Annotated in this window: 55 protein-coding genes (2 of these 55 cut by a window edge); 27 read left to right on the forward strand and 28 right to left on the reverse strand. The window is 41.6% G+C overall.

Translation table 11 applies throughout. The features are described from left to right. From VOI46_RS14405 to rplU, 6 genes are all read right to left on the reverse strand, one after another. A protein-coding gene (locus VOI46_RS14405) for a methyl-accepting chemotaxis protein (RefSeq protein ID WP_004587926.1) crosses the window boundary here: on the reverse strand, window positions 1-420 show its 5' end (the start). Its footprint begins 1506 nt before the window's first position; the window shows 420 of its 1926 coding nt (coding positions 1-420); the start codon lies at window positions 418-420; the stop codon falls past the left edge of the window. Between the two features lie 324 nt (window positions 421-744). After that, window positions 745-1122 carry a DUF3718 domain-containing protein gene (locus tag VOI46_RS14410; protein ID WP_004587925.1) on the reverse strand — a complete coding sequence of 126 codons (378 nt, stop codon included), beginning with the start codon at window positions 1120-1122 and terminating at the stop codon, window positions 745-747. A 78-nt stretch (window positions 1123-1200) separates the two neighbouring features. Continuing rightward, entirely contained in the window at window positions 1201-1692 is a 492-nt protein-coding gene (folA, locus tag VOI46_RS14415) for a type 3 dihydrofolate reductase (RefSeq protein ID WP_004587924.1), read from the reverse strand. Between the two features lie 72 nt (window positions 1693-1764). Further along, the gene (gene cgtA / locus VOI46_RS14420) at window positions 1765-2916 is read right to left on the reverse strand and encodes an Obg family GTPase CgtA (protein WP_004587923.1); all 1152 of its coding nucleotides are present in this window, start codon (window positions 2914-2916) and stop codon (window positions 1765-1767) included. A gap of 136 nt (window positions 2917-3052) precedes the next feature. Then, a complete protein-coding gene (rpmA, locus tag VOI46_RS14425) occupies window positions 3053-3310 on the reverse strand; it encodes a 50S ribosomal protein L27 (RefSeq protein ID WP_004587922.1) in 258 nt (85 codons plus the stop codon). Window positions 3311-3326: 16 nt separating this feature from the next. Continuing rightward, the gene (gene rplU, locus VOI46_RS14430; protein ID WP_004587921.1) at window positions 3327-3638 is read right to left on the reverse strand and encodes a 50S ribosomal protein L21; all 312 of its coding nucleotides are present in this window, start codon (window positions 3636-3638) and stop codon (window positions 3327-3329) included. Window positions 3639-4059: 421 nt separating this feature from the next. Between rplU and ispB the strand changes: the two genes are divergently transcribed. Further along, window positions 4060-5031 carry an octaprenyl diphosphate synthase gene (ispB, locus tag VOI46_RS14435; RefSeq protein WP_004587920.1) on the forward strand — a complete coding sequence of 324 codons (972 nt, stop codon included), beginning with the start codon at window positions 4060-4062 and terminating at the stop codon, window positions 5029-5031. Between the two features lie 94 nt (window positions 5032-5125). Here ispB and mdh read toward each other — a convergent pair whose 3' ends face one another. Next, window positions 5126-6058: a malate dehydrogenase gene (mdh, locus tag VOI46_RS14440; protein ID WP_004587919.1), complete on the reverse strand. Its 933-nt coding sequence runs from the start codon at window positions 6056-6058 to the stop codon at window positions 5126-5128. A gap of 225 nt (window positions 6059-6283) precedes the next feature. On the opposite strand from mdh, the gene argR reads away from it, so the two are divergent. After that, on the forward strand, window positions 6284-6751 hold the full coding sequence (gene argR, locus VOI46_RS14445; protein WP_004587918.1) for a transcriptional regulator ArgR: 468 nt from the start codon (window positions 6284-6286) through the stop codon (window positions 6749-6751). Here argR and VOI46_RS14450 read toward each other — a convergent pair. The 9 genes from VOI46_RS14450 to pdhR form a co-directional block, all read right to left on the reverse strand. Further along, on the reverse strand, window positions 6748-7647 hold the full coding sequence (locus tag VOI46_RS14450; RefSeq protein WP_004587917.1) for a Dyp-type peroxidase: 900 nt from the start codon (window positions 7645-7647) through the stop codon (window positions 6748-6750). The two genes, argR and VOI46_RS14450, sit on opposite strands and share 4 nt — an antisense overlap. A 43-nt stretch (window positions 7648-7690) precedes the next feature. Then, a complete protein-coding gene (locus VOI46_RS14455) occupies window positions 7691-8737 on the reverse strand; it encodes an ABC transporter ATP-binding protein (RefSeq protein ID WP_004587916.1) in 1047 nt (348 codons plus the stop codon). Beyond that, on the reverse strand, window positions 8738-10369 hold the full coding sequence (locus VOI46_RS14460; protein ID WP_004587915.1) for an iron ABC transporter permease: 1632 nt from the start codon (window positions 10367-10369) through the stop codon (window positions 8738-8740). It abuts the gene before it with no gap. Then, the gene (locus VOI46_RS14465) at window positions 10369-11373 is read right to left on the reverse strand and encodes a Fe(3+) ABC transporter substrate-binding protein (protein ID WP_004587914.1); all 1005 of its coding nucleotides are present in this window, start codon (window positions 11371-11373) and stop codon (window positions 10369-10371) included. The genes VOI46_RS14460 and VOI46_RS14465 overlap by 1 nt, the downstream gene beginning before the upstream one ends. Before the next feature lie 775 nt (window positions 11374-12148). Beyond that, window positions 12149-12835 (reverse strand): tRNA-uridine aminocarboxypropyltransferase, encoded by a 687-nt coding sequence (locus tag VOI46_RS14470; protein ID WP_029773351.1) that lies wholly within the window; start codon window positions 12833-12835, stop codon window positions 12149-12151. A 294-nt stretch (window positions 12836-13129) separates the two neighbouring features. Then, window positions 13130-14557, reverse strand: a complete 1428-nt coding sequence (lpdA, locus tag VOI46_RS14475) for a dihydrolipoyl dehydrogenase (RefSeq protein ID WP_004588594.1) — start codon at window positions 14555-14557, stop codon at window positions 13130-13132. 175 nt (window positions 14558-14732) lie between these two features. Next, window positions 14733-16640, reverse strand: a complete 1908-nt coding sequence (gene aceF, locus VOI46_RS14480) for a pyruvate dehydrogenase complex dihydrolipoyllysine-residue acetyltransferase (protein WP_004588595.1) — start codon at window positions 16638-16640, stop codon at window positions 14733-14735. Window positions 16641-16650: 10 nt separating this feature from the next. After that, the gene (aceE, locus tag VOI46_RS14485; protein WP_324738074.1) at window positions 16651-19317 is read right to left on the reverse strand and encodes a pyruvate dehydrogenase (acetyl-transferring), homodimeric type; all 2667 of its coding nucleotides are present in this window, start codon (window positions 19315-19317) and stop codon (window positions 16651-16653) included. Window positions 19318-19407: 90 nt separating this feature from the next. Further along, a complete protein-coding gene (gene pdhR, locus VOI46_RS14490; protein ID WP_004588597.1) occupies window positions 19408-20157 on the reverse strand; it encodes a pyruvate dehydrogenase complex transcriptional repressor PdhR in 750 nt (249 codons plus the stop codon). Between the two features lie 669 nt (window positions 20158-20826). Between pdhR and VOI46_RS14495 the strand changes: the two genes are divergently transcribed. Further along, window positions 20827-21279: a transposase gene (locus VOI46_RS14495; protein ID WP_324738075.1), complete on the forward strand. Its 453-nt coding sequence runs from the start codon at window positions 20827-20829 to the stop codon at window positions 21277-21279. 257 nt (window positions 21280-21536) lie between these two features. On the opposite strand, the gene ampE is transcribed toward VOI46_RS14495, so the two are convergent. Together ampE and ampD are read right to left on the reverse strand one after the other, a co-directional pair. Then, window positions 21537-22388: a beta-lactamase regulator AmpE gene (ampE, locus tag VOI46_RS14500; RefSeq protein WP_324738076.1), complete on the reverse strand. Its 852-nt coding sequence runs from the start codon at window positions 22386-22388 to the stop codon at window positions 21537-21539. A gap of 13 nt (window positions 22389-22401) precedes the next feature. Next, on the reverse strand, window positions 22402-22956 hold the full coding sequence (ampD, locus tag VOI46_RS14505) for a 1,6-anhydro-N-acetylmuramyl-L-alanine amidase AmpD (protein WP_324738077.1): 555 nt from the start codon (window positions 22954-22956) through the stop codon (window positions 22402-22404). Window positions 22957-23171: 215 nt separating this feature from the next. Here ampD and nadC point away from each other — a divergent pair, with 215 nt between their 5' ends. The 7 genes from nadC (at window position 23172) to yacG (ending at window position 30101) form a co-directional block, all read left to right on the forward strand. Further along, window positions 23172-24017 (forward strand): carboxylating nicotinate-nucleotide diphosphorylase, encoded by an 846-nt coding sequence (gene nadC, locus VOI46_RS14510; RefSeq protein WP_324738078.1) that lies wholly within the window; start codon window positions 23172-23174, stop codon window positions 24015-24017. A 474-nt stretch (window positions 24018-24491) separates the two neighbouring features. Then, window positions 24492-24929, forward strand: a complete 438-nt coding sequence (locus VOI46_RS14515) for a pilin (RefSeq protein ID WP_036963167.1) — start codon at window positions 24492-24494, stop codon at window positions 24927-24929. A 55-nt stretch (window positions 24930-24984) separates the two neighbouring features. Further along, the gene (locus VOI46_RS14520) at window positions 24985-26211 is read left to right on the forward strand and encodes a type II secretion system F family protein (protein WP_324738079.1); all 1227 of its coding nucleotides are present in this window, start codon (window positions 24985-24987) and stop codon (window positions 26209-26211) included. 264 nt (window positions 26212-26475) lie between these two features. Beyond that, on the forward strand, window positions 26476-27378 hold the full coding sequence (locus VOI46_RS14525; RefSeq protein ID WP_324738080.1) for an A24 family peptidase: 903 nt from the start codon (window positions 26476-26478) through the stop codon (window positions 27376-27378). 1 nt (window position 27379) lies between these two features. Then, window positions 27380-28000: a dephospho-CoA kinase gene (gene coaE, locus VOI46_RS14530; protein ID WP_324738081.1), complete on the forward strand. Its 621-nt coding sequence runs from the start codon at window positions 27380-27382 to the stop codon at window positions 27998-28000. A 146-nt stretch (window positions 28001-28146) separates the two neighbouring features. After that, window positions 28147-29823 carry a type IV-A pilus assembly ATPase PilB gene (pilB, locus tag VOI46_RS14535; RefSeq protein ID WP_029773362.1) on the forward strand — a complete coding sequence of 559 codons (1677 nt, stop codon included), beginning with the start codon at window positions 28147-28149 and terminating at the stop codon, window positions 29821-29823. 47 nt (window positions 29824-29870) lie between these two features. Then, the gene (yacG, locus tag VOI46_RS14540; RefSeq protein WP_024031401.1) at window positions 29871-30101 is read left to right on the forward strand and encodes a DNA gyrase inhibitor YacG; all 231 of its coding nucleotides are present in this window, start codon (window positions 29871-29873) and stop codon (window positions 30099-30101) included. 67 nt (window positions 30102-30168) lie between these two features. Here the strand turns inward: yacG and VOI46_RS14545 are convergent, their stop codons facing one another. Continuing rightward, window positions 30169-30660 (reverse strand): Spy/CpxP family protein refolding chaperone, encoded by a 492-nt coding sequence (locus VOI46_RS14545; RefSeq protein ID WP_004588607.1) that lies wholly within the window; start codon window positions 30658-30660, stop codon window positions 30169-30171. 175 nt (window positions 30661-30835) lie between these two features. Between VOI46_RS14545 and VOI46_RS14550 the strand changes: the two genes are divergently transcribed. From VOI46_RS14550 to VOI46_RS14560, 3 genes are read left to right on the forward strand one after another with little or no spacing between them, the layout of a single operon-like run. Continuing rightward, window positions 30836-31525 (forward strand): response regulator, encoded by a 690-nt coding sequence (locus VOI46_RS14550; RefSeq protein WP_004588608.1) that lies wholly within the window; start codon window positions 30836-30838, stop codon window positions 31523-31525. Beyond that, window positions 31503-32918 carry an ATP-binding protein gene (locus VOI46_RS14555; RefSeq protein ID WP_324738082.1) on the forward strand — a complete coding sequence of 472 codons (1416 nt, stop codon included), beginning with the start codon at window positions 31503-31505 and terminating at the stop codon, window positions 32916-32918. The genes VOI46_RS14550 and VOI46_RS14555 overlap by 23 nt, the downstream gene beginning before the upstream one ends. 2 nt (window positions 32919-32920) lie before the next feature. After that, complete coding sequence (locus VOI46_RS14560) at window positions 32921-33868, forward strand: alpha/beta fold hydrolase (RefSeq protein ID WP_324738083.1); 948 nt, start codon at window positions 32921-32923, stop codon at window positions 33866-33868. Here VOI46_RS14560 and VOI46_RS14565 read toward each other — a convergent pair. After that, window positions 33828-34745, reverse strand: coding sequence for a cation diffusion facilitator family transporter (locus VOI46_RS14565; protein ID WP_029773365.1), 918 nt, complete (start codon window positions 34743-34745; stop codon window positions 33828-33830). The genes VOI46_RS14560 and VOI46_RS14565 overlap by 41 nt on opposite strands. A gap of 108 nt (window positions 34746-34853) precedes the next feature. On the opposite strand from VOI46_RS14565, the gene trmL reads away from it, so the two are divergent. Continuing rightward, complete coding sequence (gene trmL, locus VOI46_RS14570; protein WP_004588612.1) at window positions 34854-35318, forward strand: tRNA (uridine(34)/cytosine(34)/5-carboxymethylaminomethyluridine(34)-2'-O)-methyltransferase TrmL; 465 nt, start codon at window positions 34854-34856, stop codon at window positions 35316-35318. Window positions 35319-35414: 96 nt separating this feature from the next. On the opposite strand, the gene gpsA is transcribed toward trmL, so the two are convergent. From gpsA to VOI46_RS14590, 4 genes are read right to left on the reverse strand one after another with little or no spacing between them, the layout of a single operon-like run. Then, window positions 35415-36422, reverse strand: a complete 1008-nt coding sequence (gpsA, locus tag VOI46_RS14575; protein ID WP_324738084.1) for an NAD(P)H-dependent glycerol-3-phosphate dehydrogenase — start codon at window positions 36420-36422, stop codon at window positions 35415-35417. Between the two features lie 3 nt (window positions 36423-36425). Continuing rightward, window positions 36426-36911 carry a protein-export chaperone SecB gene (gene secB / locus VOI46_RS14580; protein WP_004588614.1) on the reverse strand — a complete coding sequence of 162 codons (486 nt, stop codon included), beginning with the start codon at window positions 36909-36911 and terminating at the stop codon, window positions 36426-36428. 34 nt (window positions 36912-36945) lie between these two features. Continuing rightward, window positions 36946-37203 carry a glutaredoxin 3 gene (grxC, locus tag VOI46_RS14585; protein WP_004588615.1) on the reverse strand — a complete coding sequence of 86 codons (258 nt, stop codon included), beginning with the start codon at window positions 37201-37203 and terminating at the stop codon, window positions 36946-36948. A 31-nt stretch (window positions 37204-37234) separates the two neighbouring features. Next, entirely contained in the window at window positions 37235-37666 is a 432-nt protein-coding gene (locus tag VOI46_RS14590) for a rhodanese-like domain-containing protein (RefSeq protein WP_004588616.1), read from the reverse strand. A gap of 580 nt (window positions 37667-38246) precedes the next feature. On the opposite strand from VOI46_RS14590, the gene gpmM reads away from it, so the two are divergent. The 4 genes from gpmM (at window position 38247) to VOI46_RS14610 (ending at window position 43198) form a co-directional block, all read left to right on the forward strand. Then, window positions 38247-39791: a 2,3-bisphosphoglycerate-independent phosphoglycerate mutase gene (gene gpmM / locus VOI46_RS14595; protein ID WP_004588617.1), complete on the forward strand. Its 1545-nt coding sequence runs from the start codon at window positions 38247-38249 to the stop codon at window positions 39789-39791. Window positions 39792-39794: 3 nt separating this feature from the next. After that, window positions 39795-40934: a peptidoglycan DD-metalloendopeptidase family protein gene (locus VOI46_RS14600; protein WP_004588618.1), complete on the forward strand. Its 1140-nt coding sequence runs from the start codon at window positions 39795-39797 to the stop codon at window positions 40932-40934. 36 nt (window positions 40935-40970) lie between these two features. Further along, complete coding sequence (locus tag VOI46_RS14605) at window positions 40971-42236, forward strand: S41 family peptidase (protein WP_004588619.1); 1266 nt, start codon at window positions 40971-40973, stop codon at window positions 42234-42236. A 200-nt stretch (window positions 42237-42436) separates the two neighbouring features. Next, a complete protein-coding gene (locus tag VOI46_RS14610) occupies window positions 42437-43198 on the forward strand; it encodes a divergent polysaccharide deacetylase family protein (RefSeq protein ID WP_004588620.1) in 762 nt (253 codons plus the stop codon). 153 nt (window positions 43199-43351) lie between these two features. Here the strand turns inward: VOI46_RS14610 and rpoH are convergent, their stop codons facing one another. The 4 genes from rpoH to ftsY form a co-directional block, all read right to left on the reverse strand. Continuing rightward, a complete protein-coding gene (gene rpoH / locus VOI46_RS14615; protein WP_004588621.1) occupies window positions 43352-44215 on the reverse strand; it encodes an RNA polymerase sigma factor RpoH in 864 nt (287 codons plus the stop codon). Between the two features lie 260 nt (window positions 44216-44475). Continuing rightward, window positions 44476-45462: a permease-like cell division protein FtsX gene (gene ftsX / locus VOI46_RS14620; RefSeq protein WP_004588622.1), complete on the reverse strand. Its 987-nt coding sequence runs from the start codon at window positions 45460-45462 to the stop codon at window positions 44476-44478. Further along, on the reverse strand, window positions 45459-46136 hold the full coding sequence (gene ftsE / locus VOI46_RS14625; protein ID WP_004588623.1) for a cell division ATP-binding protein FtsE: 678 nt from the start codon (window positions 46134-46136) through the stop codon (window positions 45459-45461). The genes ftsX and ftsE overlap by 4 nt, the downstream gene beginning before the upstream one ends. Window positions 46137-46367: 231 nt before the next feature. Next, a complete protein-coding gene (gene ftsY, locus VOI46_RS14630; protein WP_004588624.1) occupies window positions 46368-48392 on the reverse strand; it encodes a signal recognition particle-docking protein FtsY in 2025 nt (674 codons plus the stop codon). A 207-nt stretch (window positions 48393-48599) separates the two neighbouring features. Here ftsY and rsmD point away from each other — a divergent pair, with 207 nt between their 5' ends. The 9 genes from rsmD to purH all read left to right on the forward strand — a co-directional run. Further along, window positions 48600-49205, forward strand: coding sequence for a 16S rRNA (guanine(966)-N(2))-methyltransferase RsmD (rsmD, locus tag VOI46_RS14635; RefSeq protein WP_004588625.1), 606 nt, complete (start codon window positions 48600-48602; stop codon window positions 49203-49205). Window positions 49206-49350: 145 nt separating this feature from the next. Then, the gene (gene rpsU / locus VOI46_RS14640; protein WP_002957797.1) at window positions 49351-49566 is read left to right on the forward strand and encodes a 30S ribosomal protein S21; all 216 of its coding nucleotides are present in this window, start codon (window positions 49351-49353) and stop codon (window positions 49564-49566) included. A 20-nt stretch (window positions 49567-49586) separates the two neighbouring features. Beyond that, window positions 49587-50033, forward strand: a complete 447-nt coding sequence (locus VOI46_RS14645; RefSeq protein ID WP_004588626.1) for a GatB/YqeY domain-containing protein — start codon at window positions 49587-49589, stop codon at window positions 50031-50033. Window positions 50034-50405: 372 nt separating this feature from the next. Then, the gene (gene dnaG, locus VOI46_RS14650; RefSeq protein ID WP_004588627.1) at window positions 50406-52157 is read left to right on the forward strand and encodes a DNA primase; all 1752 of its coding nucleotides are present in this window, start codon (window positions 50406-50408) and stop codon (window positions 52155-52157) included. A 124-nt stretch (window positions 52158-52281) separates the two neighbouring features. Further along, the gene (rpoD, locus tag VOI46_RS14655) at window positions 52282-54129 is read left to right on the forward strand and encodes an RNA polymerase sigma factor RpoD (RefSeq protein ID WP_004588628.1); all 1848 of its coding nucleotides are present in this window, start codon (window positions 52282-52284) and stop codon (window positions 54127-54129) included. 66 nt (window positions 54130-54195) lie between these two features. Further along, window positions 54196-55077, forward strand: coding sequence for a 50S ribosomal protein L11 methyltransferase (gene prmA, locus VOI46_RS14660; protein ID WP_004588629.1), 882 nt, complete (start codon window positions 54196-54198; stop codon window positions 55075-55077). Window positions 55078-55359: 282 nt separating this feature from the next. Next, window positions 55360-56331 (forward strand): tRNA dihydrouridine synthase DusB, encoded by a 972-nt coding sequence (gene dusB, locus VOI46_RS14665; protein WP_004588630.1) that lies wholly within the window; start codon window positions 55360-55362, stop codon window positions 56329-56331. A gap of 19 nt (window positions 56332-56350) precedes the next feature. Continuing rightward, window positions 56351-56641, forward strand: a complete 291-nt coding sequence (fis, locus tag VOI46_RS14670; protein WP_002957804.1) for a DNA-binding transcriptional regulator Fis — start codon at window positions 56351-56353, stop codon at window positions 56639-56641. 335 nt (window positions 56642-56976) lie between these two features. After that, on the forward strand, window positions 56977-57671 hold the 5' end (the start) of the coding sequence (gene purH / locus VOI46_RS14675; protein ID WP_004588631.1) for a bifunctional phosphoribosylaminoimidazolecarboxamide formyltransferase/IMP cyclohydrolase. 892 nt of this gene lie beyond the right edge of the window; only the first 695 of its 1587 coding nucleotides appear in the window; its start codon is at window positions 56977-56979; the stop codon falls past the right edge of the window.

Raw genomic sequence — 57671 nt, forward strand, 5'->3', positions numbered from 1 at the left:
ACCAATCAGTGACGAGGCTGAGCCGGCCATTTGGCGAATTGCATTATCAAGTAACGCCGTTTCGTTGCCCGACAATTTACCCAGCGCTCTGTACTTACCTTTAATATCGGTATCTAACGTGCTGAGCTGCTCATTTAATTGCTCGGCAAGTACCGAGGGGAGCACTGCGAGTTGCTGTGTTTTAACTTGTTCAATTAGGGCTGATGATTGATTTAAGTATTGGCTATCACCTTGTTCTAGATAACTGCCTAAGTCACCGGCTAAATCCACTAAAATAGTGTTTTTTAATTTACTGTATGCGCTGTCTTGTTGCTCAAGCTTAAGTAAAGTTTGGCTTGCCCAAAATAGTGTGATGGCTAATAAAATACTTGCCAATGTTAACAGTATGGCTAACAGCCGAGTAAAAGATGATACGCGCATAAATAACAACCCCTATTGTTTAAGCGCGTAGACTATTAACTATTTATGACAATTTTATGTAACTCAGGAAAAACACATATATTTGCGGCAAATATACGAGTAAAGGCTTAGCGAATACAGCGCCTTTATTAAACCAACCGACTTAATTTATATGCTATTAAAGATAAGAAACGCAGGTTAATTACAAGGTGAGAGTTTCATCACTTGGGTGGGTAAATTAAAATAGGCTTAATACAGCTATCACCATTACTAAAGCGCTGCGTATTAGCTAACGCCAGGCACAAAAAAACCGCGACCCGCGCGGTTTTTATTTTATTGTGTTAATTAAAGGCCAGCACGGTCTTTAATTACAGCAATTAACGGTGAGCCACCGTGGCCATTGCCTTCGGCCCATGCTATATCAGCGCCATCAGACAGTGCGCTTTTTGATAAGTTTTTAACTATGTACTCGCCCGAGTCAACAGCGTTACTAACTACAGCATGGCGAAGTAAATTATTACCATTACATTGAATAGCATCGTAAATATTGCGAATTTTTACACGTGAGCTTTTTAGTTTACTACGTAAACGGTTTTTATCATCAGCTGCGATATATTCACAAATAGATACTGCTAATTGATCATTGGCTTTAGCAGGCACGGTATACATTAACGAACCAGCAGCAACGGCTGTAATAACAATTAGCTTTGACAATTTAAACATGAAACACCCTTTATGGTACTTTTTACCTATGTTGATTGTCTAATATTGTACCAACCTGCTGTAAGTTTCGCAATAATGTTAATCTTTTTTATATAAAGTTACGAATTTATAACTATATTGATTCTTTTCGTCGGGTTTATTTGCCTGTTCGTCGACGTTTTCCCACGTTGCTACCGCTTGGTAATCGGGAAACTGCGTATCCCCTTCAACCTCTAAATCTATAAAGGTTAAATATAAACGATCGGCACTTGGTAAAAACTGCTGATAAATATTACCACCGCCAATTATCATCACCTCTTCTTCGGCTTTAACCAGCTCTAGCGCAGCCTCTGGAGTAGTGACCGTCTCAATACCTTGAGCGCTATACTGGCTATTACGGGTAATAATTATGTTGCGACGCCCAGGCAAAGGACGTCCTATCGATTCAAATGTTTTACGCCCCATAACGACAGGTTTGCCTGTTGTTACCTTTTTAAAATGCTGTAGATCGGCGGGTAAATGCCACGGCATTTTATTATCAAGACCAATTACACGGTTGTTTGCCATTGCGGCGATCATTGAAATTATCACATCAAATACCTAGTACTTTACTCTTAAAAAATAAAAAAGGAGCTTATGCTCCTTTTTAAAATATGTTTTTTATTAACGCTCGTAGACCACTTCTACATCGTAGTCGTCTTCATCCCAGTCATCCCAATCATCATCATCGCCTTTGGTTGCTTTTTGATGATAAGTATCCCACTTGAACTCAACTTCTTCGTCTTCAATCTCAACGAACTTTTCTTTAGGCATACTATCAAGTAATGCCATAATATCGTGAATTAATGGCTGAGTATTAAGCTTATTGACTGCTGAAATACGGTAAACGTTTTCTTCTTCACCTAGCTCTTGCGCAATTTGCTCACACAAAGCTTGCGCTTCATCTTCTGGTAATAAGTCTATTTTATTAAACACTAACCAGCGTGGCTTTTCAGCAAGCTTAGGGCTGTATTGGTGTAACTCGTTAATAATGGCAAATGCATTATCAACAGGGTTTGAACCATCAACAGGCATAACGTCAATCACGTGTAACAATACACGACAACGCTCTAAATGCTTCAAAAAGCGAATACCTAGCCCAGCACCGTCTGAGGCACCTTCAATTAAGCCCGGAATATCGGCTATTACAAACGATTTGTTAGCCTCTGGGCGCACAACCCCTAAATTAGGAATTAGCGTGGTAAACGGGTAATCAGCTACTTTTGGCTTTGCTGCCGATACACTGCGAATAAACGTTGATTTACCTGCATTTGGCAACCCTAATAGGCCTACATCGGCAAGTAGCATAAGCTCTAATTTAAGGTTACGAACTTCACCTGGAGTACCTAACGTTTTTTGACGTGGAGCACGGTTAGTACTTGATTTAAAACGTGCATTCCCCAAGCCATGGAAACCACCTTTTGCAACCACAATTTTTTGACCATGCTGCGTTAAATCGCCTAACGCCTCTTGAGTGTCAACGTCGGTAATACGTGTACCCACAGGTACTTTTACTACCAAGTCTTCGCCCTTTTTACCTGTACAGTTACGGCTTTGACCATTAGTACCACGCTCGGCACGGTGAAAACGCTCAAACTGGTAATCAATTAGGGTATTTAAGTTTTCATCAGCTTGTAGATAAACACTACCACCGTCTCCACCGTCACCGCCGTCCGGGCCACCGTCTGGTACATATTTTTCTCGACGGAAAGACACGACACCGCTGCCGCCGTCACCAGCTTCTGCGCGAATTTCTACTTCATCTACAAACTTCATGATTACTCACTTTAGGGATTGGCTTTAATTTAACTATTATATACCCAAGCCAACGTAAATGCAGGCTTGGGTATATATTTGACGTTTCTGAAAACAAAAAACCCCGCAAAGGCGGGGTTTTTTACTACCTTACTGATTACTCAGCTACGATAGTTACGTATTTACGGTTTAAAGGACCTTTTTGTTCAAATTGAACTTTACCATCTGCTTTTGCGAAGATAGTGTGGTCTTTACCGATACCTACGTTTGCGCCAGCGTGGAAACGAGTACCACGTTGACGAACAATGATGCTACCCGCTAGAACTGATTCGCCACCAAAACGCTTAACACCTAGGCGTTTGCTTTCTGAATCGCGACCGTTACGAGTACTACCAGCTGCTTTTTTATGTGCCATTTCTAAGTACCTCTAATTAAGCGCTAATGCCAGTGATTTTAACTTCAGTGAACCATTGACGATGGCCCATTTGCTTACGAGAATGCTTACGGCGTCTAAATTTAACAACCTTAATCTTCTCACCGCGACCATGTGAAACAACCTCAGCTGTTACTTTACCACCGTTTACGAACGGTACACCGATCTCGATTTTCTCACCATCAGCAACTAAAAGTACTGAATCAAATTCAACTGCTGCACCAGTTTCAACGTCTAATTTTTCAAGACGAATCGTTTGACCTTCAGTCACACGATGCTGTTTACCACCACTTTGGAAAACCGCGTACATAATTAACTCCGTCTGTGCGCCCTCAAATCGACGCAACTAAAATATTCTTCGATAGGGCGCGAAGTTTACGCTAATGCATAAAAACTAGCAAGCCTATTTTGTAATTAAAATGAATAAAAAGTAGCTGCATTGAGAGCAATTCAATATTTCCCCCATTTTATATTAAATTGCCCTGTTGCCAAGCGCTTTTTAGTGCAAAGACAAAATAAATTTACGTGTCGCTATGCCTACTCCAGAACCCATTGACTGCGCAATAAATAGTCGCGCTTTGAGTGTGAAATATACAATTAAATCCCCTAATTAAGCGCTAATTAAGGTTTTTAACTCGGTTTTTTTAATGAATCGTCACAAAATATCGAGCTAGTGCTTTTTTTGTTGTACAATCGGCGCCGTTCACACATAAAAATTGGCTCGGAGATCAATGGATATAAAAGCTATCCAGGCGTTAATCGAAAGCGATATGAATGACGTCAATCAACTTATACACGCGCAAATGCGCTCAGATGTGGCGTTAGTCAATCAACTTGGTTTGTACATCGTTAACAGCGGCGGCAAACGCGTACGCCCGATGCTGGCAATATTGGCAGCAAGAGCTTTGGGTTACCAAGGTAAAGATCACATTACTTTGGCAACGATTGTTGAATTTATTCATACTGCAACACTATTACATGATGATGTTGTTGATGAATCTAACCTGCGCCGTGGTACACCAACTGCAAATGCCGAGTTTGGTAATGCCGCCAGCGTGCTGGTTGGGGATTTTATTTACACCCGCTCGTTTCAACTTATGGTGGGGCTGGGCAAAATGCAAATTATGCAAGTGCTTGCTGATGCCACCAACGTGATTGCTGAGGGTGAAGTATTGCAACTTATGAATTGCAACGACCCTAATACCACCGAAGCAAGTTACATGCAGGTTATTTACTCTAAAACAGCTAAATTATTTGAAGCCGCTACAGGGCTTGCGGCTATAATTACCGAGCAAGATAACAGTGTGTTAGATGCGCTTAATTTATATGGTATGCATTTAGGTACTGCTTTTCAGTTAGTTGATGACGTGCTTGATTACAACGCAGACGCTGACCAATTAGGTAAAAATATTGGTGATGATTTAGCAGAAGGTAAGCCAACCTTACCGCTAATATATGCGATGAAGCACGGCAGTGATCATCAAAGAGCCCTTATTCGTGATGCCATTGAGCATTGCAACGGTATGGATAACCTTGAGGCTATTTTAACGGCACTTAAACAAACCAACGCACTTGAATTTACAATGCAAAAGGCGCAGCAAGAAGCAGACAAGGCCATTGCCTGTTTAGACTTTTTAGCAGAGTCGCAGTATAAGCAAGCGTTAATCAGCTTAGCGCGTATAGCTGTAGAGCGAGATCACTAACTTTGCAGCCTCCCTTAATTAGTATTTAAGGGCCATAATTTTCGAGCAATAAAAAAGCCTGCATAAGCAGGCTTTTTTGTGCATAACTTGGCTATTACGCCATGAAATCAACACCTTCTTTGATGTCTTTTTTCAGAGTTTCAAGCATGTCGTTTTTAGCTTTTTCTTCAAATGCGCTTAGCTCGCCGTAAGAAAGGATTTCTTCTACGCCGTTTGTGCCTAAACGTACTGGGTGAGCAAAGTACTCTGCATCGCCATTTTCAACAGCAACGTATGCGTAATCTACTACGTCTTCACCTTGTAGGCCTTTAACTAAAGACATACAAAAACGTGCTGCAGCAGCACCCATAGATAATGTAGCTGAACCACCGCCCGCTTTAGCATTTACTACTTCAGTACCTGCATTTTGGATACGTGGAGTAAGTGTAGCTACTTCTTCTTCAGTGAAGCTTACGCCTTCAACTTGAGAAAGTAGAGGTAGAATGGTTGTGCCAGAGTGGCCACCAATTACTGGTACTTTAACGGTTGCTACGTCTACGCCTTTAAGCTCAGCAACAAATGCTTCTGAACGAATTACGTCAAGCGTAGTTATACCAAATACGCGCTTAGCGTCGTAAGTACCTGCTTTTTTGAATACTTCAGCAACAATTGGTACAGTGCCGTTTACTGGGTTAGTGATAACACCCACTAACGCTTTAGGACAGCTAGCTACAATGCCTTCTGCTAATGTTTTGATGATACCTGCGTTTACGTTAAATAAATCCGCACGATCCATACCTGGTTTACGTGGCATACCCGCTGGGATAAGTACGATATCACACCCTTCAAGCGCTTTATTTAAATCGTCTGCGCCAAAACCTGCTACTTTAACATCTGTAGGGATGTGAGATAGGTCAACCGCAACACCTGGTACAACTGGTGCAACATCGTAAAGTGATAATTCAGAACCAGCTGGTAAGCCTGTTTTTAATAATAAAGACAACGCTTGACCGATACCGCCTGCAGCACCTAATACAGCAACTTTCATTGGAATTCTCCGTAATTTGAGGTAGGAAATATTTGTGGCTCTTAAGATAATGAAATTAGCGACTAAAAACAAATTTATCCTGCTTATTTCAGGTATATTTTCGACCATAGTTGTAAACTTTGTTGGTTTATCGCAGCAAACTGGCAAGTTAACTAAACAACTGCTGCATAATTATTCATTTTTGTGTAGAATTTGCATTATAAATAACAAAAATGAATAAAGACTATGCAACCACAAGACAAACAAGAAGCGCTGGTAAAAGCGTTTAAAGCACTTTTAAAAGAAGAGAACTTTGGCTCGCAAGGCGAAATAGTCGAAGCATTAAAAGAGCAAGGCTTTGACAATATAAGCCAAAGTAAGGTGTCGCGCATGCTTAGCAAGTTTGGCGCTGTGCGTACCCGTAATGCTAAACAAGAAATGGTTTATTGCCTACCCGCAGAAATGGGCGTACCGACTGCTAAAAGCCCACTACGTCAGCTTGTTATTGATATTATGCATAACGAAATGATGATTATTATAACCACCAGCCCAGGCGCTGCGCAGCTAATTGCCCGCTTATTAGACTCACTAGGCAAAGCGGATGGTGTATTGGGCACAATTGCCGGAGATGACACTATTTTTATTGCGCCAGCAAAAATATCTGAAATAGACATTACACTAGAGCGCGTACGTATTTTATTTGATACGGTTTAAAGCTGTTTTAAAAAACTAACTGACGGCGCAAAAAACGCTGAGCCCATATCGGCTTGAGTAAAATCAAGCCAGTGGTCGTAACACTCCCCTTTTCCTATCCGGCTGTTAAGTACCTTTTCAAACGCACTTCCCGATGCAGAGCATGTAATACTTAGCATGCCTTGCTCGTAAACATCGCCATACGGCATGCTTTGGTTAAGCAGTATTGCTTGGCCGCTCTCATCTTTGAGCTCACTTCTAGTCGCGTGGCTAGTATCTACCTTTGGCTCAATTAAGGTGTTATCTAAACGTGTGCGCCCCATAATGTGCTCTTGCTCGCTTAGTGATAAATGCTGCCATACACTCAGGTCATGCTTATAACGCTGTACATGAATATAGCTGCCTTGGTGTTCAAAGCTGTCGGGGTTATTAACCAGCGCCGTGATTCGTTTTTGGCGTCCATGTGGGGTGTCGCCTGCATAAATAAAGCCGTTAAAGTCTCGCCCATCTAAAAACCTAAAATTGCGAATTTGTTCAACCAGCTCTACATCGGGCGAAAACAACTTTAATATTTGCAATGCAAAAAGGTGATTAACATCTTCTCGGTCTGAGCGAATTTGTATGAATAAATCACATGGCTGTACGCGCATAACAAAATCACTGTGATTTATATTAGGAAAGCTTTGCAGCTCGCTTGGGATATATTCAGGTAGTATATGCGGCCAATATTGCGCGCCTATAGCCACCATGCAAGAGAGCATGGCTTCGGAAAACTGATCACTAAACTCTTCTTCAATTGCGCTTACGCGCTTAAGCTTTGCGCGCAATGACTCGTCTTGACCATCAAATACATTAAAAAATAAATGCAAACCGTGTAAGTTTGCTTCAGCACAAATCCCAGATTGCGCTTGCGCCATTGTTATTCCTTAGCTTTATAAAACACAGCGAATAACACATTTGTTATGATTCGAAAAAATTCACCGTGTGAGGTTTTATTTTTATTATAACCTGCTCATTTATTTCAAATGACTGGCCATATTGTGCGGCAACTTCAATCTCTTGCTCTGCAATTACAACAGTGTAAACATAAGCCGAGCCTATAAAACGACGGCTTAAAATGCTCACACCTTGAGGGTTATCGGCCTGCGTATTTTGCGCAAGCTCAATATGGTGTGGACGAATATACACCACCCCTTTTATTGCACTGTGCGTATGATCATGCTGCGATTGCACGACACCAAAAGGCGTTGTGTATTCAGTTGCCGTTAACACTTCTGCGCCTAAGTATATGCCCTGACCCAGAAACTCTGCAACCTCCTTTGTCTTTGGCATGGCAAAAAGCTGCTCTGGTGTACCTTGTTGGGCTATTTTTCCTTGGTGCATAATGGCTAGCGTGTCTGAAAACGCAAAGGCTTCTTCTTTTGAGTGGCTAACAAATACCGCAGAAACCTGCTGCGCTTTAATAATGCGCCTAATATCAGCAATTAACTCAAAACGTACTTGTGTGTCTATGTTCGAAAAAGGCTCATCAAGAAGCAATAAACTAGGCTTATAAGCCAAAGCCCGCGCAATAGCCACGCGTTGCTGCTGGCCACCCGAGAGCTGATGAGGGTAGCGTTTTGCACACCCCGTTAAATGCACTAGCTCTAGCATTTCCTCTACCCGTTGCTGTTTTTGTGCTTTGCTTACTTTACCCAGCCCAAACGCAATATTATCGGCCACACTGAGGTGCGGAAACAGGGCATAATCTTGAAACATCATCCCTATATTACGATGCTCTGGTGATACAAATGTATGCTTGTCGCTTACACATTTGCCATCTATAAATACACTACCTTCATTTATTTCAATAAGGCCAGCAATTGCTTTTAAGGTGGTTGTTTTACCGCAGCCGCTGGCTCCGAGCAAACACACAATTTCGTCTTGACCCACCGTTAAATCTAAATTGTGTAGCACGTGCGTGCCACTGTAGTGATAACCCACACCTTGTAAATTTAAACGGCTCATTTAACTGCGTTGCTCCATAGAACGATTAATAAAATACAAGGGGATCAACCCAACTAAAACAATAAATAAAGCGGAAATAGAGGCAAGCTCAAGCTGCTCATCGCTCACATATTGAAATACATGTGTGGCTAAACTTTCAAAGTCAAAAGGCCTTAATAGTAATGCGGCAGGCAGCTCTTTCATACACTCAATAAATACAAGCAATGCAGCTGTTAAAAGACCTCGACGTAATAAAGGAAGGTGCACTAAGCGCAGTGTTTGCCCTTGGCTTTTACCCATAGACTGGCTAGCCATATCCAGTGATGGACTAATACGTACAAAGCTCGATTCTATAGCACCGTGCGCAATGGCATAAAAGCGCACTAAGTAAGCCAGTATAATAGTGACAATGCTGCCGGTTAGTAATAAACCTATATCTAGGTTGTAGCCCTCAAGGACTGTATTTATTGAGTTTTCTAATGCGCTAAGCGGTAATAACACAGCAATAGCCAGAACCGTACCTGGCAGTGCATAGCCGGTGCTCGCTAAGCGACCAGGTATTAAAGAATAGCCTTGCTTTGCCACACGCTGATAAAAAACGATGAGTGTAGCGAGTATTATGCTGGCTAGGCTAACAATAATAGCTACTTTTAAACTTTGCCACGCGTAACTAAAAAATGCCGTGTTCCACGCTTTATCAAAGTAAGTTATTGCATAATTTAGCAATACCAACATAGGTATAATAAAAGCAATGAGCAAAATAACACTGCAAAATGACGTAGCCAGCCATGCATGTTTACCTTTAAGTTTGTACAACGACTCGCTATTAACACCTGATTGACGCTCAAACACGGCTTGGTTACGCCGACTAAAGCGCTCGGCCATTAAAGCTAAAAACAGCAGTAACAGCATAACGCCCGATATTTTCGCTGCAGCCGTGAGTGAGTAATAACCAAACCATGTATCGTACACCGCGGTGGTTAAGGTGCTCACTGCAAAGTAACTTACCGTTGCATAGTCGGCCATGGTTTCCATGCTTATGAGCGCAAGGGCTGCCACAATTGAGCCACGAGAAAGCACTATACTTACCTTAAAAAAGCTTTGCCAAGGCGATAAACCCATTAATTGACTAGCTTGCACTAGCTTAAATGACTGCTCTCGCAGTGCGGTTTTAAAAATTAAAAATAAATACGGATACAGCACAAGTGCGATCATTACAATAGCGCCGGGCAAAGTGCGAATATCAAAAAACCAATAATCCGTTGGCGAGTGCCAATCAAACCAGTCTCTTAGGGCTATTTGCACAGGGCCAGCGTAATCTAGCAAATCGGTATACACATAAGCTATTAAATAGGTAGGCATTGCAAGGGGCAGCATAAGCGCCCATTCAAATTGCTTTTTTCCGGGGAAGGAGCAATACGCACTGAGCCAACCAAGCGGAAGCGCAATTGCACAGCTAAGCAGGCATACGCCAAAAATAAGCAGTACGGTATTAGTAATATAATCCCACAGCACGGTATCCCACAGATGAGAAAATACCTCTGAGTCGCCTTGTAAAGATTCATATATCAGAAAAAACAGCGGGGCCGACAATAAAAGCCCTGTCGACCAAGCAAAGAGCTGCCATTTAGACAGCTTAAATATAAAATTCATTAAATGTCGAACTTCACCTCATCTATTAGCTTAAGGGCTAACGGACGATATTTACTGATCTCATCAAGTGCTAGGCCATCTTCTTTAAAGCTTCCCCAAGAGGCCACTAAACTTGATAGCTCAACGCCTTGCTTAACCGGGTACTCCATATTTACAGAGGCATACATATTTTGAGCTTTGGTTTCGCTCATAAACTCAATAAGCTTAAGGGCATTATCAGGATTTTTTGCATATTTAGTAATGACAGCACCCGAAACATTTATGTGTGAGCCGCGATTTTGCTGATTAGGAAAATTAATATAAACAGACTCAGCCCACGCTTTTTGCTCGTCGTCTTGAAGCATTTTGCCAAGGTAGTAACTATTACCTAAAGCAAGATTACACAAACCTTCTTTTACCGCTTTTACCTGCGCGCGATCGTTCCCTTGTGGCTTACGTGCTAAATTAGCTTTAACACCTTCTAACCATGTTTTAGTTTTTTCCTCGCCGTGATGAGCAATCATCGAAGCAACTAAGCCAAGGTTATAAGGGTGCTTGCCAGAGCGTGTACAAATTTGTCCTTTGTACTGTGGGTTAGCCAAATCTTCGTAGGTGAGTTCAGGTAATGCACCTAGGCGCTCTTTTGATGAATACACATTACGAACCCGCTTAGTTAATGCCACCCACTGCCCGTCGCTATCTCTATACGACGCAGGAATATTGTTTTTAATGCGATCACTTTTAATACTTTGCGTTAAATTTAGATCTTCTAGCTGAATAAGCGCACTAAAGTTAGATGTTAATACTAAATCGGCTTTACTGTGTTTCCCTTCACGCTTAACACGCTCTATTAACCCTTTTTTTGCAAAAACCACATTCGTTTTAATGCCTGTTTGCTTAGTGAAGTCAGCTAAAATAGGTTGAATTAAAAACGGTTGACGAAAAGAGTAAATATTAACAACATCGCTCGCAAACGCAGGCGAAGCGCTAATAATACAAGTAAGTAAAGCCAGTGCAGTTCTCATATCAATTTACCTAAATAGTAATTATTTACAGGGGATTTTATCGTGATAAGTGAAAATATACACTCTTTACATAAATGTAAATAAGTAATTAATGACCAAAAGGGAAATACCGCGTAAGACATCTCTTACAGAGCTGACAGCTAATGAGTAAAAAAACCTATAACAACCCAGTGAAATTAATGTAAGCACCTGTTTTTATTTGATTTGTTATAAATACTCATTTTTTATAAGTAAATCTATAGCCGTTTTAACCTATTTTAGTTGCACCAGCACGCTACAATTACTACATCAACCAAGCAGTGATGCTTATCGAGTAAAAGGAAATGGACTGCTTACTCGAACAACCAATGATTAGGTTACTACGGACAACACGGAAATTAGGACAGGCTCAGGATGAGTATCGCAATGGATTGTTGCACAAAGGAACGTATCAGGACGATACAGCAAGGATAACAACAGCGGATAGTTGTTTAACAGGATGTGATAGGAATTAAATGGACAGGCCCTTGAGGCAACACAATGGAATTGTAAATTAATGGACTTCACTAGGATGTGCCAAAAGGAATAGGTAATAGTTTTTACCACTACAGGATGTACAGGGATTTAAAGGAGATAGGCCCGGATAGCCTAAATTACATAGAACTAAAAAGTAATATCGTAATCACATGGATAAGTAAAAATTGGAGTTGATTAAGTTCAATTGCAGGATGCAAAATTAGAAGATTCCGCAAGCGCGCCTAGAGATAGAGCGCGCTTTTCTTTGCCTAAAATTAAGTTACTGTGGCCTGCCCTTATTTCGCTTACCAAGTAAGTACGCATCACGAAATTTTATAAAGTGCTGTTCAAGCTTTAAGGCGGCATCTTGCTCACCTGCGAGCGCTAACACCATAATGCCTACCTCAGCAGTGCCTAACTGGTATGCGTGAGGTGCAACGCGTAAACGGTAATCTGATAGTTTATCAGCGGTGATCGACAACACCGGTAAATTATCTAGATACGGGCTTTTGCGGATCATTTTTTTAGCTTCGCGCCAGGTGCCATCTAAAAATATAAATAATGGCTTTTTGCCAGGCTCAATGTTTACTTCGGTGGTTGCCCTGCCCGGCTCTACATCTTCAGCTGGAAATATCACCATAGGTTGATAATCAGCGTTGTTTAATAAAGCTAATAGCTCAGCGCTTGGCTCTGTTCTGTCCCATCTAAATGCATAGTTGTCAGGGACTATTTCAGCAATTAAACGCCCTGTGTTTGACGGTTTAAAGCTTTCATTATGATACATTAATAAACACACGCCAGCATCGCACTGCGCTTGTTCTACCCCCTCACATATACAGTAATGCTTAGCAATTAAACACTGCTCACAGCGATCCATTTTGCCGCCACGGGCATTAAATTCGCGGCGCGATTCGCTAATTTGCTGAGCACGTAAAACTAATACTGAGTTATGTTGGGGATTTTTCAACGGGGCTATTACCTAAAATTTGTTCGGCGCGTATTGTAGCTAAAATAAAAGGGAATAGATATCAGCTATCAGCTATCAGCTATCAGCTATCAGCTATCAGCTATCAGCTATCAGCTATCAGCTATCAGCTATCAGCTATCAGCTATCAGCTAGAAATTTTGCTCATATTAACTTACGTGTCAAGACGAGCTTGTCTTAAACTGACGGCTGACGGCTGACGGCTGACGGCTGACGGCTATAAAAACAAAAAACCCAAGCCAAGGCCTGGGTTTTTAAACAGTTAACTAAAAGAGTTTACTTCTTCTTTTTAACTGCTTTTTTGTTTGGTAAATCAGTGATTGAACCTTCAAAAATTTCAGCTGCAAGGCCAATAGACTCGTTCAATGTTGGGTGAGCATGAATAGTAAGTGCTAAATCTTCACCGTCTGCGCCCATTTCAACTGCTAAGCCGATTTCGCCAAGCATTTCGCCTGCGTTAATACCCACCATAGCACCACCGATTACACGGCCACTGTCTTTATCAAAGATAAGCTTAGTAGAACCTTCAGTACGAGCAGATGCAATTGCGCGACCTGATGCAGCCCACGGGAATACCGCAGTTTCAATGCTTAAGCCTTGCTCTTTTGCTTCTTTCTCAGTCACACCTACCCATGCGATTTCTGGATCAGTGTAGGCAATTGAAGGAATACATTTAGGGTCGAAGAAGTGCTTCTGACCAGAGATAACCTCTGCTGCAACATGGCCTTCGTGTACCGCTTTATGCGCAAGCATAGGTTGGCCAACTAAATCACCAATTGCAAAAATATGGTCTACGTTAGTACGTAATTGCTTATCAACATTAATAAAGCCACGCTCATCAACATTAACACCTGCTTTATCAGCATCAAGTAAGTTACCGTTAGGCGTACGGCCTACTGCAACAAGTACTTTGTCGTAACGTACTGGTTCAGCTGGTGCATTTTTACCTTCAAAAGTAACGTATAAGCCATCGTCTTTCGCTTCAACGCCAACAACTTTAGTTGAAAGCATAACATTGAATTTTTTGCTTACGTATTTTTGGTAAATCTTGATGATATCTTTATCCGCAGCCGGAACTAACTGGTCTGCAAACTCAACAACATCAATGTCAGAACCCAATGCGCGGTAAACAGTACCCATTTCAAGACCGATAATACCACCGCCTAAAACAAGTAGCTTCTCTGGAATGTCTTTAAGCTCTAATGCGCCCGTTGAATCAATTACACGGTCATCTTCTGGGATGAACGGTAAGCTTACAGGTTTAGAACCCGCAGCAATAATTGCATTATCAAATGTAATAGTTGTTGTGCCGTCAGCACCTTCAACGTCTAAAGTGTTGCTGCCAGTAAACTTACCGTAACCTGGTACAACTTTAACTTTACGCATCTTAGCCATGCCGTCTAAGCCACCAGTAAGCTGGCCAACAACCGACTCTTTCCAAGAGCGAATTTTGTCTAAATCAATTTGCGGAGCGCCAAAAGTAACACCGTGAGATGACATTTCTGCAGCGTCATCAATCACTTTAGCTACGTGTAAAAGTGCTTTTGAAGGAATACAACCAACATTAAGACATACACCACCTAATGTTTCACGAGATTCTACTAATGTAACTTCTAAGCCCAAGTCAGCAGCACGGAAAGCCGCAGAGTAACCACCAGGACCACCGCCTAGTACAACAACTTGAGTTTTTAATTCGTTGCTCATGCTATTACCTTAATTGTTTGAACGGGACACTGCCCTAAAATTTAACTGCCATGTTTCTGCATGGGCAGAAAATCAGAGCAATTCACAAATAGTGCAAAGATTGTATCATTGCATATAGTAAAAATCCCAGCTAAAAACAACTGGCTGGGATTTGATTTTGTTCATATTATAGCGATTACATCACTAATTGACGTATGTCGCTCATGTAGCTAGCAAGCGTTGCGGTAAAGCGTGCAGCTAGAGCACCGTCAATCACACGGTGATCGTACGACATAGATAGCGGAACCATTAATTTTGGTTCAAAGTCTTTACCATTCCACTTAGGCTTCATTTCAGATTTAGATACACCTAAAATTGCAACCTCTGGTGCATTAACAATCGGCGTAAATGCCGTACCGCCAATACCGCCTAAGCTTGAAATAGTAAAACAGCCGCCTTGCATATCAGATGACGTTAACTTACCTTCACGCGCCTTTTTAGAAATATCCATCAGCTCGCGAGATAATTCAATAATGCCTTTTTTGTCCACATCTTTAAATACTGGAACAACTAAGCCATTTGGGGTATCTACTGCCACACCAATATTGATGTACTTTTTAAGGATAAGGCTTTCACCGTCTTCAGACAATGACGAGTTAAACGTTGGGAACTCAGCAAGTACTTTCGCTACCGCTTTCATCACAAATACAAGTGGTGTGATTTTAACGCCAAGCTTTTTCTTCTCGCTTAACACGTTTTGTTCTTTACGGAACACTTCAAGGCTTGTGATATCAGCTTCGTCAAACTGAGTAACATGTGGGATTTGCACCCAGTTACGGTGTAGGTTTTTACCCGACAGCTTTTGAATACGCGATAGTTTTTTCTCTTCAATTTCGCCAAATTTAGCAAAATCTACTTTCGGCCACGGAATTAAGCCAAGCTCACCACCGCCTGCATTGCCTTTACCAGCAGGTAATTGGCCTGATTCAACTTGCTTAACTAGATTTTTAACATAGTTTTGCACGTCTTCTTTTACTACGCGGTTTTTACGCCCAGAACCTTTAACGTTTGCTAAGTTAATACCAAACTCACGTGCTAAACGACGTACAACTGGCGATGCATGGGCATATGCGCTGTTGTTTTCAAAGCTTTCGTTGCTTGCTTTAGCCGCAGGTGCAGCTTGAGCTGGCGCAGACTCGGTTTTTGCAGGTGCTGCTGGCTTTTGCTCAGCCGGTTCTGCTGCTTTTGCTGGCGCACTGCCTGCAACTTCAAAAACAAACACAAGTGAACCAGTTTTGACTTTATCGCCAGCGGCCACTTTAATTTCTTTAACGGTACCAGCAAACGGGGCTGGTACTTCCATTGCCGCTTTGTCGCCTTCAACGTTTAAGATAGATTGCTCTTCTTCAACCGTATCGCCAACAGCAACCATGATTTCAGTTACTTCAACTTCATCATCGCCAATATCAGGCACGTTTACTTCTTTTGTGCTTGGCTCGGCGCTTTGAGCAGACTCTGCTGGCGCAGATTCTTGCTTTGGCGCATCTGATGCAGGTGCACTTGAGCCAGCAACCTCAAAAACAAACACTAAAGAGCCTGTTTTTACTTTGTCGCCTTCGGCTACTTTAATTTCTTTTACAGTACCGGCAAAAGGAGCTGGTACTTCCATAGATGCTTTATCGCCTTCAACACTTAAAATTGACTGCTCTTCATCTACGCTGTCACCAACAGCGACCATGATTTCTGTTACTTCAACTTCGTCGTCACCAATATCTGGTACGGTTACTTCTTTAGTTGAAGAACCTGAAGCTTCTGCAGGTGCAGATGCCTCAGTTTTAGCTGGCGCTTCTGGCTCACTTTGTGAACCTGACTCTTCGCCTTCAAAAATCATGATTAACGACCCTGTTGTTACCGTGTCGCCTTCGCTTACTTTAATTTCTTTGACTGTACCTGCTTGCGCAGCAGGTACTTCCATTGATGCTTTATCGCCTTCAACGGTTAGTAGCGATTGATCAACATCTACTTTGTCGCCAACGCTTACTAAGATTTCGGTTACTTCTACGTCATCGCCACCGATATCTGGTACATTAATTTCAATACTCATTGCAAACCTCTTATGCGTACAGTGGATTTAGTTTATTTGTGTCAATGTCGAACTTTTTAATTGCTTCAACAACCACTGACTTTTCAACATCACCACGTTTAGCAAGTTCAGATAACGTAGCAACAACCACGTAGCTTGCATTAACTTCAAAGTGACGACGTAAGTTTTCACGGCTATCAGAGCGTCCGTAACCATCTGTACCAAGCACTTTATAGTTGTTGCTTGGAATAAATGAACGCGCTTGCTCTGCGTAGTTTTTCATGTAGTCGGTCGCAGCAACAGTCACTGAGTCGTTTAATACGCTAGTGATGTAAGGCGTTTTTTGCTCGCTTTCTGGGTTAAGCATGTTGAAACGCTCAACGTCTTGACCGTCACGGGTAAGCTCATTGAATGATGTTACTGAGTAAACATCAGAAGCAATACCGTACTCTTCGCTTAAAATGGCTGCAGCTTTACGCACTTCAGTCATGATAGTACCTGAGCTTAATAACTGTACGTTGGCTTTTTTACCTTCGTAGCTTTCAAGCTTGTAAATACCTTTACGAATACCTTCTTCAGCGCCTTCTGGCATTGCTGGTTGATGGTAGTTTTCGTTCATAAGCGTTAGGTAGTAGTAAATATTTTCTTGGTTTTCACCGTACATACGACGAATACCATCTTGAATAATTACCGCTACTTCAAATGCGTACGTTGGGTCGTAAGAAATACAGTTAGGAACCGTATTTGCAAGAATATGGCTGTGGCCATCTTCGTGCTGTAGACCTTCACCATTTAGTGTAGTACGACCTGCTGTTGCACCTAATAAGAAACCACGTGCTTGCTGGTCACCCGCCATCCATGCCATGTCGCCAACACGTTGGAAACCAAACATAGAGTAGTAAATGTAGAATGGGATCATAGGTAAATCATTAGTGCTGTAAGATGTTGCAGCAGCTACCCATGACGACATTGCACCTAGCTCGTTAATACCCTCTTGAAGTACTTGGCCTGATGTAGCTTCTTTGTAGTAAGAAACAATATCGCGGTCTTGAGGGGTGTAGTTTTGGCCATGTGGATTGTAAATACCGATTTGACGGAATAAACCTTCCATACCAAATGTACGTGCTTCATCAGCAATAATTGGCACAATGTTTTTGCCAATGCCTTTGTCTTTTAGTAACACGTTAAGTGCACGTACAAAGCCCATTGTGGTAGAAATATCACGTTTTTGCTCTTCAAGTAGCGGCTTAAATGCGTCTACTTCTGGCAGTTTTAGCTCTTCAGTAAATTTAGGAATACGTGTAGGTGTGTAACCTTTAAGTGCATCACGGCGTGCGTGTAAATACTTGTATTCTTCCGAGCCTTCTTCAAGCGTTAAGTATGGAAGATCTTTAATTTGCTCTTCTGATACTAAATCTTGTAGGCCTAAACGGTCACGTAAGTGTTCAACATGGCTCATGTCCATTTTTTTCACTTGGTGCGCAATGTTTTTACCTTCTGCCGCTTCACCCATGCCGTAACCTTTTACAGTTTTAGCAAGAATCACGGTAGGACGGTCGTTGGTTTGCTCAGCTTTTTTAAATGCAGCATAAAGTTTTGATGGCTCATGACCACCACGCTTAAGCGCAAAAATTTCGTCATCAGTCATATCTGCAACAAGTGCAGCTGTTTCTGGGTAACGGCCAAAGAAATGCTCACGTACGTACGCGCCATCTTTCGCTTTATATGTTTGGTAATCACCATCAATTGTTTCGTTCATCAATTGTAGTAATCTACCTGATGTATCTTTAGCTAGCAGAATATCCCATCCGCTGCCCCATACAACTTTAATTACGTTCCAACCAGCGCCTTTAAATAGACCTTCTAGTTCTTGAATAATTTTACCATTACCCATTACTGGGCCATCTAAACGCTGTAAGTTACAGTTAATTAAGTAACATAGGTTGTCTAGCTTTTCACGTGCAGCAAAAGAGATTGCGCCGCGTGATTCTGGCTCATCCATTTCACCGTCACCTAAAAACGCGTATACACGTTGGTTTTTAGTGTCTTTTAAGCCACGGCCATCTAGGTATTTTAAAAAGCGTGCTTGGTAAATAGACGCAATTGGACCTAAGCCCATAGATACCGTTGGGAACTGCCAAAATTCAGGCATTAATTTAGGATGTGGGTATGACGGTAAACCTTTGCCATCTACTTCTTGACGGAAGTTATCAAGCTGCTCAGCCGTAAGACGACCTTCAACAAATGCACGCGCATAAATACCCGGAGAAATATGACCTTGGTAGTAAACTAAGTCACCGCCGTCTACCTCATTTGGCGCTTTGAAAAAGTGGTTAAAACACACTTCATAAAACGCAGCTGATGATTGGTAAGACGCCATATGGCCGCCTAAGTCGAGATCTTTTTTCGATGCACGTAATACAATCATGATTGCATTCCAACGAATAATCGAACGAATACGACGCTCAAGGTTTACATCCCCTGGGTACGCCGGTTCTTGATCTACTGGAATAGTATTAACGTAGTTAGTTGTTGTGCCAGTTGGCATATCAACGCCGTCTAAACGGGCTTGCTCTAACACTTGCTCAAGTAAATACTGAGCTCGTTCAACACCTTCTTCGCGCACAACTGATTCAAGAGCTTGTAACCACTCTTGTGTTTCTAGCGCGTCTACGTCAATTTTATTGACTTCAGACATATGGAGGTTTCCTTATGTTTAAAATACGAATGTTGTTAATTTAATACCACGTATACCTAATTTAGTGTGTTCTAAGTACAGCGTATTAGCTTAATTTTGTTTTGTGCGTCTTAAACTACGTTCAATTCGCGAATGCTCTTTACCCGCTTCAAGTAATGCTTCTTCAATAAAGGCTAAATGGGCATTACTTGCTAAACGGGCTTGTTCTGGATTGCCCTCAATTACGGCATCCATTAATAAGCGCCGGTGCTGGGCTAATTGATTGCTAATATCTGGTTTTTTTAATAAAACCGTTAAGTTTTGCAATACATTTTGCTCCAGTAGCGCTTGCATGCCTCGCACTAAGTGAAGTAAAACCACGTTGTGTGAGGCTTCGGCTACACTAAAGTGAAACGCATTAATTGCTTTGGCTTTTAATTGTAAATCGTTATTAACTTGAGCAATTTTATCAAAGCTTTGTTTAACCTTGGTAAAATCGGTGCTGGTACCACGAAGCGCCGCATAATATGCAGCAATCCCTTCAAGTGCATGACGAAATTCAAGTAAATCGAACTGTGATTCAGGATGCTTACTGATCAAATCAAACAGCGGATCAGTGAGTCCCTCTTCAAGCTGATTTTTTACAAACGTGCCACCGCCTTGCCTGCGAGTGACCAATCCTTTTGCTTCTAGCTTTTGGATAGCTTCACGCAGTGAGGGGCGAGACACCTCAAACTGTTTTGCTAGTTCGCGCTCTGGCGGCAGTTTTTCACCTGGCGCTAATGAGCCCTCAAGAATCATATTCTCAAGTTGCTGTAAAATAACATCAGATAATTTTGCTGCTTTAATCTTTAAAGACATTAATCAACGTCCACGTTGCATAAATACTAAAAAGCCTAATTTTTAAGGCCTAGAGCTTGACGATTTACCCAAAAGGTAAATTGGTCATACCAAAAATTTTCAATAAGGTATCAAAAAGGCAAATAACTGTCAATTTACAGGTTATTTGAGCAATTAGAGTAGCGTAACGCATTTTGAACGAAGTTCAAACAATGCACAATTGAGGTTGTTTTATTCAAACGTTAACAAGATGAAAACAAATGGTCTGACCAGAGTGAATTAGAATATTCACTCTAGTTGAATTTATTGAAGAAATTAATTTTTGAATTGGAGAAAGTCGTAGCAGCGGGTTTACCCCGCGACTAACACCCTCCCCCGATACTCATCCTAAACGAGGTACACATTGCGCGATGTAAAATCGCGACTACACAAAACCGTAGCAGCGGGTTTACCCCGCGACCAATTATCTTGCCGCGATACTCACCCTAAGCGAGGTACACATTGCGCGATATAAAATCGCGACTACACAAAACCGTAGCAGCGGGTTTACCCCGCGACCAATTATCCTGCCGCGATACTCACCCTAAGAGAGATACACATTGCGCGATGTGAAATCGCGACTACGCAAGTCCATAAAAATTGCTACGCTTAAAATTAATCGGCCTGTAATTACTAAAATGCAGGAATGGTATGCATAGCTCATATTTATTACGTAAAGGAAGAATATCTATAGCAAACCACTATTATGCTATTACGTTAGTTTGCTACGAACGGAAAAATCTACTCACAAATTTAATAATTAATAGAGCAGTAATCACTGAAATGAAAAAGCTAGAGAAGGAGAAACAAATTAACTCAAATACATTTGTATTAATGCCCAATCACATTCATTGGTTATTTCAATTAAACGATATAGCAACATTAAGTGAGGTAATCAGAAATTTTAAAGGGCGCTCTGCAACTGCGTACCGAGAATTCAGTAAACAAAGACTTTGGCAGAAAGGGTTTTATGACCATTTAGTCAGAAGTGATGAAGATTTAACTCATTGCGCTAGATACATAGTCGCCAACCCATTACGTGCACATTTAATAAAAAACATTGCAGATTACCCATATTGGGACAGCATTTATTTAAACGCGTAGCAGCGGGTTTACCCGCGACCAACACCTTCACCCCGATACTCATCCTAAGCGCGGCGTACATTGCGCGATGTAAAATCGCGACTACGCAAAATCGTAGCAGCGGGTTTACCCCGCGACCAACACCCCCACCTCGATACTCCCCCTAAGCGCGGCGTACATTGCGCGATGTGAAATCGCGACTACGCAAAATCGTAGCAGCGGGTTTACCGCGATACTCACCCTAAGCTAGGTACACATTGCGCGATGTGAAATCGCGACTACGATAAACCGCCAAATAAAGTAAGCAGTGCGATAAGTACTAAATAAAAAAGCACGTTGCGTTTAACTAATTTAATCATACAAGTGGCTTCAATAGCACATCCGTAATAACGCTGTTCTACTTGCTCAGCCGCAAGCGCTGTACATGTAACAACTTTGCGGTTTGGCGTTTTAAAATCCAATATATAATGCAACCAGCAGCTTGTACCTTTATTAAAGTTACCAATAACTAAGTAGCCAAAGCTTGCAACGCGCGCTGGTAGCCAATCTAGCCAAAATAATAATTTGTGCAGCAGCGTAAAACGATTTACAAACACCACTTTATGGTTTTCTTTAACTAAATCGGCCAACGTACGCACTATTGCATACAACACGGCACCTGGGGCGCCAAGTATAACAAACCAAAAAATAACGGCGCAATAAAATCTAAAATTAATCCAGGCTAAGGTTTGCCCAAATGTTTCTCCGCCCTCTTCATCCTCTAGGTGTTTTTGCCCCATTTGTAGTGCGTATAATGAGGCCGCGGTTTTATCATCCCGCGTTAGTGCATTTAAATACGACTTATATAAAGCGCGGTGCTTAGCACAACCAAAACAAACCAATAAAACCGCAACATTAATAGCTAACTGCCAAAGTACAAAGTCTGAGAATACATATATAAGCGCAACAGCCACTACCGGCAAAACTAACCAAATTAAAAAGCCAATTGCCGAGCTAAACAATCCGTTTTCACCAAGTAATTTACCCGAGCGGTTTAAATAACCATTAACGTAATGGCTTATTTGCCAATACTGTGAGCGCGCACCTAAACGCTCAAGTATTAGTGCAATAATTATAGAAACTAAAATCATGATAGCGACTCACTTAATTTGCTTGTTCTAGCCTGCTTATATAAGCAGGCCAATTAAAACTTTCCCCAGGGTCGGTTTTTCGCCCAGGTGCTATATCGCAATGCCCTACTACTCGCTTAGTGGTAATAAGCGGGTAACGGGTCATAATTGCCTTTGTTAGGTTATGTAAGCTGGTGTACTGGGCCTGAGTGTAAGGTGTGGTATCTGTACCCTCAAGCTCAATACCTATACCAAAGTTATTACATGCGCTTTGCCCTTCATATTCAGATTGCCCGGCATGCCACGCGCGTTTATTAAATGGCACATATTGAATAATCTCGCCAGTACGTTTTATAAAACAGTGCGCTGACACTCTAAGCCCATTTAAATCACAAAAACTGGGGTGCGCACTACAGTCAATCTCACCCATAAACAGTGCATCAACGTATTCGGTGCCAAATTGCCCAGCCGGCAAGGAAATATTATGAATTACCAACAGCGAAATATCGGTATTTTCAGGGCGATCATCAAAATGCGTACACGGCCGCTGTGTTATATTAGCGACAACTCCGCTTGAATCTATCTGCATTATTTTAATACCACGGTATACATAAACTTGATGCTAAAGGATTTATATAAAGAATGATAGCCATTGCGGCTAGCTAACATTCAGCTGGTAGCATTACTTTTAGCAGCCATGCTATATATGTAGGTGTAATAAACCCCGCTCATTTAAAAGCGCTTCTATTAGTTATTTAAACATAGTAAAATTTGCTTAATTTATTAACACTTATGAGCCTTCATATGTCAATTTCGCACACGCTTATTACTCAACTTGTCACCCTCGCCTTAGATGAAGATCTAAATTATCAATCAGCACAAGACGGCGACATTACCGCGCAGCTTATTCCACAAAACGAGCACGCAAATGCTAAAGTAATTACCCGCGAAGACTGCGTTTTTTGCGGTAAAGACATCATTATAGAAGTGTTTAAGCAAGTAGATCCAATCGTTGAAGTAAACGTATTAGTAAATGATGGCGACTTTGTGCCAGCAAATAGCACCTTATTTACAGCTAAGGGCTCTGCCCGTGCTATTTTAACTGCAGAGCGTACCGCACTTAATTTTGTACAAACGCTTTCGGGTACCGCAACCACAACTGCAAATTATGTAAAAGAGCTTAGCGGCACCACAACCCAGCTGCTCGATACCCGTAAAACAATACCAGGACTCAGGCTACTTCAAAAATACGCTGTTAAATGCGGCGGCGGTGCAAATCATCGTATAGGCTTATTTGATGCGTTTTTAATTAAAGAAAACCACATAGCAGCGTGTGGCGGAATTGATAAAGCAGTCGCACAAGCCAAGCAAAACCACCCTACAAAACCCGTAGAAGTAGAGGTTGAATCGTTAAATGAACTTGAGCAAGCCATTAATGCAGGCGCCGACATAATCATGCTCGACAATTTTAGTGTTGAACAAATTCAGCAAGCTGTGGTCACTACTAACAAGCGCGCTAAATTAGAGGTTTCTGGCAATATGACGCTAGAAACGCTTAAAACTTACTCGCAGGCAGGTGTCGACTTTATATCCAGCGGCGCACTTACAAAAAATTTACAATCAATCGATTTATCGATGCGTTTTGTATAATTTTAACGCTACACTTAAATTACAATAGCGCTAATTGATTGACAAAATAAGTAAAAAGGCATTTAATAACCCAAAAGGCTTAATTTGTAACAACTTGTTAAACAAAGCCGATTTTTGAATAAACTATAAGTGCTTTAAGCATAAAAAAAGTGTTAGACTAACCCTGTTGTATTACTTCCTTGAAAAATATAGTAATAAGTAACTGCTTTTTGTTTTAATCTTCAAAAAATACCTAAAAGATTAAAGCAAATGGTCAGTATGTTTCCTATATTTAGTCTACTTTGTGTTTAGGTAGCCTACGCAAGTTGCAACATAATGAACTCACATTTAGCTTTTGTGTTTCATACCTAAGGCTAAAAGTACGTGAAAATTTATTTTTAAGTAAATCTGTAAAGTTAATCAGGTAAATTAAGCTTGGCATTTTCGCCACTAACCTGACTACCTTACAAAACATTATCCTTTAGGAGAGGAAACATGAAAACAATGACTCAAAAACAACAGGGTTTCACCCTAATCGAATTAATGATTGTTGTAGCAATCATCGGTATTCTTGCTGCAATTGCTTTGCCTGCTTACCAAGATTACACACAGAAAGCTCAGGTTTCGGGTTCTATAGCTGAAATTTCCGGCGCTCGTAGCGCTTATGATGTGGCTTTTTCTGAAACACGTCCTGATGCATTCTATACTGCTGACAACCTAGGCCTAGCGGCTAATACTGAACGATGTAGTGCTTTTACTATTAATGCTCCTGCAGCAAACGGCGCTCAGGCTACAGCAATACAGTGTACTATGAAAGGTTCTGGTTCGGTAAGTGGTGGTACTGTTACTTTATCAAGAACAGCGGATGGAGTATGGAGTTGTGCAGCCTCTGTTGAAGCTAAGCTATCTCCTTCAACTTGCCCTGGAGTTTAGTCTTAAGGAAGAGGGTTATTAACGCCCTCTTCCAATAATAACGATTAGGATAGTAATGCCTAAGAAAAACAACAATTCAAATCAAGCTACTTTTGTATGGGTAGGGGTAAGCGCTAGAGGTAAGAGACTGGAAGGCGAGATCTCTAGTTCAAGTATAGCCTTAGTTAAAGCACAACTTCGCAAGCAAGGCATAACCCCATCTAAAGTAAAACGTAAAGCCAAACCTCTGTTCGGGACCCGCCTACAAAAAATCACACCAAAAGATATAGCCTTAGTCACTAGGCAAATTGCTACCATGTTGATGGCCGGCGTACCACTCATTCAAGCTATTGAAATGATAGGCACAGGATCTACTAACAAAAGCGTAGCCAAGCTTATGGAGACCATTGGCGATGAAGTTAAAGCAGGCCAACCTTTATCACAAGCACTCAGAAAACACCCTCGTTATTTTGATGATTTATATTGTGACTTAGTTGCGTCGGGTGAGCAGTCGGGCGCGCTTGATAAAATATTTGACCGGGTAGCTTTATACAAAGAAAAATCAGAAGCGCTTAAATCAAAAATCAAAAAAGCGATGTTTTATCCAATCTCAGTACTTGTTGTTGCATTAATTGTAACCTCAATATTACTTATTTTTGTAGTTCCTCAGTTTCAAGATATATTTGCAGGGTTTGGCGCACAACTCCCCGCATTTACCTTATTTGTTATTGGTATTTCTGAGTTTATGCAAGAATTTTGGTGGATGATTTTAATAGCCATTGTTGGTTTTGGTTATGCATTTAAAGAAGCCAAACTCAGAAGTTTAAAACTCAGAGATGCCACCGATAGAGCTATATTAAAACTCCCTGTAATTGGTATGATTTTAAATAAAGCCGCTGTAGCCCGTTACGCTCGTACACTTTCGACCACCTTCGCTGCGGGTGTACCCCTTGTTGATGCACTCGACTCAGCTGCTGGTGCGTCCGGTAATGCTGTGTATCGCTATGCTATTTTAGATATTAAAGCGGAGGTGAGCTCGGGTAATCAAATGAACTGGGCGATGCGTAACTCTAAAATATTCCCCGACATGGTTATTCAAATGGTGGCCATTGGTGAAGAGTCAGGCTCGTTAGATGGTATGCTAGCCAAAGTAGCAACCATTTACGAACAAGAAGTTGATGATGCAGTTGATGGCTTATCTAGCTTATTAGAGCCGCTTATTATGGCTGTGCTGGGTGTGCTCGTCGGTGGCTTAATTGTTGCCATGTACTTGCCGATTTTCCAATTAGGCTCTGTAATTTAAAAACATAACTGTAAGCTGTAAGCTGTAAGCTGTAAGCTGTAAGCTGTAAGCTGTAAGCTGTAAGCTGTAAGCTGTAAGCTGTAAGCTGTAAGCTGTAAGCTGTAAGCTGTAAGCTGTAAGCTGTAAGCTGTAAGCTGTAAGCTGTAAGCTGTAAGCAAAATTTCAAACGCTAATTAATAGCTTGCAAGATAAAATGAATAGTAAAAACTATTCAACTCAGCGAAATAAAATTGGCCTATAGATGGCCTGAAGTTAGGTATTTTAATGGAAAATCTTTTTCTTGATATAACCACTGCGATGCAAAGTCAGCAGTGGTTTTATTTTTTGACTGTGGGCTTAGTAAGCCTGTGTATTGGTAGTTTTTTAAATGTAGTTATTTACCGATTGCCACTGATGATGAAGCGAGAATGGCAAAGTGAATGTAGGTTATTATTAGAAGATGAACTAACAGCCAAACCTACACAAGCCAGTAACAGTGAGCCATTTAATTTAGTAAAACCTAATTCTACCTGCCCTAAATGCAAAACCGCGATTAAGCCTTGGCAAAATATCCCTATTATTAGTTGGATTATGCTTAAAGGTAAATGCGCTAATTGCAGTAATCCAATATCAGCGCGTTACCCGATAGTTGAAGCCATTACCGCACTATTAAGTTTAGTTATTGCCTACAGCTTTGGCGCTACTGAGCACGCCCTTTTATATATTTTTGTAACCTGGATTTTAGTGGCGCTCACCTTTATTGATATTGACCACATGCTACTGCCCGATCAGCTCACTTTACCTTTAGTATGGCTTGCGCTTATAGCCGCTGTAATGGGTATAACAATAAGCCCGAGCGAAGCAATAGTGGGGGCAGCATGCGGCTATTTAAGCCTGTGGAGTGTATTTTGGCTATTTAAGCTATTAACCGGTAAAGAAGGCATGGGCTATGGCGATTTTAAGTTACTGGCCGTGTTTGGCGCACTGCTTGGCTGGCAGTCGCTATTAACCATTATTTTGCTTTCAAGTGTGGTGGGCGCCATTATTGGTATTGCCCTTTTAAGTATTCAAGGTAAAGACAAAGCAACACCCATTCCATTTGGCCCCTACTTAGCTATCGCGGGTTGGATAACCCTGCTGTGGGGCGCTCAAATTCAAGCTGCGTATTTTAATTTAATTGGTTATTAGTATGAATAAGCCAGCAACTAAAATAAACAATTGGGTATTGGGTTTAACAGGTGGTATTGGCTGCGGTAAAACGGCTGTTAGTAATATGTTTGAAGAACTGGGTATTTGCGTTGTTGATGCCGATATTATTGCTCGCCAAGTGGTAGCGCCTAATAGCACAGGGCTAAATGCAATCATTGAACACTTTAGCGAGGGTATTTTATTGCCCGATGGTACATTAAACAGAGCAGCGCTGCGCACTAAAATATTTACCAACAATGATGATAAAGAGTGGCTTAACGCACTATTACACCCGCTTATTCGGGAGAAAATACTCACCGATTTAAATAATGCAAGCAGTGCTTATGTTGTATTGGTTGCACCATTATTGTTTGAAAATAAACTTAACAAATACTGCAACCGTACTTTATTAATTGATGTACCACAGCCTGTGCAGATTGAACGTACTATAAAACGCGACAATATTGGCCTTGAGCAGGTAAATAGCATTATAGCGTCGCAAATGCCACGGGAAGAAAAACAACAAAAAGCCGATGATATTCTAAATAATGACCGCGATTTATCGCTTGTTCATGCAGAACTTGTTGTCCTTCATAAAAATTACCTACAATATGCAGTATAAAATACAACTAATGCCCCTTAATGCGGTCATAACAACATAAACTCGTAATTTGGTTAGCAAAAAAGGTGTTGATAAGCACAGCGAATTTAATCACATGCTTTTTTCTGATAAATTGTTAACTATTGAAGGACTAAAATAGGTGTGCAATGAATATTAACTCACCGTTATTGAGAAAATTTATAACGCTTGGCCGCATTGATGCCGATACCGTAAAAGCAAAACAGCAAGAGTTTGCCTCAACCGCTGAGCTTATATCTAAATGTGGAAAAATTGACAGCAACGACTTAGCTGAACAATGTATAGACTTATTTCGCGTACCGTATTTTGATTTAAAAGACTTCGACCCTGCACAAATCCCCGAAGACTTAGTTAAAGAAAAACTAATACGTAAACACCATATTTTACCGCTGGTTCAAAAAGGCAGAAAAGTATACATTGCCGCCTCAGATCCGACTGACTACGGTGCCTTTGAAAACTTTGAATTTAGCACCGGCTTATCGTGCGAAATAGTCGTGGTTGACTATATTCAGCTGGATAACAAAATTGAGCAACTACTTGATGCTGCAGGCAGCTTAGATTTAAGCGCCGATGAATTTAAAGAGTTTGCCGACCTAGATAGTGAAGGCCCTAAAGAAACCACACCTAAAGATGATGATAAAGACGATGCGCCAATCATTGTTTATATCAATAAAATATTAATGGATGCCATTAAAAAAGGCGCTTCTGATTTACACTTTGAACCTTACGAGCACAAATACCGTATTCGCTTTCGTATTGATGGTATTTTGCATGAAGTTGCCAACCCACCCAATACCTTAGCAAGTAAACTGTCGGCGCGTATCAAAGTAATGTCGAGGCTCGATATTGCTGAAAAACGTAAACCACAAGATGGCCGTATTAAATTAAAAATTACAGAGCGTAAAAGCATCGATTTTCGTGTAAGTACTATGCCTACGTTATGGGGCGAAAAAATAGTAATGCGTATTCTTGATTCATCAAGCGCCATGCTAGGTATTGACGTATTAGGTTACGAAGAGGATCAAAAAAAGCTCTACATGGATGCGCTTGGGCAACCACAAGGCATGATACTAGTGACCGGCCCAACGGGCTCTGGTAAAACCGTATCGCTTTATACAGGTTTAAATATACTTAACCAGCCAGAGCGTAACATTAGTACCGCCGAGGATCCGGTTGAGATAAACCTTGAAGGGGTTAACCAAGTACAAATTAACCCTAAAGCCGAAATGACCTTTGCTAACGCCCTGCGTGCATTTTTACGTCAAGATCCAGATGTGGTGATGGTAGGTGAAATACGTGACCTAGAAACCGCAGAAATTTCAATTAAAGCGGCGCAAACAGGTCACTTAGTGTTATCAACACTACATACCAACTCAGCGCCAGAAACCATAACGCGCTTATTAAATATGGGCGTGCCTGCGTATAACGTGGCAAGCTCTATAAGTTTGATTATTGCCCAGCGCTTAGCTAGGCGTTTATGCCCTAAGTGTAAAACTCCAGAAACACTGCCAGCAGAAGAATTGGCTCGTCAAGGTTTTAGCACAACACAAATTGAAGACATGACACTATACGCACCCAAAGGCTGCGAAAATTGCACCGATGGTTATAAAGGCCGTGTGGGTATTTACGAAGTAATGCAAATTACCCCTGAAATTGCACAAATTATTATGCGCGGTGGCAACTCGCTCGAAATCGCAGAGGTATCGCTACAAGCTGGGTTTAATAACTTGCGATTATCGGGTTTACGAAAAGCCGCCGATGGTTTAACGTCTCTGGCTGAAATTAATCGCGTAACCAATATGTAAAAGTGATAGCCCTAATTAGGGCTAAAACACATTGTAGAGAGTAAAGTATGCCAACAATTGTTAACTGTCCAACCTGTAAAAACAAAGTTGAATGGTCACAGCAAAGCCCACATCGTCCTTTTTGTTCTAAGCGCTGTCAGCTTATTGATTTAGGTGAATGGTCTTTTGAGAACAATAAAATATCAACGCCTATTACCTCGGCTAACCAAATTAGCCAAGATATGATTGAAGATATTGAAGAGATGATGGCTAAAAACGATGACGACTTTTTTAAATAAGCGTTTTTCACCCTCTTAAACGACAAAAGCCAGCATTAAGCTGGCTTTTTAGTGTTTAATCTATAAATTAGTCTCTTTGCTTACGGTGTTTTTTACCCATACGCTTTTGCATTTTTGCAAACTTTTCTTGCTGCTCTGCGTTAAGTACCTGCATTACTTGATGCTGTGTTTTTAGCTTAATTAAGCCAAACTCAGTGCCTTTTTCGTGGCGTGCAGCTAATAGCTCTTTTGCAGCGTTTTCGTCAAATGTTGGTGCGCTAAGTAAAGCATCCATTTTCTCTTTTTGAGCCTTTCGCTGTGCTTTACGGGCTTCTTTATCATCGCCGCGCAGTGCTTTCATCTGTGTTTTTTGCGCTTCAAAAATAGCTTCAAGCTTAGTTTGCTGTTCTTGCGTTAAATCAAGCTTGTCGGCACCGCGCTCAGATAATAAAAAACGCGCTTGAGAATGGCCTTGCTTATCGTGCATGCCGCCTTTTGCTAATACGCTACCGGCGCCAAGTGTAGCCGTTGCTAGACCACAAATAAGTACTAATTTTGAAAGTGTATTTACTTTAGTCATAATCATCACCTTAATATTGGATGGATTGAATTTGGTTGTGGCTGCTTAGCCAGTGAGTTAACTATACCTCTTGCAACGCAAAGTAACGCAAAGCAGTGTAAAGGTTGTGTAAAGATTCACTTTTGCACAATTTAAGAAGTAAAATAACCATATAGAAATTGCCTAAGGGTTTGAAATGAAGCTATTAATGATTGATGACGACACCGGTTTGTGCGAACTACTCACTGAATATTTAGCCGCGCAAGGTTTTGACGTACAAAGCGTTCACGATGGCGAGCAAGGCTTAAAGCTTGCTCTATCAAATGACTACGCGCTGATATTGCTTGATGTCATGCTCCCCACCCTTGATGGCTTTGAAGTACTTAAACAACTTAGGCAAACAAAGCTAACACCGGTTATTATGCTCACTGCAAAAGGCGAAGACTTTGATCGCATTTTTGGCTTAGAGCTAGGCGCAGACGATTACATACCCAAACCCTTTAATCACCGCGAGTTACTTGCCCGTGTAAAAGCTATTACCCGTCGTATAGAGCACATAAATAGCCTAAACGTTGCAACGCCTAGCAAAATGAATATAAATGGCATTACGGTTAATTTGGCAGCCCGAGAGGCCGCTATTAACGAGCACACCCTCACGCTTACTGGCACAGAGTACGAAGTACTGGTGTTATTAATTAAAAATGCCGGCGAAGTTGTCAGTAAAGAGCAAATAAGTGAAGAAGTATTAGGCAGGCGCTTAGCTTCGTTCGACCGCTCAATTGATATGCACGTTAGCAATATTCGAAAAAAAATAGCTGAGCATATTCAAGGCGAGCGAATAAAAACAATGCGAGGTACAGGTTATGTCTTCATCCAAGGTGAGTAATAAACGTTACTTTGCATGGCTAAAGCACCCTCGACATTATTTATTTTTTAAAATATTTATTTGGTTTTGGCTAACAATAACGGGCACGGTGGCTGCGCTTATATTTTTAAGCAACATTACGGCAATTAATGCAGTAAGCACCGAGCCTTTGCGTGGGCCAATGAAAAAAAACCTAATTTATACTGCCAAAAGTATTGAGCGAAGTGCCACTAAACACAAGCGCACCCTTGCTGATGTTTTGTCGCACCCTAGGCTTTCAAAACGAAAAATTTTATTTTTAGGCGCAGCACAACCCGAAGACGCATTAAGCAATAAAGAGATCCCCGCTGAAATAGATTTAAACTTACTTAGCTTTAGTCAAAACTTGGCACCACAGGTCATTTTTACCGAAAAATACCAAGCTTTCGGCCCTGTTAATATTAGCGTGCCAGAGGGGCAGTTTTACCTCTACGAAATAGACATTAACCACCAACCTCCTTTGCTCATGCGCTTTAAGTTAATGCCGAATTGGATGAAAGTACTCGTGGCTATTTTTGCCTCTTTAATCCTGAGTTTTATTTTTAGCCGCAATTTAATTGCACCGATTAACAGCCTTAAAAAAGCAGCTATAAAACTTTCATCAGGCGATTTATCAGCGCGAGTAGCCATACCTGCAAGCAGAAAAGACGAGTTAGGGGTGCTTGGGCGCGACTTTAACAGTATGGCTAATCAGCTTGAGCAACTTATTAGTGCCCAAAAGCGCTTACTGGCTGATATATCTCATGAGTTACGCTCCCCGCTTACGCGTTTAAAAATGGCAACAGGCCTTGCACAAATGCAAGCCAACGAGGCAAGCCAATCGTATTTATTACGTATAGAAAAAGAAGCAAACCAGCTTGATAAAATGATTGCAGACGTGCTGCAAGTGTCGCGTTTAGAAGCGCAAAGCCAAACACTGTCACTGCAAAAGCAATCGTTAAAAGATATAGTAGAGCATGTATTAAATGATGCGCAGTTTGAAGCCAAGCAAAATAATAAAACACTTACTTTTAGTGGCAATGCCGATGTAATGCTAAGCTGCGATGAGTCATTAATTGCCAGCGCACTCGAAAACCTATTACGTAACGCAATAAAATACGCGCACAGCAACATTAGCTTTAACGTACACTACAACAACCAAATCTATATAGAGATTTGCGACGATGGCCCTGGCGTCCCAAATGAGCAACTTAGCAAGCTTTGTGAGCCCTTTTTTAGGCAATCTGACGCTCGCGACAGAGTAAGTGGCGGCACAGGGCTTGGCTTAGCTATCGCTAAAAATGCTATTATTGCCCACGGCGGTAGTTTAGCGCTATCTAATAAAGAAAAAGGCGGGCTTTGTGCCAATATCACCCTGCCACTAATTAAAGAGTAAGCATGTTTTACAGTACCGAATCAGCGCTTGAAAATAACCAAGTACGCATTAATCACTTTTACGAAAATGTACTTAATAAAAACTATTTTAATGCATCTGAAGGTAAACTGTTTTTTGCTTACGCAGTGCCAGAAACAGCTAACACAGCCATAGTAATTAGCTCTGGGCGCATAGAAGGGCTTGAAAAATACAAAGAGCTGCTGTGGGAGCTTTACACTAATAACTATGCGGTATTTATAGCCGACCACCAAGGGCAAGGCCGCTCGTATCGACCGTTAAAAAATAAGCATAAGGGTTATGTAAAACGCTTTAGTGATTACAGTGCCGACTTAGATTTATTTAACCAACATATTGTAAATAAGCACTGGCAAGGCAAAAAAATATTATTAGCCCACTCTATGGGCGGCGCTATAGCGTACGATTATTTTGCAAATTACCCGCATACTTTCAGCGGCGCGTTTTTGTCTGCGCCCATGTTTGATATTTACACTAAAGGTATTCCTAAACCGGTAGCTAAATTTATAGCCAGTGCCGCCACAAAGCTCGGTTTTGGCTACAGTTATGCGCTAGGGCAAAACGATTACAACCCAGAAGAATTTGCGCTTAATACCTTAACCAGCAGCCAAGTGCGGTACAACCTATTTAGGCTCACTTATCAACAACAGCCACTTTTACAGTTAGGCGGCGTTACATATGGCTGGTTAAATGCAAGCTTTGCTTTTATGTCTGCCGTGGATACCCACACAATCAACCTCCCTATTTTTATTGCCAGCGCACAAAACGATGAAGTGGTTGATAACAACGCGCAACAAAAGCTCGTAAATAGGCTCCCTAATGCCGAGCTGAAAAGCTTTGCAGGGGCTAAACACGAGTTATTGTTTGAACGCGACGAAATTAGAAAACCTGTGCTTATGCGCTTGTATCAGTTTTGTTCTTCGTTTGATACTTAGGTACCACCGAAAGCGGATCTAGATGAATTAAAATATCAACCTCAGAGTCAAAGCGCTCGGCAAGCGCCTTTTCTACATCGTCAGCCACATTGTGGGCACGTATTAAACTTAAATGGTCATCAAGCTCTAAGTGCATTTGCATAAACTTAATTTTACCGCCTTGGCGAGTGCGGATATCATGTACACCGTGTACATCTTTATGTGCGTTAGCAATATCTAAAATACTTTGCTTTTCATCATCTGGGAGTTCTTTATCCATTAGATGATCGGCACTCTCACACGCAATATCCCAACTGTTATAAAGTAAGTAACCGGCAACGCCTATGGCAAACAGCGGGTCTGCGTATAACACCCCATAATACGAGAGCAAAATAGCAAGTAATACCGCCGCATTTAAAATTAAATCCCCTTTGTAATGCACCGAGTCTGCTTTAATCGCGATGGATTCGGTATGCTTAACCACTTTGATCTGAAAAAACACAATCACTAACGTACAAGCAATAGCAAATATACTCACCCACACACCTAACAGTGAATGACTAAGCACAATTGGGTTAAATAATCGCTCAATACCGTGAAACGCCAATAAGCACCCCGACCCTGCTATAAACGCAGCCTGGCCAAGTCCGGCTAGGGCTTCTGCTTTGCCATGACCAAAACGGTGATCGTCATCTGCAGGGCGCAGTGCATACCCTAGCACTAAAAAGCTCATGGCCGTGGCGGTAATATCCATTAATGAATCGGTTAATGAGCCAAGCATAGAAGCTGAACCCGATGCCAACCACGCCCAGGTTTTAGCGGCTATCATTAAGCTAACCATAACCATGGTAACTATGCTTGATGTTTTAACCCAAAATTCGTAACTACGGTGATGCACGTTAATATTCACTACTTGCGGTATTCAATGGCGCGAGTATATCATTTTTTTTACCGGTTTCGTGTATACTGCCACTCGTCAAATTATAGATTAATAGAAAGGCGCATTATGCTGGATATCGTTTTATATCAACCTGAAATCCCACCAAATACTGGAAATATCATACGCTTGTGTGCAAACACAGGTTACTCATTGCATTTAATTGAGCCATTAGGTTTTGAGTGGGACGATAAGCGAGTAAAACGTGCCGGGCTAGATTACCACGAGTTTAGTAACGTACAGCGCCATGCCTCGTTTGAAGCCTACCTTGAAAAGTGCCAACCTAAAAAAGTGTATGCATGCACTACTAAAGGCAGCCAGTTTCATCACGAAGCCAGTTATCAAGCAGGTGATTGCTTGGTTTTTGGGCCAGAAACTCGCGGCCTCCCCGATGAGATGATTCAAGCGCTGCCTAACGATCAGCGTGTGCGCATTCCTATGCAGCCCAATAGCCGTAGTATGAACCTATCTAACGCTGTGGCAGTATTTGTTTATGAATCATGGCGCCAGCTAGGCTTTCCTAACGCGCAATAAGCACCTTGTACCAAACAATAAAAAACCGACACAGCGTCGGTTTTTTAATAGCAAAGCATGTTCATGCTTTTAATAAAATGGGCATTATATGCTCATTTATTCAGCGCGCTGCTCTCGGCCTAATAGTGCCATGGCGGCTTCTTTCATATCTTTATTTTCATAAAGTACTTTATAAATTTGCTCAGTAATAGGCATTTCTACACCGGCGCGTTGTGCTAATAAATACACTTCTTTTGTGTTTCTAAAGCCTTCAACAACTTGCCCGATAGACTCAATAGCAGCATCAACCCCTTCACCCTTACCTAATGCCAAACCAAAGCGACGGTTGCGCGATTGATTGTCGGTACATGTTAAGATTAAATCGCCAAGTCCAGCCATCCCCATAAAGGTTTCTTGCTTTGCACCTAAGGCACACCCTAAGCGCGTTAGCTCAGCTAAGCCGCGAGTGATCAGTGCAGTACGTGCATTAGCACCAAAGCCCACCCCATCAGACATACCAGCACCAATGGCTATTACGTTTTTAACCGCGCCACCTAACTGAATGCCAATAAAGTCATCGTTGTTGTACACGCGGAACGAGCGCCCACAATGGAGTAAATCTGCAAGTTGTTGCGCAAACTCCGTTGAGGTAGACGACACCGATATCGCAGTAGGTAGCCCCATTGCCATTTCTTTTGCAAAGGTTGGCCCTGATAAAACCGCAAGCGGCATCTCATCACCTAGTTCCTGCAGGGCAACCTCTTGTAACAAGCGACCAGTATTTGGCTCAAGCCCTTTTGTTGCCCACGCAACTTGCGCACCGTCAACCAGCGCAGGTTTAATTTGCTGCAATGTATCTGCAAAGGCATGGCTTGGCACAACCACAAGTACAATGGCACTGTTGGCTAAGGCTTGTTGTAAATCGGCTTGTAATAAAAGAGTGTCGGGGAATGGTACATCAGGAAGGTAACGTTGATTTTTCCGCTCAGCTGCAAGCGTGGCAACGTCGTCGCTATTGCGACCCCAAAGTGTCACTTGGTGACCATTTCGGGCTAAGCAAATAGCAAGAGCGGTGCCGTAAGACCCCGCTCCTAATACAGTAACAGCTGAAGTTGCTGTACTCATAAATTATGCGTCTGCTGAAACCTGCTCAGCTTGCGCAGTACGTTGTTGCATGTATTGTGCAAATAACGCATCAAAGTTCACTGGCGCAAGGTTAAGCTGTGGGAAAGTACCACGGTTAACAAGATTAGATACGGCTTCACGCGCGTATGGGAATAACACGTTAGGGCAGTATGCACCTAGCATATGTGCTAGTTGTACTTCTTCAAGCTCACCAACTGTAAAAATACCGGCTTGCTGAATTTCACATAAAAACGCAGTTTCTTCACCAATAGAAGCAGTAACCGTTAGTGCTAAAACCACTTCAAACACACCTTCGTCTAGCTTATTAGAGCGCGTGTCTAGGTCTAGCTTCACTTCTGGCGTCCATTCTTTTTGAAAAATCGCAGGCGAGTTAGGCGTTTCAAACGATACATCTTTAGTGTAAATACGTTGAATAGTAAATTGTGCGCCACCTTCTTGTGCTGCTGCGTTTTGATTTTCTTCGTTCATTGTGCTTCCTACGTGTTAGTTTTTATAATTAAAATTAAGCATTTAGCTTAGCGTCAAGTTTACCTTGCGCTTCAATAGCCATCATGTCGTCGCAGCCACCGATATGTTCATCATTAATAAAAATTTGCGGTACTGTGCTTGCACCACCTGCTTTAGCAATCATTTCATCGCGAAGCTCTGGTTGAACACCAATATCAATATTTGTGTACTCAACGCCTTTACTGTTTAAAAGTGCAAGAGCACGTTGGCAAAATGGACAGTACGCTTTGGTGTATAAAACAACATTACTCATAATAAATCCTCTATCGGTACTACTAAACTGATTAGCGACCTGTTGTAGTTGGAAGGCTGGCAGATTGCCACGACCCCATACCACCTGATAATACATAAACCGATTCAAAGCCTGCTTTATGCATTGCATTAGCAATACCTTGAGCAGTCATGCCTGTGGCACATACTAGTATAATGGGTTTGCTCTTGTGCTTTTCAAGGCTTGAAAAGTCAGATTGTTTTGCTTTTTCAGGGCTTAAGTGTTCAGCACCCGCAATACGACCTGCGTTAAATTCTTTTTGAGCACGAATATCAACTACTTTGCCATCTTCACGATTAATAAGAAGTGTTAATTGCTGTGGGTTTATTTCTCTCACTGCTGAAAACTTGCTCTTTATCCAGCCGCTTACAATAAGGAATACAAGACCAACCCAAGCTAGGCTTAAAATAGGATGATTTGTAATAAATTCAATATATTGATCCATTCTACTTCCACTATGAAATTATGTTCTAAACCTAGAGCGTGTTGGCCTTTGTGGATTGAAATTTGTTCAATCTAGGGGCGATTAAATCGCGGCGCGAGATTTGTAACCTAGTGGGCTAAGTAAAAACTGAGCAAAGCTTCCGCGTCCTGCTCACGCCCCTTACCTACATCCATGTAGGCAACAAAAGGTAATAGCCCCTAGAAAGAACCCAACGGGCAGCGCATGTTTGGTATTTATGCTACGTTATCGCCTATATTATGGGGAGTAACCACACTTCATAGACTCTGCCTTACCTAAAAACCAAACATACTGCTGCAAATTCAGCCACCAAAGTGCAACACGCCCTAATATTCTAGGTATTTTGTACTTTAGCCACGCAAGTATACCCAAACCAAGTTAAAATGCGAGTTTGCTGCGCTTTAAAAACTCATAAAGCACCCCATATATGAAAGTAAGTAAAAAATTTAATATCTTGTTCTCAGTGCTGATTCTGGCGCTAAAACACGGTATGCTAAAACTAACCAGATAACCTTTTCGGTGCACAGTGCCCATCAACAGGTGCTAATTTTCAGGAGCTATTATGACAGAGCATAAAAAACCACTGGTATTAATGATTTTAGACGGTTGGGGATACCGCGAAGATGAGCAAAGCAATGCGATTCTTGCAGCCAACACCCCCGTTTTAGACAACCTATGGGCAACCCGTCCACGCACATTAATTTCAGGCTCAGGTTTAGATGTAGGCTTACCTGAAGGGCAAATGGGTAACTCAGAAGTAGGCCACGTAAATTTAGGTGCTGGTCGTGTTGTTTATCAAGACTTTACTCGCATTACCAAAGCAATCAACGATGGCGAATTTGACTCAACTCCTGCACTTGTTGAAAACATCGATAAAGCAGTCGCTGCAGGCAAAGCCGTGCATATTATGGGTTTATTAAGCCCAGGTGGTGTTCACAGCCACGAAGATCATATTGTCGCAAGTATTCAATTAGCCGCTAAACGCGGTGCAAAAGAAGTATATTTTCATGGCTTTTTAGATGGCCGTGATACACCACCACGCAGTGCTAAAGCATCAATAGAGCGTATAGAAGCCTTATTTGCCGAGCTAAATTGTGGCCGCTTAGCGTCTCTTGTGGGCCGTTATTACGCCATGGACAGAGACAACCGTTGGAACCGTGTAGAAAAAGCCTACAATGTAATGGCATTAGGTGAAGGCGAATTTAATTATGCTGATGGTGTATCGGCATTAGAAGCCGCCTATGAGCGCGACGAAAACGATGAGTTTGTAGCACCAACCACCATTACGCCACAAGGCACTGAAGCAGCACAAATTAATGATGGCGACACCATCATCTTTGCTAATTTTAGAGCCGACCGTGCCCGTGAAATTACCCGTGCCTTTGTAGAGCCAGGCTTTGATGGGTTCGAAAAGAAAAAATCACCACAGTTAAGCGCATTTGTAATGATGACAGAATACTCAGCCGATATTGATGCCCCTGTCGCATTTGGCCCTACGCCATTGGTAAACGTATTAGGTGAATGGCTTGAAAAAAATGGCAAAACGCAGCTACGTATTTCTGAAACAGAAAAATACGCTCATGTTACTTTTTTCTTTAGTGGCGGACGCGAAGATGAATTTGAAGGCGAATCACGCGAATTAATTCCTTCTCCACAGGTTGCCACTTACGACCTTCAGCCAGAAATGAATTCAGAAATGCTAACCGACAAACTTATTGAAGCTATTAAAAGCGGTAAGTTTGATGCCATTATTTGTAATTACCCGAATGGCGATATGGTGGGTCACTCTGGTGTGTTTGAAGCCGCGGTTAAAGCCTGTGAAGCTGTTGATGCATGTATAGGCCGCGTGGTAGAAGCGCTAGATGAGTTTGGCGGTGAAGCACTTATCACAGCCGATCACGGTAATGCAGAGCAAATGGCAAATACTGCCACGGGCCAAGCTCATACCGCTCACACTAGCGAGCCAGTGCCATTTATTTATGTAGGACGCGATGCAACGCCAAGTGAAGGCAAAGCATTAAGTGATGTAGCACCTACTATGCTACACCTTATGGGCATGGAGCAACCAAGCGAAATGACCGGCACGCCAATCATGACGTTGAAATAACACATGAGCAAACCAGTAAATTGGTTTAGTGTTTATACATTTGTATTGGTTTCGTTAGTGGTTGCCCCTGCAACCGCTAACGAAAGCCGCACTAAAAAAGACCTATCTGAAGTGCAATCTGCATTAGAACAAAGCCAAGCAGAGTACAACGCACAGCGAAAAAAAATTGCCGCACTGCAAAAAAACTTAAAAAAACACGAGCTAGAAATAGCTAAAAATGCCAAAGCCCTCAATATGGCTGAGCAATCAGTAAAAGAAACCGAGCAAAAACAACAAACGCAGCAACACAAAGCACAGCAATTAAAAGCGCAACACGCGCAATTTCAAGCCATTTTAGCCGCCCAGCTAAAAAGTGCTTACATGGCTGGGGGCGACGACTACCCCAAAATGCTTTTAAATCAGCAAGACACAGCTAAATTTGAGCGTACCTTAAGCTATTACAACTATTTAAATAAAGCGCGCATAGAACAAATTGAAGAGCTTAAAGTACTACAACAACAAATTGCAGAAAACCAAGCCGCACTTGCCAAAACCAAACAAAAATTAGCCGCCTTATTTGAAGAACAAAAAAGACGCCAAAGCGCGCTAGTAAATGCCCAAAGCGAGCGCCAAACTAACCTTAAAAACTTACAAGCACAGCTTAATAGCACTAAAAGCTCGATTAATTACTTAAAAGACAACGAGCAAACATTAATCACCACCATTGAAGAACTTGAGCAAGAGAAGACTCAAAAAATTGAATTACTCGGCCTTAATAAAAGTAAAGGCAAGCTTAATTGGCCCAGCAAAGGAAAGCTAAAACACACATTTGGTCAGCGCAAACATGGTGGCATAGACTGGAAAGGCGTATTAATTGGTGCAAAAGAAGGCACTAATGTAAACAGCATTAATAATGGCCAAGTTGTTTTTGCTGATTGGCTTAAAGGCTTTGGCTGGGTTATTGTGGTTGATCATGGTGAGGGCTTTATGAGCCTATACGGCCATGCGCAAACATTATTAAAAGATGTAGGCGACATGGTTCGAGAAGGCGAAACGCTGGCATTAGTAGGTCAAAGCGGCGGACAGTCGAGTTCTGGTCTATACTTTGAAATACGCCACAAAGGACGCGCAGTAAATCCTGTTAAATGGTGCAGACGTATTTAAGTGAATAAAACAGCTGCACCGCATTAGGAGCAGCTGATGACTCAAAAAATACCACAAACACGCTCATTTCCCTCTTCCCGTACGCACTATTCGTTTTTATTGTGCGCATTAACCTGTATTGCTATTTTTTGTTTTAGTAATTCATTACTTGCCAGCTCAGTTAAAGATCTTAAAAGTCAGCAAATTTCTGAAATACTCTTCAACATTAAAGCCTATTATGTTGATGACTTATCACTTTCAAAAGGTGCGCAGGGTGCCTTTAATAATCAGCAAGTAGAAATTTTACTCGACCAGCTAGACCCTTATTCTAAATACCTCAATGAAAATGACTTAGACGCTTTGTTTAACAATACAAATGGCCATTACACTGGCGTGGGCATTGAAGTGAAAGACATTGACAGTGATATTACTATTGTCGGCGTAGTTAAAAACTCCCCAGCCAAAAAGGCCGGTATTTTAGCGGGCGATATTATAGTTAGTGTTAATGATACAAACACGCAAACACGTAGCTTAGAGCAAGTAGCCGCGTTGATAAAAGATACCCGCTTTAACGCGGTTAAACTAACAATAAAACGCGCAGGGCAGCAGCAACCAATTAGCTTTGCGGTAAATCGCAAAGAAATAAACTTAGAAAGCGCCACTAGCCAATTACTCGACTCAGGCACTGGGTATTTAGCCATAAATAATTTTTCTAATCACACCTTACATGAAGTGGCGCTGCAGGTAGCTGCACTTAAAAATGACTATCGCACGCCCCTTAAAGGGTTAGTCATTGATTTACGTGACAACCCAGGTGGTACTTTACAAAGTGCAGTGGCGGTTGCGGATCTATTTTTACAAAGCGGCACTATAGTCACCACTAAAGGACGCTATTACGACGCTAATCAAGCCTACTACGCTAAACGAGGTGACATACTAAAAGGCTTGCCTATTGTGGTGCTTATTAATGAAAATTCGGCCTCTGCGGCTGAAATACTCGCCGCTGCTTTAAAAGATAATAAGCGTGCTACAGTGGTTGGTAATCAGTCTTATGGCAAAGGCTCGGTGCAATCTTTGATCCCACTTGGTGATGGTAATACAGCGCTAAAATTAACAACTGCTAAGTACTTTACACCTGCGGGCGTATCGATTGAAGGCGTAGGAGTTACCCCCGATGTAGCAATTGCGCAAGCAACCCTTCCACAATCAAATAAAGCCGTTATAATAAAAAATGAGCAGAACAAAAATGCACCACAATTTGAACATGAAATACTGGGCGACTTGCAGTTAGTAAAAGCTAAGCAATTACTTAGCATGCAATAGTAAATAATCTAAACTCTAGGTAAGCGATTTAATAACAGAATAAATATTAACACTATTAGATTCTGCTATTCTTTAGCTATAAATTTTAAGTAAATTCAAGGCAGTTAGCGCTAAAAATGGCTGCTGAGATAGCTTTATTACCGGGCGCTGAGATTAAAAAATACCCTTAATAAGTTAAAAAGATAATAAAAACTATAAACGTGAAAATAATAAAATGGCTGTTGTTGGCTATCTGCTTTGTATCTAGCACTGCTTGGGCAAAGCAAATAGCCATCGTAATTGATGATATTGGCTATCATCAGCGAGATTTAGAATTTCTTACCTTACCAGGGCAATTGTCGTATTCAATTTTGCCCCACACACCCTACTCTCAAATTTTTGCCACGCTTGCCAGCCAAGCAAATAAAGAGCTTTTATTGCATGTACCTATGCAAGCCTTAAACGGTAAAGCACTCGGCCCTGGCGGGCTCACCGTAAATATGGATAAAGAACAGCTACAAAAAACTTTAGGCACTGCATTGGCAAGCTTACCGCAAGTAAAAGGGGTTAATAACCATATGGGGTCGGCACTCACTCAACAAAGCCAAGCCATGAAGTGGACTATGGAAGTACTTAAAAAACGTAATTTATTCTTTTTAGATAGCCGTACTACCGACTTAAGCCAAGCGCAAAATGCGGCAAATTTTATCGGGGTTGAAAATATTGGCCGCCATGTGTTTTTAGACAATATAACCACGCATGAGCAACTGCAGCAAAGGCTGGATGAGCTAAAATATAAAGCGACTAAACATCACTTTGCCATAGCGATTGCCCACCCCTACCCAGAAACCATCGACTTTTTACGCCAAGCGCTACCTGAGCTCACCGAGCAAGGCTTTGAGTTAGTTCCGGTATCGCAACTAGTGCATAAAAAATACATACAATTAGCGCAGGCGCAAGGTAAAGGGATCAACGCTAGGTAGCTTTAGGCGGTATTTTAAATATATTTAAGCCATACAACTAAGCTAATAAAAGCAATATTAATAGCTAAAACGTTGATTAAAATACTTATAGCCACAAAGCAAAAGCCCCGCATATTAATGCAGGGCTTTTTAAGTTTTACTATTTTTGCGCTATTAGCTCATAGCACTTTGCAGCTTTTTCATCGCTGTTTTTTCTAGCTGGCGAACACGCTCAGCAGATACACTGTATTTTTCAGCAAGCTCTTGTAGTGTTGCTTTGTCATCAGACAACCAGCGTGCACTTACAATGTCTTGTGAGCGTTCGTCTAGCGTTTTAAGCGCGCTAAATAAACGAGTATGTGACTGCTCTTGCCATTGTTGCTGCTCAATATCGTCAGCTAAATCAGCTGAGCCGTCTGTTAAATATTGTACTGGTGAATATGTACTTGTTGGCGCGTCGTCGTTATCGTCGCCCGTTAAGTCAAAGCCCATGTCTTGGCCGCTCATGCGCGATTCCATTTCACGAACTTCTTTTTCACTCACACCTAGCTCATTCGCTACAGTGCTTACTTCAGCTTGGTTAAACCAACCTAAACGTTTTTTGTTTTTACGAAGATTAAAAAACAATTTACGTTGCGCTTTAGTGGTCGCAACTTTTACGATGCGCCAGTTTTTAAGCACAAACTCATGAATTTCTGCTTTAATCCAATGAACAGCGAAAGACACTAAACGTACACCCACACTTGGGTCGAAACGCTTAACCGCTTTCATCAGGCCTATATTGCCCTCTTGGATTAAGTCGGCTTGCGGTAAACCATAACCCGAGTAGCTTTTAGCAATATGTGCTACAAAGCGTAAATGCGACATAATGAGTTGCTTTGCAGCACTAAGATCGCCTTCTTCTTGAAGTCGTGTTGCTAGCTCTTTCTCTTGCTCAGCCTTAAGCATAGGAATTGTGCTAACCGCTTGAAGGTAGCCGTCCATGCTTGCGCTTTGTTGCCCAACTGTAAGTGCCATTGCGTATAAATCTTTACTCATTTTTCACCTCGGTGATAAACATTTGAAACCATCTTAGCACTCTTTATCTAAGAGTGCTAACCCCAATTTAAAACTTTTTTTAAGCGTAAATCAAGCGGTTTTTTAGTGTATGTTAAGTCTACTACATGCGACTGAATAAGTGATGAACTAAGGGATTGCAAGAGATTAGCGCAAGCGTAACAGCGCATTTACAACTAATCTCATTTGAGGATAATAATATACAAACATGACATTTTTGAGTCAGCCATTAGCAGCCGTACTCATACTTTATCAGGCTCAATTTCTTTAATATATCGGTTAACCGATAAGTAAGAACCAATAAAACCTAAGCTGGTTGCTAGTAATACTAATGCGCCAAACTCATTAAGCGTTAAACCAATTAACGAAAAGCTTGTTTGATACACGCCTGCAACGCTGCTTACTGCGCTAGTTAACCACCACATCATTAAGGCAATACAAATAAATGCAAACAAGCCCCCTATAACGCCATACCAAATGCCGGTCCACAAAAACGGAGCATGTATAAATGTATTGGTAGCACCTACTAACTTCATTACTTGTATTTCTTCTTTTTTATCCATAATAGATAAACGAATTGTATTACCAATAATAAGCGTGACAGAGGTAAGAAGTAATAAAGCAATTGTGATAACGCTTTCTTTTAATAAGTCTAATAATGCATTTAGACGCTCAAGCCAAGCAATATCAAGCTTACCAAAATCTACTTCGCGCTCGTTCTCAAGCTTTGTAAGCAGCGCTTTAGCCGCATTAGGCTGGCGATGCCGCTTAGTAGGTGTCACTAATACAACATCGGGTAGTGGGTTGCTATCTAGGTATTCTAAAGCTTGCCCAAACCCCGACACATCTTTAAATTCTGTTAGTGCTTGCTGCTTAGAAATAAATTCAACACTTTCTACCTCGGCGTAAAGTGCTAAACGCTTTACTAAGGTTTGTGTTTCTTGCTCGCTCATACTTTCTTTTACAAAAAGCGATATTTCACTGGCCTCTTCAAACCCGCTACTGACTTGCTGTACATTTTTTACGACTAAATACAGCGTTGCAGGCAATGTTAAACTTAGCCCAAGTACAGCAATTGTCATTAATGATGCAAGTGGCGTACGCCACATTTCACCTAAACTGTGCACCCCTTGGCGAAAAATATTAATAATAAAAAAATAACCGCCAGCTATGGCTGATTTTTTTTGTTTGTCGTTTGAGTTTTGGCGTCCTTTAAATAACAAGCTCACAGCGTGCCCTCCGCAAGTGGGTCTTCAAGCATACGGCCATCTTTTAAAGTCAGGCTACGGTATTTTAAACGCGACACCAGACCAAGGTCGTGTGTTGCTATAAGTACTGTCGTACCATGTTTATTAAAATCTTCAAATAGCCTTAATATTTCCATAGAGAGCTCGGGGTCAAGGTTACCCGTTGGTTCATCAGCTAATAAAATAGGCGGAGAATTTACAATCGCTCTGGCAATACCTACGCGTTGCTGCTCACCACCAGAGAGTGTAGAAGGATGGCATTTAACTTTATCTAACAGCCCTACTTTATCTAGCGCACCATGAACTCGTTTAGCGATTTGTTTATGATGAGTGCCTTCAATAATCAACGGCAGTGCAACGTTATCAAACACAGTGTAACGCTCTAACAATCGATGATTTTGAAAAATAATACCAATATCGCGGCGCGCATAAGGAATTTGCCGAGAATTAACTTTATTTAAATCAACACCATTAATTAGCACGTTGCCTGCAGAGGGGCGCTCCATTAAGCTAATGAGCTTTAATAAGGTACTTTTACCCGCACCACTGTGGCCTGTTAAAAAAGCCAGTTCGCCAGGCTTAATATGAAATGTAACTTTTTCGAGAGCGCGATGCCCACCCGGATAGGTTTTACTTACTTGCTGAAAATTTATCATTTTTTATTATGCCAGTCCCAAATTAGTAAAATGGAATTCCTTAGCTAGGGCCTGTTGACCTTTCAGGATTGAAATTTGCTCTACCTAGAGGCTATTTAATCGCGGCGCAAGGTTTATAGCCCAGAGGACTAAGTAAAACCTAGCAATAAAAAGAAATAGCCCAAAGGGCAGCGCATGTTTAATCTCAAAAGATAAACAGACCAAAAAAGGGAGCAAGCTCCCTTTTATGTATTAAGCGTCATCCTCATCTTGGCTAAATAAAGCGTCAATAAAGTCATCGCTTTTAAATGCGCGTAAATCATCAATACCTTCGCCAACACCAATGTAACGAATAGGAATATTAAACTTATCTGCAACCGCAAATATAACCCCACCTTTAGCAGTACCATCAAGTTTTGAGAGGGTAATACCGGTTAAACCAACACATTGATTAAATAAGTTTACTTGGCTAATTGCATTTTGACCTGTACCCGCATCAATGGTTAGCATAACTTCATGCGGTGCATCGGGGTCAATTTTCTTCATTACGCGGGCTATTTTTTCAAGCTCTTGCATTAAGTTGTCTTTATTTTGCAAGCGCCCTGCTGTATCGGCAATTAATACATCTACATTACGCGCTTTAGCGGCTTGAAATGCATCAAACACCACCGAGGCACTATCTGCACCAGTGTGCTGGGCAATAACAGGAATGCTGTTACGCTCGCCCCACACTTGCAGCTGCTCTACGGCTGCTGCACGAAAGGTATCACCTGCGGCCAACATAACCGACTTACCTTCATTTTGAAATTGCTTAGCTAACTTACCAATGGTTGTCGTTTTACCTACGCCGTTTACACCGACCATTAATATAACAAATGGTTTTTTATCAGCACGTATCTCAAGCGGTTGCTCAGCTGTTTTAAGCATTGCGGCCATTTCTTGCTTCATTAAGTCATAAAGCGCATCGCCATCTTTAAGCTGCTTGCGATCTGCGGCATCAGTAAGGCTATCAATCAGCTTCATGGTGGTATCAACACCTAAATCGGCGGTAAGAAGCTGTGTTTCTAAATCTTCAAATAAATCATCGTCTATTTTTTTACCACTAAAAATAGATGCAAAGCCAGAGCCTATATTTACACGGGTTTTTAATAACCCTTTTTTAAGACGTGAAAAAAAGCCTTCTTTTTTAGGCTTTTCGGCAAGTTTAGCTTCTTCTTTTGCAAGCTCTGCCGTAATGCGCTCTTGCTCTAAACGATCAGCTTCGGCCTCTGCTGCAATACGTTCTTGCTCTGCACGTTCAGCTTCTGCCTGTTCTTGTGCAATACGCTCTTGTTCTAAGCGTTCAGCCTCTGCTTGCTCTGCTGCAATACGCTGTTGCTCTAAACGCTCAGCTTCTGCTTGCTCGGCGGCAATTCGCTGTTGCTCTAAACGCTCGGCCTCTGCTTGCTCTGCTGCAATACGCTCTTGCTCTACACGTTCAGCTTCTGCTTGCTCTGCGGCAATTCGTTGTTGCTCTAAACGCTCAGCTTCTGCTTCTGCAGCAATACGCTCTTGCTCTGCACGTTCAACTTCTGCTTGCTCTGCGGCAATACGCTCTTGCTCTAAACGTTCAGCTTCTGCTTGCTCTGCGGCAATACGCTCTTGTTCTAAGCGATCAGCTTCTGCTTTTTCTGCAGCAATACGTTCTTGCTCTGCACGTTCAGCTTCTGCCTGTTCTTGTGCAATACGCTCTTGTTCTAAACGCTCAGCTTCAGCTTTTTCTGCTGCAACACGCTCTTGCTCTAAACGCATTTGCGCTTCTTGCTCTGCTAAACGAGCGGCTTGTGCTTGTTGTTGTACCTGTGCTTCAGCTTGCTCTTTCGCAAGCAACTCAGCGTTGGCTTTTTCAATTGCTAATTTTTCATCTTGCTCAGCTTGCTCGCGCTCTGTGTCTAAACGTTGTTGCTCAGCTCGCTGTGCAGCCATGCGCTCTTGCTCTAAACGCATTTGCGCTTCTTGCTCAGCTAAACGTGCAGCTTGTGCTTGTTGTTGCGCCTGTGCTTCGGCTTGCTCTTTTGCAAGCAACTCTGCATTAGCCTTTTCAATTGCTAAACGCTCTGCTTGTGCTTTTTCAGCAGCAATACGCGCTTGTTCTTCACGCTCTGCTTCGGCCTTTTCTGCCGCTAAGCGCTCAGCTTCTTGTTGCTGAGCTAATGCCTGTTGTTTATCAGCTTCTGCTTGTTTTTTATCTGACTTACCAAAACCGAGCCAAGACATGAATTTACTTTTTTTTGCCATACTTGCTAATAACCACTTATAAAAATCTGATAAACTAAAATTTGAAATAGCTTGGTGTGGCTCAGCAAAGCGTGCCGGCCAAACAACCGTTCAAAACGTAAGTGCTAAATAGTAACACTTTTAATGCGGTTGAAAAATGAAGCTAAACGTAAACTACGCACAATATTATCTGAGCTAGATCCCTTATACCATTTTTTAGTGACCTAAATGAGAAAAAAAACAACGAAAAATAAAGCAATTAGCAAATCTACTGACGGCTTTATTAGAGTAATCAGCGGGCAATTTCGTGGCCGTAAACTGCCGGTAAAAAATGTAGAAGGGCTACGCCCAACAACAGACCGCATTAAAGAAACCGTGTTTAATTGGTTAATGCAAGATACGCGCGATGCAACAGTACTCGATTGCTTTGCAGGCTCTGGCGGGCTTGGCTTTGAAGCGCTTTCTCGGTTTGCTAAAAGCACCACGTTTATCGAACTAGATGCCTCGGCTGCTAAGCAAATTGAGCAAAATATTAGTACCTTAAAGCTTGAAAATGCACAGGTAAAACACACTAATTCACTCTCATATTTAGAGCAAAAGAATACAAATTCACCATTTAATTTAGTTTTTGTTGACCCACCATTTCGTAAAAACTTAGCGCAGAGTAGCTGTGATTTATTAGAAAATAACCAATGGCTTAGCGAAGACGCGCTCATTTATGTTGAGGTAGAAACCGAACTAAGCAGCTTTTCACAACCAGATAACTGGCTGTTAATTAAAGAAAAAAAAGCAGGGCAAGTATTCTGCAGGCTATACCAACGCCAGCCAAATTAACACTATTTAAGCCGCTGCATTTCTGTTAATATTATCCTTTACATGTGGTGTTGCTTCGGATTACAATACCGCACCATTTTTGAACCACTTGATCAATGTTTGATCAACTTGAGCAACGCTCATAATTTAGGTAGGTGAATTTTTAATGCCAGTAATTAAAGTAAGAGAGAACGAACCGTTTGACGTAGCACTTCGTCGCTTCAAGCGTTCATGTGAAAAAGCAGGTATCCTTTCAGAAGTTCGTCGTCGCGAGCACTATGAAAAGCCAACAGCTGAGCGTAAGCGTAAAAAAGCTGCAGCGGTTAAGCGTCACATGAAGAAGCTTTCTCGCGATAACGCACGTCGCGTTAAATTATACTAATAGTATTAGGTCTTGTATAAATGAGCCTTTTAATAACGCTAAAAGATGCGCAAAAAGATGCGATGAGAGCGAAAGACAAACAACGTCTTAACCCTATTCGCATGGTGCTTGCCGCAATCAAGCAACGTGAGATTGACGAGCAAATAACACTAGACGACGCAGGTATTACCTCCGTTATAGTGAAGCTTGTTAAACAACGTCGTGATTCTTACACTCAGTACAAAGATGCTGGGCGTGAAGATTTAGCCGAAATTGAAGCCAATGAGATCGCAGCACTAGAAACTTTTTTACCTCAACAATTGAGTGAAGAAGAAATAGTTGCCCTTATTGATGCGGCTATTGCTGATACTAATGCAGCAGGTATGCAAGACATGGGTAAAGTAATGGGCATAATCAAAAGCAAAGCCGAAGGACGTGCCGATATGGGCAAGCTTTCTGGTTTAATTAAGCAACGATTAACAGCCTAATACTCCCACATACACAAAGTATGATTAAAGCAAACCGAGCCTAGTGCTCGGTTTCTTCGTTTAAGTAGACAAACAAAACGCTTTTAAGTAATGCTCGTGCATGTAATTAAGTGATTTATTGTGTAGCTACAAAAGCACATCGAAGGCTAGGTAAAATGGGTTATTTAGGGCTATCACTTACTGCGCCTGCACTGCTCTACCTTCAATATCCTAGCTTTGCACGCTGTTAGCGTCAGGTTTAGCACCTAAAAATGATTAAGTATTATTGCCCATGGATATAATGTAGCTTTTTAGCTTACCGATACCCCTTTTATAAATGCGCGCATTGTGTTGAAATTACACCTCACCAATTGTTAGGACTACTTACAAAACATGGCTGGAAAGATCCCACGAAATTTTATTGACGATTTACTCGCCAGAACAGATATTGTAGAGCTAATAGACTCTAAAGTTGGTCTTAAAAAAGCAGGCAAAGACTACCAAGCTTGCTGCCCTTTCCATAACGAAAAATCCCCCTCGTTTACTGTTTCTCAAGATAAACAGTTTTACCACTGCTTTGGCTGTGGTGCTAATGGCAACGCTATTTCGTTTGTTATGGAATACGACAAGCTTGAATTTGTTGATGCCATAGAAGAGCTCGCAAGCCTTTTAAATTTAGACGTACCTCGCGAGAAAGGCACTAGCTCAGCACCTGAGCGCACGGCAGCGCAAAAGCGCTCAGATTACGATTTAATGTTACACACAGCACGCTTTTACCAGCATCAATTAAAGCACCACAGTAACTCTGCTGCGGTGATTGACTATGTAAAAGGGCGTGGTTTAAGTGGCGAAACCGTTAAAAAGTTTATGATTGGTTATGCGCCGAGCGAATGGGAAGCGCTGTGCCAACAACTTGGCAGAACAAAAGAGCAAAAAGAACAGCTGGTCGAGCTTAAGCTCGCCTCAGAAAAAACACCAGGTAGGCAGTTTGATTTTTTCCGCGATCGGTTAATGTTCCCTATTCGTGATAAACGTGGCCGTGTTATTGCCTTTGGCGGGCGTGTAATGCAAGCCGACCAAGGGCCAAAATACCTCAACTCACCAGAGACGCGCATTTTTCATAAAGGCTTTGAGCTATATGGCCTTTATGAGGCAAAACAAGCACATAAAAAGCTTGAACATGTACTTATTGTAGAAGGTTACATGGATGTAGTTGCACTTGCAGAGCAAGGTATTGAATATGCCGTAGCTGCGCTTGGTACCGCAACAACAAGCGAGCATATGCATACGCTATTTAGAACCACCGACAAAGTTATTTGTTGTTACGATGGCGACAGAGCTGGCCGCGACGCGGCATGGCGAGCACTAGAAAATGCCCTGCCCTACTTAAACGATGGCAAAGCATTACACTTTGTATTTTTACCTGACGGCGAAGACCCTGATTCACTGGTTCAGCAAGAAGGTAAAACACAGTTTGAGCAACGCTTAAGCCAAGCAGATGATTTTACCAAAGTGTTATTTAATAAGCTTAGCCAAGAAGTAGACCTAACACTCGACTCAGGCAAAGCTAAGCTGTTGAGTGCAGCTTTGCCGTTAATTGAAAAAATTCCGAGTGAATTTTACCAAGAAAATATTTTAGAGCAGTTAGGACGATTAATTGGCCGTACGCGTGAGCAACTAAATAGCCGCTTAAAAACACCAAAGCAACAACACGCTGTTGAACGAAAATTTAAAATTACCCCAATGCGCCAAGCTATTGGTATTTTAATTCAGCACCCACAGTTAGCTAAAAGTGTGCCCCATTTGCCAGAATTGGCGCAAATGAACATAGCGGGTATTGGTTTGCTACTGCGCTTACAAGAGCGCGCACTGCAAAAAGACAATGCTAACACAGCGGTTTTACTCGAGTCATTTAGAGATTCCGAAGATTACGAACCGCTAGTAAAGCTTGCCACATGGCAGCACCAAATTAGTGATGAGCGTTTAGAGACTGTTTTTCAAAATACTTTTAAATTTATTGAAGATCAGTGTTTAAATTATCGACTAGAGACCCTATTAATAAAGGACAAGACACAGGGCTTATCAAGTGATGAAAAACTAGAATGTCATTTACTTATGACAGCGCTAAAAGCGAGTAACAGCTAGTCAGACTTGATTTAAACTGTTATACTGTGCTATTCACTGCGTCACATTATTAAAGTTAGTTAAAAGGCTAACTCTATGATGACGCCTGTTGTATCAACTTATCAGAGTGGAAGAAACAATCTCTATGGATCCAACTCCTCAGTCACAATTAAAACTTCTGATTCAAAAAGGTAAAGAGCAAGGCTACTTAACTTTTGCTGAAGTAAATGATCACCTTCCACAAGACATAATCGACTCAGATCAAGTAGAAGATATCATTAGCATGATTAATGACATGGGTATCAAGGTTAGCGAAAACGCGCCTGATGCTGATGAATTAATGATGCAAGAAACCACGACAGACGAAGACGCAGCAGAAGCTGCTGCTGCAGCCCTTGCAACTGTAGAAAAAGAAATTGGCCGTACAACTGACCCAGTGCGCATGTATATGCGTGAAATGGGAACTGTTGAACTTCTTACACGTGAAGGCGAAATTGTAATCGCTAAGCGTATTGAAGAAGGTATCAACCAGGTACAAATTTCTGTTGCCGAATACCCTGAAGCGATTACTTACCTACTTGAACAGTGGGATAAGTTTGAAGCAGAAGAAATGCGCTTAAGCGACATTATTTCAGGCTTTTTCGACCCTAACGAAGACGAAGCGCAAATCTCAGCAACTCACATTGGCTCTGAATTAAGTGAAGAACAACTTGATGAAGACGATAATGAAGATGACAAAGACAGCGATGACGATGAAGACGAAGAAGAAGTAGATACAGGCCCAGATCCAGAAGAAGCCCGTATTCACTTTGAAAACTTACGTGATTTATACGTTAAAGCTCGCGCTACCTTTGATGAAAAAGGGCGTTCGCACCCAGATTCTCAAGCCGCTATTTTTGAAATTGGCGAGCTTTTCAGAACCTTTAAATTAGTACCAAAACAGTTTGATCGCATGGTTAACAACATGCGTGAAATGATGGATAGAGTGCGTATTCAAGAACGCCTTATCATGAAACAAGCGGTACAAATTGCTAAGCTACCTAAGAAAACGTTTATTAAGCACTTTGCTAATAACGAAACTGACTCAGCGTGGCTTGACCTAGAAATAAATGCTAACGAAAAACATTCAGCTAAACTTGAAGAAGTGAAGCCTGAAATTATTCGTTGCATCCAAAAGCTATGTGTAATTGAAGAAAGCACAGGCTTAAGCATTGAGCGTATTAAAGACATTAACCGTCGTATGAGCATTGGTGAAGCAAAAGCGCGCCGTGCGAAAAAAGAAATGGTTGAAGCTAACTTACGTCTTGTAATCTCAATTGCTAAAAAATACACAAACCGTGGTTTACAGTTCTTAGATTTAATCCAAGAAGGTAACATTGGCTTGATGAAAGCGGTAGATAAGTTTGAATACCGCCGTGGTTATAAGTTCTCGACTTATGCTACGTGGTGGATTCGCCAAGCGATTACCCGCTCAATTGCTGACCAAGCAAGAACAATCCGTATTCCAGTACATATGATAGAAACGATTAATAAACTTAACCGTATCTCTCGTCAAATGTTACAAGAAATGGGTCGTGAGCCAAATCCTGAAGAATTAGCAGAACGCATGATGATGCCTGAGGATAAAATCCGTAAGGTACTTAAAATTGCCAAAGAGCCAATTTCGATGGAAACACCAATCGGTGATGATGAAGATTCGCACCTAGGTGACTTTATCGAAGATACCACTATTGATTCGCCAATCGACTCGGCAACAATGGAATCTCTTCGTGGCGCAACAAACGACGTGCTAGCAGGCCTTACAGCCCGTGAAGCTAAAGTACTTCGTATGCGCTTTGGTATTGATATGAATACCGACCACACCTTAGAAGAAGTAGGTAAACAGTTTGACGTAACACGTGAGCGTATTCGTCAGATAGAAGCGAAAGCACTGCGTAAATTACGCCACCCTTCTCGCTCTGATTTACTAAAAAGCTTTTTAGACGCTAAATAATTTAGCGCTTCATATAAACTAAAAAGGCCGCTGTAGCGGCCTTTTTTCTATTTAAAGGAAACAACCATGGCTTGGATCCAAATCCGTATCAATGCCAATGCTGCTACCGCAGATGCAGTGAGTGACTTATTAATGGAAGCAGGCAGCGCCTCTGTTACTTTTATTGACGCTAAAGACACGCCTATTTATGAGCCTAAAATTGGCACCGTTGAGTTTTGGGCCGATACCACTGTAATTGGTCTATTTGAAGCCAATCATGATATGAACGCGGTAATTGCTTTACTTAAGCGTCATGATGAAATTAAAGACACACTGGTATACAAAATTGAGCAACTAGAAGATAAAGACTGGGAACGTGAGTGGATGGATAACTTTCACCCAATCCAGTTCGGCGAAAAACTGTGGATCTGCCCAAGCTGGCGCGACATTCCAGACCCAGATGCAGTCAATGTATTGCTCGACCCAGGCCTTGCGTTTGGTACGGGTACGCATGCAACAACAGCACTGTGCCTTAAATGGTTAGAAAGCCAAGATTTAACCGGCAAAACGGTAGTTGATTTTGGTTGTGGCTCGGGCATTTTAGGCATTGCAGCCATTAAACTTGGCGCAGAGCGCATGATAGGTATTGATATTGACCCGCAAGCACTTGAAGCAAGCTTAGATAACGCACAGCGTAATGGCGTAGCCGATAAGCTTGAGGTATACCTGCCAGAAAACCAACCTGAGTTTAGTGCTGATATTGTAGTCGCTAATATTTTAGCGCAGCCGCTGCGTGAGCTTCACAGTGTAATTTTGGGATTACTTAAACCGGGTGGCAAAATTGCTATGTCGGGCATATTAGAAGAACAAGCCCAATCGGTTGCCGATATTTACGCACCCTTTATTGAGCTTGACGATATTGCACTAGAGGGTGATTGGACCCGTGTAAGCGGTACAAAAAATAGCTAACCGCATACATTTATAAATTTAGAGTTTTAACTCAAAACTTGCATGTAAAGCCTGTATTTAACAGGCTTTACTATTTTTTTACAGTTAGAAAATTAGCACGCATAATTTCACAAAATTATTTTTTGTTTAAATTTCAAACAAATCGACCCACTTGTCATGCGGTTATCAAAAGTCAATACGAAAAGGGCAAAAAAAAGTCACTTTTGTTCAATTTATAGCCTTTGATTTTTCCTAAAAAAACCGTAAACTTAGCGCCCCTTGAAAAGAGGCCTATTGAATACAGTGCGTATCGGTTCATACCAACTTGAGAATAATGTAATAGTCGCGCCAATGGCAGGTATTACAGACAGACCATTTAGACAGCTTTGCCGCCGCTTAGGCGCAGGCTTGGCCGTGTCTGAAATGTTATCGTCAAACCCGAAGGTTTGGAAAACTGAAAAATCGATGAACCGTATGGATCACAGCGGTGAGTCGGGTATACGCGCGGTGCAAATTGCAGGAGCTGATCCTGAGCTTATGGCGCAGGCCGCACAATTCAATGTTGCTAACGGTGCACAGATCATAGATATCAATATGGGGTGCCCAGCAAAAAAAGTGAACAAGAAACTCGCAGGCTCTGCATTATTACAGTTTCCTGAACTTGTGGAAGAGATAGTTGATGCAGTGGTTAACGCTGTTGATATCCCGGTCACACTTAAAATCCGCACAGGATGGGATCAGGACAACCGTAATGGTGTAGAGATTGCGAGAATAGCTGAGCGTTATGGCATTGCGTCACTTGCCGTACATGGGCGTACACGCGCATGTATGTACAAAGGTGAAGCAGAATATGCCACGATTAGGGATATAAAACGCTCAGTGTCGATACCTGTGGTTGCTAATGGTGATATTACATCTCCAGAAAAAGCAAAGCAGGTTTTGGACTATACGGGTGCAGATGCCATCATGATTGGCCGAGCCGCCCAAGGTCGCCCTTGGATATTTAGGGAGATAGACCACTATTTGCGAACTGGAGAACACTTACCACCACCTGCTATTTCAGAGGTGCGAAGTATTTTAATGGAGCATTTAGATAACCTCCATGCGTTTTACGGCGAGCCAATGGGAGCGCGAATCGCTCGAAAACATGTATCTTGGTATTTGCAAACCCATGACAGTGACGGTCAGTTTAGGCGAGTATTTAATGCGCTCGACAACCCACAAGCACAGGTTGACGCATTAACGCAATACTTTAAAACACTAGCAGCTAACTAAGAAAGAAAGAGATTAAATAATGTTCGAACAAAACGTGACTTCTCCATTTATCACAAACCCTCATGTTCAGTCACACGAGAAACCGCAGCCATTGCGTGATGCAGTAAAAAAAGCTGTTCACCACTATTTAAAGCAGCTTAACGGTCAAGATGTGCAAGACGTTTACGACCTTGTTCTTTCAGAGCTAGAAGCGCCATTACTTGAAGAAGTAATGACATACACACGTGGTAACCAAACTCGTGCGGCAATTTTACTAGGTATCAACCGTGGTACTTTACGTAAAAAGCTTAAAAAATACGGCATGAACTAATACCAATTATATTGAAAGCGTAAGCATGCTAACGAGCTAAACAAGCCCATAACGGCGTTAAAAATTTCTTATGTAGAATAACTACACTGTGAAATTTTTGCCTTGTTATAGAGTTGTTTTTCTATCGCTATAACTGCTTACTAATCCAATACAATTGGTATCATGCAAAAAAAGCACCTTAGGGTGCTTTTTTTATGCACACAATTTAGTATAGATGTTGCAAAATGCTCACGCTTATTGGCGCTTATTGGCGCTTTATAAGTCGTTTTTTGAGTAGTAATCAGTTAAAATGCCCGCTTCTAAGCTAGCTCATTAACTGAGGAAATTAAACTACAATGGATACTCATCGTCCTATTCGTCGCGCACTATTAAGTGTGTCTGATAAAACCGGTATTGTTGAATTTGCCCGCGCACTAGAAGCGCAAGGTGTAGATATTTTATCAACTGGCGGTACCTGCAAACTCCTTGCTGATAACGGCATAAAAGTGACTGAAGTATCAGATCACACAGGTCATCCTGAAATCATGGATGGTCGCGTAAAAACCCTTCATCCTAAAATTCACGGCGGTATTTTAGCGCGTCGCGGACAAGATGAAAGCGTAATGGCAGATAACAACATCTCTGCTATCGATATTGTTGTAGTTAACTTATACCCCTTTGCGAATACTGTCGCTCAAGAAAACTGCAGCCTTGAAGATGCTATTGAAAACATTGATATTGGCGGACCTACCATGGTTCGTGCAGCCGCTAAAAACCACAAAGACGTCACCATCGTGGTAAACGCAAACGATTACGAGCGCGTTATTAGCGAAATGCAAAGCAACAATGGCTCAACAACATACAAAACACGTTTTGATTTAGCCATTGCCGCGTATGAGCACACAGCTCAGTACGATGGCATGATTGCTAACTACTTTGGCAAAATGGTACCTGATTACACTGAAGAAGCCGCTGAAGAGACTAAATTCCCACGCACTATCAATATGCAATTCACTAAAAAGCAAGATATGCGTTACGGTGAAAACTCACA

The sequence above is a fragment of the Pseudoalteromonas sp. CuT4-3 genome (genome assembly GCF_035666335.1).
GTDB lineage: Bacteria > Pseudomonadota > Gammaproteobacteria > Enterobacterales > Alteromonadaceae > Pseudoalteromonas > Pseudoalteromonas atlantica.

What these genes read in the sequence shown, in the direction of transcription:
- gpmM (WP_004588617.1), top strand. Translation starts at nt 38,247, where the DNA reads ATGACAGAGCATAAAAAACCACTGGTATTAATGATTTTAGACGGTTGG.
- coaE (WP_324738081.1), top strand. Translation starts at nt 27,380, where the DNA reads ATGAATAAGCCAGCAACTAAAATAAACAATTGGGTATTGGGTTTAACA.
- prmA (WP_004588629.1), top strand. Translation starts at nt 54,196, where the DNA reads ATGGCTTGGATCCAAATCCGTATCAATGCCAATGCTGCTACCGCAGAT.
- fis (WP_002957804.1), top strand. Translation starts at nt 56,351, where the DNA reads ATGTTCGAACAAAACGTGACTTCTCCATTTATCACAAACCCTCATGTT.
- VOI46_RS14465 (WP_004587914.1), bottom strand. Translation starts at nt 11,373, where the DNA reads ATGAGAACTGCACTGGCTTTACTTACTTGTATTATTAGCGCTTCGCCT.
- VOI46_RS14495 (WP_324738075.1), top strand. Translation starts at nt 20,827, where the DNA reads ATGCATAGCTCATATTTATTACGTAAAGGAAGAATATCTATAGCAAAC.
- aceF (WP_004588595.1), bottom strand. Translation starts at nt 16,640, where the DNA reads ATGAGTATTGAAATTAATGTACCAGATATCGGTGGCGATGACGTAGAA.
- VOI46_RS14555 (WP_324738082.1), top strand. Translation starts at nt 31,503, where the DNA reads ATGTCTTCATCCAAGGTGAGTAATAAACGTTACTTTGCATGGCTAAAG.
- rpmA (WP_004587922.1), bottom strand. Translation starts at nt 3,310, where the DNA reads ATGGCACATAAAAAAGCAGCTGGTAGTACTCGTAACGGTCGCGATTCA.
- nadC (WP_324738078.1), top strand. Translation starts at nt 23,172, where the DNA reads ATGTCAATTTCGCACACGCTTATTACTCAACTTGTCACCCTCGCCTTA.
- rplU (WP_004587921.1), bottom strand. Translation starts at nt 3,638, where the DNA reads ATGTACGCGGTTTTCCAAAGTGGTGGTAAACAGCATCGTGTGACTGAA.
- ftsY (WP_004588624.1), bottom strand. Translation starts at nt 48,392, where the DNA reads ATGGCAAAAAAAAGTAAATTCATGTCTTGGCTCGGTTTTGGTAAGTCA.
- trmL (WP_004588612.1), top strand. Translation starts at nt 34,854, where the DNA reads ATGCTGGATATCGTTTTATATCAACCTGAAATCCCACCAAATACTGGA.
- VOI46_RS14550 (WP_004588608.1), top strand. Translation starts at nt 30,836, where the DNA reads ATGAAGCTATTAATGATTGATGACGACACCGGTTTGTGCGAACTACTC.
- cgtA (WP_004587923.1), bottom strand. Translation starts at nt 2,916, where the DNA reads ATGAAGTTTGTAGATGAAGTAGAAATTCGCGCAGAAGCTGGTGACGGC.
- grxC (WP_004588615.1), bottom strand. Translation starts at nt 37,203, where the DNA reads ATGAGTAATGTTGTTTTATACACCAAAGCGTACTGTCCATTTTGCCAA.
- dnaG (WP_004588627.1), top strand. Translation starts at nt 50,406, where the DNA reads ATGGCTGGAAAGATCCCACGAAATTTTATTGACGATTTACTCGCCAGA.
- argR (WP_004587918.1), top strand. Translation starts at nt 6,284, where the DNA reads ATGCAACCACAAGACAAACAAGAAGCGCTGGTAAAAGCGTTTAAAGCA.
- gpsA (WP_324738084.1), bottom strand. Translation starts at nt 36,422, where the DNA reads ATGAGTACAGCAACTTCAGCTGTTACTGTATTAGGAGCGGGGTCTTAC.
- aceE (WP_324738074.1), bottom strand. Translation starts at nt 19,317, where the DNA reads ATGTCTGAAGTCAATAAAATTGACGTAGACGCGCTAGAAACACAAGAG.
- VOI46_RS14600 (WP_004588618.1), top strand. Translation starts at nt 39,795, where the DNA reads ATGAGCAAACCAGTAAATTGGTTTAGTGTTTATACATTTGTATTGGTT.
- VOI46_RS14525 (WP_324738080.1), top strand. Translation starts at nt 26,476, where the DNA reads ATGGAAAATCTTTTTCTTGATATAACCACTGCGATGCAAAGTCAGCAG.
- VOI46_RS14645 (WP_004588626.1), top strand. Translation starts at nt 49,587, where the DNA reads ATGAGCCTTTTAATAACGCTAAAAGATGCGCAAAAAGATGCGATGAGA.
- rpoD (WP_004588628.1), top strand. Translation starts at nt 52,282, where the DNA reads ATGGATCCAACTCCTCAGTCACAATTAAAACTTCTGATTCAAAAAGGT.
- yacG (WP_024031401.1), top strand. Translation starts at nt 29,871, where the DNA reads ATGCCAACAATTGTTAACTGTCCAACCTGTAAAAACAAAGTTGAATGG.
- VOI46_RS14545 (WP_004588607.1), bottom strand. Translation starts at nt 30,660, where the DNA reads ATGACTAAAGTAAATACACTTTCAAAATTAGTACTTATTTGTGGTCTA.
- VOI46_RS14460 (WP_004587915.1), bottom strand. Translation starts at nt 10,369, where the DNA reads ATGAATTTTATATTTAAGCTGTCTAAATGGCAGCTCTTTGCTTGGTCG.
- ampE (WP_324738076.1), bottom strand. Translation starts at nt 22,388, where the DNA reads ATGATTTTAGTTTCTATAATTATTGCACTAATACTTGAGCGTTTAGGT.
- VOI46_RS14520 (WP_324738079.1), top strand. Translation starts at nt 24,985, where the DNA reads ATGCCTAAGAAAAACAACAATTCAAATCAAGCTACTTTTGTATGGGTA.
- secB (WP_004588614.1), bottom strand. Translation starts at nt 36,911, where the DNA reads ATGAACGAAGAAAATCAAAACGCAGCAGCACAAGAAGGTGGCGCACAA.
- VOI46_RS14605 (WP_004588619.1), top strand. Translation starts at nt 40,971, where the DNA reads ATGACTCAAAAAATACCACAAACACGCTCATTTCCCTCTTCCCGTACG.
- VOI46_RS14455 (WP_004587916.1), bottom strand. Translation starts at nt 8,737, where the DNA reads ATGAGCCGTTTAAATTTACAAGGTGTGGGTTATCACTACAGTGGCACG.
- pilB (WP_029773362.1), top strand. Translation starts at nt 28,147, where the DNA reads ATGAATATTAACTCACCGTTATTGAGAAAATTTATAACGCTTGGCCGC.
- rpoH (WP_004588621.1), bottom strand. Translation starts at nt 44,215, where the DNA reads ATGAGTAAAGATTTATACGCAATGGCACTTACAGTTGGGCAACAAAGC.
- rpsU (WP_002957797.1), top strand. Translation starts at nt 49,351, where the DNA reads ATGCCAGTAATTAAAGTAAGAGAGAACGAACCGTTTGACGTAGCACTT.
- VOI46_RS14590 (WP_004588616.1), bottom strand. Translation starts at nt 37,666, where the DNA reads ATGGATCAATATATTGAATTTATTACAAATCATCCTATTTTAAGCCTA.
- VOI46_RS14515 (WP_036963167.1), top strand. Translation starts at nt 24,492, where the DNA reads ATGAAAACAATGACTCAAAAACAACAGGGTTTCACCCTAATCGAATTA.
- lpdA (WP_004588594.1), bottom strand. Translation starts at nt 14,557, where the DNA reads ATGAGCAACGAATTAAAAACTCAAGTTGTTGTACTAGGCGGTGGTCCT.
- VOI46_RS14450 (WP_004587917.1), bottom strand. Translation starts at nt 7,647, where the DNA reads ATGGCGCAAGCGCAATCTGGGATTTGTGCTGAAGCAAACTTACACGGT.
- VOI46_RS14560 (WP_324738083.1), top strand. Translation starts at nt 32,921, where the DNA reads ATGTTTTACAGTACCGAATCAGCGCTTGAAAATAACCAAGTACGCATT.
- ampD (WP_324738077.1), bottom strand. Translation starts at nt 22,956, where the DNA reads ATGCAGATAGATTCAAGCGGAGTTGTCGCTAATATAACACAGCGGCCG.
- ispB (WP_004587920.1), top strand. Translation starts at nt 4,060, where the DNA reads ATGGATATAAAAGCTATCCAGGCGTTAATCGAAAGCGATATGAATGAC.
- rsmD (WP_004588625.1), top strand. Translation starts at nt 48,600, where the DNA reads ATGAGAAAAAAAACAACGAAAAATAAAGCAATTAGCAAATCTACTGAC.
- ftsE (WP_004588623.1), bottom strand. Translation starts at nt 46,136, where the DNA reads ATGATAAATTTTCAGCAAGTAAGTAAAACCTATCCGGGTGGGCATCGC.
- mdh (WP_004587919.1), bottom strand. Translation starts at nt 6,058, where the DNA reads ATGAAAGTTGCTGTATTAGGTGCTGCAGGCGGTATCGGTCAAGCGTTG.
- pdhR (WP_004588597.1), bottom strand. Translation starts at nt 20,157, where the DNA reads ATGTCTTTAAAGATTAAAGCAGCAAAATTATCTGATGTTATTTTACAG.
- VOI46_RS14410 (WP_004587925.1), bottom strand. Translation starts at nt 1,122, where the DNA reads ATGTTTAAATTGTCAAAGCTAATTGTTATTACAGCCGTTGCTGCTGGT.